Genomic DNA, 57,671 nt, shown 5'->3' on the forward strand with positions numbered 1-57,671 from the left:
CTATGTCCGTTAACCTCAATTTTTCAGGTATTTTTGCCGAATAGCGGAACCACAGTCCGGCAGCATTCCCAAGACATGTCCATGAAAAAGAGAATATGGAAGAAAAGGCGAATGCCAAGCGAAATCTTGCCCCCTGCCTTTAAAGACTACGACAACAAATAAGCTTGGATGATTCTGGATCTGGAGTTATATGTTCCTACCCATCATGCGGCTCGTGTCATCAACGAAATGACTCCATCCCCGATAAGCAGTTGTTTGCCCGTAATACAAAGGGTGGCCACGGCATTCGTCTTCCGTGGTTTGAATGTGATGTATGCGAGGTCATGAAGGCGTTCATCCGACGAGATGTTTGAAACGATGATCGGAAAGCTCATCGCAGATCGCTAACACGATGGAGCAGAGCAGTAGCAGGCATCCGCTTCACTGCTTTCCTACGAAAGCAGCGACCACAAAAAAAGTTGGAGCGAAAACTTTACGTTTTCCCTCCAACTTCTTATTTTAGGGATAGCCCCTTACCGGCGCCGATATAGAACCGAATCTATATGTAGGCCGGCCGTATTAAGTCGATGCTTGCATTTGCGAGAAATCCTGAGGCATTTCCTCGCCAAAGAACAAATCATCCAAGGAACTGAGCGTTCCGTCTTCCTCTACCTGGTAGACAGACATCTTCTCTCCGTTTACCGTCAATTCAATAAAGCATCCCCAGCAGTAGAATTGGTGGGAACCGATCTTCCCAATATCCTTGGAGCTGCAATTTGGACATTTCATCATTCGATCACCTATCCATTGATAGAATTCATGGTCTTCTCCAGCCGTTGCTCACTGTTCGGGGGGACCATGATCGCATTTTCCCCTTTCGTTATACCTGGCATGAAGGGCAGTGTTTTGCGCCCCTCCATCAGATCGGATATGAATCCGTCACTGATTTCGATACCAGTAATTGTATTTCCCAAATTCTGTTCAAAATAAACATCCGCAACGTATCCAATCATCGTTCCGTCCTCCGTGAGAACGGGAAGGTCCTTCAATTTGCCGTTACCTGAAATGAAGGTAAGCTGTATATTCTCGGCTCCGCATTTGCGGACAGCCTGTTGATTGCGAATCATGACGGCATCCTCGCCGTAAGCGACGATATCTTCCCAGAGCACCACTTTGCTGCTTCCGGAGAACATCGCCCTGCCCTCCAGCGTAATCCCTGAGATAGTCCAATCTTCATTCAGCATTATATCGAGGACTTTTCCGACCTGCTTGCCAGCCTCTACTTCAAAGACGGCCAAGCCTATCATATCCTGGAGTCTCATATGTTGTTGAGGTCCCTCCTCGCTGGGCTAATTACAGCTTAATGTGAAAAAGCGAACACATCCTCCTTTCCTAAAATCTAAAAACAAAGCCCATTATATTTTTTTACGAAGACGGGTTAGGATGGTTCCAACTTTTTCGGCAGTGTACTCCATTTCTTCACTAGTATTACCCAAACCAAAGCTGAATCGAATCGCCGAGCGCAAAAGATTTTGCGGAAGATTCATGGCTTCGAGCACATAGGACGGCTCAAGCGATCCTGAGGTGCAGGCAGAGCCGCTGGCTACCGCTATTCCGTCCATATCGAGATTCATCAGCATCGTCTCTGTCTGCATTTCCGGAAAACTGATATTCATGATATGCGGCAGATAAAACTCCTGATTTCCGTTTACGTGAAAATGACTGGAACCGACCGTCCGCTCAAGATTGGCCAGCAATGCCGATCGCAGCTTCAAATCATGCTCGCGTCTTTCCGGCAAACCAGATACAGCGATTTCTGCGGCTTTCGCAAAGCCGACGATCCCGGCCATATTTTCCGTACCGGCCCTTCTCTTCTTCTCCTGGAGACCACCGTGCAGGATCGGCTCGATCATTCTTTGTTTGCGGATATACAGCGCTCCTACGCCTTGAGGCCCGTTAATTTTATGCGAGGAAAAGCTAATGAGGTCAACTGGGAGTTCATTGCAATGGATTGGAACAGCGCCTAAAGCCTGAACCGCATCGACATGGAACACGATGTCCCTGCCGCTGCTGCGAATCATTTCCCCGATCTCTATGATCGGCTGCAGCGTACCGACTTCATTGTTGCCATACATCACACTGACCAGAACGGTGTCGGGGCGCAGCGCCTCAGCAACCTGCTCCGCATGGACACGGCCTGTGCGGTCGACCGGAAGATACGTTACCTCGAAACCGTCTCTCTCCAGCTGCCGGCAGGAATGCAGCACAGCGTGGTGCTCGATGGCCGTCGTCACGATATGCTTGCCGCGGGATTTTTGGACTTGCATCGACCCGAATAAGGCCAGATTATCGCTTTCCGTACCTCCGGCCGTAAACACCAGTTCCTCCGGCTTGCAGCCGATGGCCGCAGCCAAGCGATCCCTAGCTCCGTTCACGATCCGCTTCGCTTCCCTTCCGAAGGAATGGACGCTCGATGCGTTCCCGAAATTCGTCTGCATAACGGAAATCATTGCCTCGGCAACCTCCGGATGGACCGGGGTCGAAGCTGCATGATCCAAATATATTTTTCTCAATTTACGATCACCTATCTTTTCTTTGCAAGGTTGTGCAAACAACCTGAATTTCATGCGTTCTATAGTATTCTTCCCCTGAAACATTCCCATCATAACGCCGCGTAAAGCAGGTGTCCAGCAAATGTGCATCTTATCTACATTTTCTCTTTAATTTCTCTTTAATTTCTGCGTTAATATTCCGATGATAAAAGTATAAAGCAAAGGAGAGTGAGAATGATGCACGAACTAAAGATGGCAGTTACACTAGAGCAGGAAGTCGTCATAATACTGGATTCGGGAGAGACGATGCGCGGCTTGCCTAAGTGGGGAGCGGACCCGAAGAAGGTGCAGCTTCGCACCGTAGAAGGCGCGTTCTGGTTTCTGCTGGAGGAAATCGTGCACGTCACTCGTATTATCCCCATCGATAAAATAGAAAAGCCTCGCCCTGCACAAACGCAAGCGAAGCGCGATCGTTCTTATTGGATAAAGTAACTGGCCGTATTCATACCATTAACAAAAGACTCCTCGGCGGGAGTCTTTTTACGTTCGTCGCTATATTTAGATGTAAAACATGTAGTTTTGCTCTGCGCCAGCCTCTTCATAATTGATCAGACTGTCTAGCGTAGTTGAGTCCAGCACCTCGGCAATGCTGTCGCGAATGCGCAGCCATAAATCCCGTTTAGCCGGATCATCCTCCTCCGTGAAGTCTACTGGGGAGATAGGGCCTTCCAATACGCGGATAATATCCCCTGCCGTAATTTCTTCAGCAGCACGGGCTAATATGTAACCCCCATATGCACCGCGCACGCTCTTCACGAGCCCGGCATTCCGCAGCGGGGCAATCAGCTGCTCCAAATAATGCTCGGACAATTGGTTTTTCTCAGCGATGCTCTTCAAGGAAGTAGGTCCTTCACCGAACTTCGCAGCGAGTTCCATCATGATCGTTAAGCCATAGCGTCCTTTCGTGGAAATCTTCAAAGAAGCCACCTCTTTCAATTTTCAAGTAATATTTATATAATTGAACTTTGATCAATAAAGATATGACAGGGGCTCACTTGTCCGTGTCCAAAGGACACACTTGGCCAATAACTCCCTATTCCTATCATTAACCTATGTTTATCGTAACACATCCCGTGTCTTTTGGAAAATAGAACAGCCTCGCTTTCGCGCAATTTGTTTACCGTGAATTAACATTCCGATCATTTCGCCCAAACAGGCTGCTTATGATAAAATATCGACAGGGAAACCGCCAAAGGAGTGATAAAGATGTCTGGATCAAACAGCGAAACAAGAATTGTCGTCGGCATGTCCGGAGGCGTCGATTCCTCGGTAACGGCGCTTTTGCTCAAGCAGCAAGGATATGATGTTATCGGCATATTCATGAAAAACTGGGATGATACCGATGAGTTCGGCCACTGTACAGCGGAGGAGGACGCCGAAGACGTACGGCGCGTCTGCGAGCAAATCGGCATCCCTTACTATACCGTCAATTTCGAGAAGGAATACTATGATAAAGTATTTGCCTATTTTCTCGAAGAATATAAGCGCGGCCGCACCCCGAATCCGGATGTATTGTGCAACCGCGAGATCAAATTCGGGGAGTTCCTGAATAAGGCCATCGATTTGGGCGCCGATTACGTAGCTACAGGACACTATGCCCGCGTAGTGAAAGACAATGACGGCGAATTTAAGTTGCTGCGCGGCGTAGACAGCAATAAGGACCAAACTTATTTCCTTAATGCGCTAAATCAGGCGCAGCTGGCCAAAGCGATGTTCCCGATCGGGCACCTGCCTAAACCGGAGGTACGCCGTATTGCCGAGGAAGCTGGGCTCTATACAGCCAAGAAAAAAGACAGCACAGGAGTCTGCTTCATCGGTGAACGCAATTTCCGCGAGTTTCTAAGCCAGTACCTGCCCGCCCAGTCCGGCGATATGGTGGATATTAGGACAGGCGAAGTCAAAGGCCGGCATGACGGCCTTATGTATTACACGCTGGGGCAGCGCCAAGGCCTTGGCATCGGAGGATCGGGCAGCGGCGAGCCTTGGTTCGTGGCCGAGAAGGACTTGAAGAACAACATCCTTTACGTCGTGCAAGGCGACAAGCATCCTAGCCTGTATTCGACCGGATTGGTCGCTTCCGGCGTAAACTGGATCGCAGGCGCGGACAAGCTGCCGGACAAGCCGTTCAAATGCATGGCCAAGTTCCGATACCGCCAGCAGGATCAAGGGGTTACCTTGATCCCAAGGGAAGACGGAACGATGTTCGTTGCCTTCGATCAGCCGCAAAAGGCGATTACCCCAGGCCAGGCGGTTGTCTTCTACAACGGCGACGAGTGCTTGGGCGGCGGCACGATCGAAGCAGCCGAAAAAATGCCCGTTTCCTAAGCTGGGAGCGTCCCTAAGCTAACTGAAGGGTGCGCACAAAGAGAAGGGGCTGTCTAATAAGTCTCCAAAATAAAAAGTTGGGCAAGAAAACGTAAGGTTTTCCGTCCAACTTTTTTTTTGCTCTGTCGCTTTATAGGATAGTAGCGAAGCGGATGCCCGCCACCTTCAGTAGATTGTGCCAAAGCCAAAGTCCCAAATTCGGTGTGAACCCAGCCCTCGCAAGAAGAACCGTGGAATGAGCGATTGCCCTCGACGTGCCCCCTTAGTTTAATGGATTTATAGTAGTTATTTTCTACGGCTAAGAAGGGAATCTAGATTTAAATGGATTTCATGTCGTTAGTGGGAGGGATGAAGGTCATCCTGGGCTGGATTCTTGATTTTTGGTGCATCAAATCCATCTAATTCCCTGAAATATTCGTTTCGAGCATAATTAAATACATGATTTCCATTTAGTCTACATCCCTGTTTAGCTTCGTGTCCGACAGTTTTTATAGAGGTGCTAAAGATGGGAGCCCCTCAGTCATCTAGGTTCACTTTTGAGACAGTCCTTCTTCCGTTTCTCTGACGGCCATTACAGATGGCGCACAAGCTCTTCCACAAATTGCTCCAACTGCTCGCGATCCAGTTCATCAAACCGGCTGGTTATCGGACTGTCGATATCCAGGACGCCAAGCAATTCGCCGTCCTTGATTAACGGTACGACAATTTCTGAACGGGAAGCGGCATCGCAGGCAATGTGGCCGGGAAACTGCTCGACATCATCCACCAGCACAGTAGTGCGCTGCGTAGCCGCTGCTCCGCATACGCCCCTGCCCAGAGGAATGCGGATGCAGGCCGGCAATCCTTGAAACGGACCCAATACGAGCTCGCCGTCTTCATATAAGTAAAAGCCAACCCAGTTGATTTGCTCCAAAAATTGATTCAGCAGCGCCGCCGCATTGGCGAGATTGGCTACCTGGTTAGGCTCTCCTTCCAGCAGCGTCCGCAGCTGCGACTTTACGACGGAATATCGTTCTTCACGAGTTCCTGCATATTTTTCGGATACGAACATGGCATTTCCACTCCTTCTGTAATCTTATCTCTGTATCGGCTCCTCTTTATGAATGGAACCAGATCAATTAACCTAAATCATGTCCGGTTATGATGATATATGCGACGAGGAAAACATTCAAGACTAAAATGATACCCGTACAAAACCAAGATAATGCCTTAACCCAGGTACCGTTGGCAAACTCCCCCATCTTCCTTTTGTCGCTCGTAAACAATACCAGTGGAATTACGGCGAAAGGCAGCTGCAGGCTAAGCACGACCTGACTCCAAATAAGGAGTTCCCCTGTTCCTTTCGATCCGGCGAGCCACGTCACGATAAAGGCCGGGACGACAGCGATCAATCGGGTAATCAACCGCCGAAGCCAAGGGGAAATCCGCAGATTCACAAACCCCTCCATCACGATCTGGCCTGTCAGCGTTCCGGTAATCGTCGAGTTCTGGCCGGAGGCCAGTAAAGCGACCGCAAACAATGTGCTGGCGATGCCTACCCCGACTGTCGGGCTCAATAACTCATAAGCTTTTTCAAGCTCAGAAACATTCATACTTGTACCGTAAAAAGCGGCTGAGCCGAGAATTAAAATGGCGGAATTGATCAAGAAGGCAATGATTAATGAAATATTCGAGTCCAATACGGAATATTTCAGCGCCTCTTTTCGTCCTTCCCTAGTCCGCTCGTATTGTCTCGTTTGCACGATGGCGGAATGCAGATATAAATTATGCGGCATTACCGTTGCACCCAAGATCCCCAGAGAGATCAGCAGCATTTCCGGATTTGTAACGATTTCCAGCTTCGGTACATAGCCGCCTAATAAGGCCGACACTTCGGGCTTCGAGACGATGACTTCAAAGACAAACACGCCGAATATCGTTACCATTAATACGATGACGATCGATTCAATAATGCGGAACCCTTTCTTCTGCAGCAGCAATAACAGCAGCACATCAAGCGTTGTAATCAAAATGCCCAGCAGTAACGGGATGCCGAAAAGCAAATTAAGCGCGATAGCAGAGCCAATTACCTCGGCCAAGTCCGTTGCCACGATCGCCAGCTCTGTGAGAATCCATAGAACGAAGGAGGTTTTCTTCCCGACCGCATCTCTTGTGGCCTGGGCTAAATCCCGTCCTGTCACAATGCCCAGTTTCGCTGACAAGGATTGCAGCAGCATGGCAATCAAATTGGAAATAAGAATGACAGAAAGCAAAGTATAGCCGAAACGCGCCCCGCCTGCAATTGAGGTCGCCCAGTTTCCTGGGTCGACATAACCTACGGCAACTAAAGACCCTGGGCCGGCAAAAGCGAGAAACTTCCTCCAGAACTTGGCGTCCTTTGGAATTTTGATCGAATTGTTAACTTCCTCCAAGCTTATATTAGAACTTTGCCGCAGCCACCCCGCAGTGTCATCGGCTTGATTAATTTGACCATTCATTTTTTCACCACTTTCTCAAAAAATGTGTATAATACCCGGGTTTTTCTTGCCCGTAGAAAACTATTTTTACCTAAGGCAAATTTTATTCCTATGGAAAAGAAAATGCAAGATTTTTTTTACGCTAAAAAACTAAAAAATCGAAGCACCAAACGGTGCTTCGACTTTGATAAAAGATTCGTACACTTCTATCGTATTGTTCCCTACTGCATATCCTTCGACTGCCGAATTTGCTGGTTATGGCGGATTTTGCTCTCATTCCCCTGCTCCGTCGCCTCGTAGAACTTCCGCTTCGCCAAATTCGGCGGCAGATAATCCTGCTTCACATAGTGCCCCGGATAATCATGCGGATATTTGTAGCCGACATGTCCCAGCTTTTCGGACCCCTTGTAATGGGTATCCCGCAAATGCAGAGGCACCTCCGCCGATCTCACATCCTCGATGGCCGTCATCGCTTTGGAGATGGCAGTGGTCACGGCATTGGATTTCGGGCTCTCTACCGCGAAGAGGATCGCCTGGGCGATGTTCAGCTTCGCCTCCGGCCAGCCGTTGTTCCGGTATGCTTCCAACGCGCTTACCGCCTGAACCATCGCCTGGGGATTAGCCAGTCCGATATCCTCGCTGCTCGCGGCGATCAGCCGCCGGATGAATGTCATGGGGTCCATCCCCAGCTTCTCCACGGCGTACAGGAACCAGAACAGCGCCGCATCGCTGGAGCCGCGAACGCTCTTGTGGAACGCCGACAGCACGTCATATTGCGTAGATTCATCCGCCTTGACCAGCGGACGCCGGATTGATTCCTCCGCCACTTCCAAATTAATATGGACGCTGCCGTCCTGCCGCGGAGGCGTCGTCATCGCCGCCAGCTCCAGCGCGTTCAGCGCCCGGCGTATATCTCCGTTCGCCATTGCCGCGATATGGAGCAGCGCTTCTTCGTCCACTTCAAGATGCATGAAGCCTAACCCTTTTTCCTTATCTGTCAAAGCCCGCTTCATCGCAATCAGCGAATGTTCCTTGGTGAGGGGCTGCAACTGAAACAGAGTGGAACGGCTCATCAAAGCCCCGTTCACATAATGGAACGGGTTCTCCGTCGTCGCCCCGATAAATGTAATCGTCCCCTTCTCAACAGCCGGAAGCAGGGCATCCTGTCGCGAGCTATTGAACCGGTGCACCTCATCCAGAAAGAGAATCGTCTTGGTTCCATAGAATGATTTATCATTATGCGCCTTCTCGATGACTTCCCGCACATCTTTGACGGAAGCATCCACGGCATTCAGCCTGACAAACTCCCCTTGCGTATGATTGGAAATAATATGGGCCAGTGTCGTCTTGCCGCAGCCGGGAGGGCCATACAGCAAAATAGAAGAGACCTGATCCGCTTCAATCGCCCTGCGCAGCAGCTTGCCCGGCCCCACGATATCTTCCTGCCCGATATATTCATCCAGCGTCGTCGGCCGCATCCGGTCGGCAAGCAGCCTGCCGGCAGGGCTCGAGCTTTGCTGGTAAGAGAACAAATCCATGGAATTCACTTCCTTATGACTCATAATGACGGCGTAAACCTAAACACCATTTTACCATATTGGGGCATAAAACATGATCCGGGTACAAAACATTTATAATCATTCTTTCGCTTTCTTCCCAAGGCGTAATATGAGTTAATATAGATGTCGGGCCGACGAATCACTGGAAAGGGGGCTGATCAATGTGATTTCAGTGAGTGAGGTGGTTTCCGCGTAAGCGGAAACCTCAAGCAAGGGGGCTGTATAGCCCCCTTATTTTCGTTGCTGTGAAAATATGTTAAGATATAGCCAGCTTATTTATTAAATGACGATAATAACTAAATCAATTTTGCGAAAGGGGGATTACGATCATGCAGACTTATTTCGTTCTTGAACTAGATCGAGCACATCGAAACAAGGAGGAACATGACCGTGAGCTACAAAAATGGGAAGGATGTGCTTCCCCCCCGATTGCTGAAGGAATTGCAGCGCCATATTCAAGGTGAGCTTCTCTATATCCCCAAACCGGAGCAAAGCCGTGCTTCCTGGGGAGAGTTAAGCGGTTCCCGCACATCGATTGCCAATCGGAATGAGGAAATATTTAGGAAACATCGTTCAGGCCTATCGGTTAGAGATTTAGCCGAGATGTATTATCTCTCAGACGAGAGTATCCGCAAAATACTGACCAAGATGCGCACCGCCCAGAAGGAAACATCACCCTCATGCTAACCACTAAATCTCCATATAATAAAATCGGGAGCTGTCCCATTAGGATTTTCTAATGAGCAGCTCCTTTGTCTATTCCCTACGAAACTAGGATTGATTAATCTCCCTTATGACATCCAATGGCACTTTTAACTTTCGCGACTCCGTCAGCAGCCCGTTCATCTCTTGCTGCACATCTGTAATCTGTGTATAGCAGTACCCCACAATATAATCCGTGTTTTTAATAGCTTGATGTATTCCTTCTAATCTTGCCACAAATGATTCTTCCGAGGATTCCTGGTGGCCGTATCCCCAACCCGCTTCACTCTTAAAAGCTATGCCACCGAATTCACTCACAATGATCGGCTGCCCGCTATAGGCGTAACCGTCTGCAAATGCGTACTTTTTATTGTTAAAGGCGATTGCGTTTCCTGTAATCTGCTCTTTATCCTTGTAACGCTGCAGGAACTCTTCCCCTGACTCTACATAATCATGGAGCGTTATTATATCCGACACCGTATGCTCCCATCCATCATTGGATATGACAAGCCGGTAAGGATCATAAGCTTTGGTGAGATGATAGATGGCCTCCGTGAAACGCTGCTGCTTCCTGTCCTTGGCAATTTGCATGATCCCCCAAGATTCATTAAATGGAACCCACACAATAATGCATGGATGATTGTAATACTGTCGCACCACTTCCATCCATTCGTTGGTAAACCTCTGAATCGCATTGTCGTTAAACTCAAACGTGGCTGCCATCTCCGACCATACGAGCAACCCCTTTACATCACACCAATACAGGAAACGGGCATCTTCTACTTTCATATGCTTTCGTACCCCGTTGTAACCCATCTCCAGAATCGCATCGATATCTTGGATGATAGCTTCCTCCGAAGGCGGAGTGAGATGACTCTCCGGCCAATAGCCTTGATCCAGAACAAGCCGCTGGTAGATCGGTTCGTTGTTAAGCAATACCTGTCCGTCTTTGGTGGAAATCTTCCGCATCCCAAAATAAGAATAGACATGGTCAATCTTCTCATCGCCACGGTACAAAATAAATTCAACATCATACAAATTCGGATTGTCCGGCGTCCAATAGCTCATCTTCCAGGGGCCATTCACTTCGTGAACCAGATCAAACTCTAGCTCAAGCCAGGCTCGATCCATCGCCAAGCCGGCCTTTTTAACCTGCTCCCCCCTTAGACTAACAATCGTCTCCAGCCAAATATCTGCGGCCGGCCAATCGCCGCTCATTTGATACTCAAATCTCACCTTACAGGCGTCGACGTCCGGGGTTATTTTCACATCTTCGATATAAGTAGCCGCCACGTATTCCAGCCATACCGATTGCCAGATTCCCGTCGTCTGCACATAGAAGCACTCGAAGCTATTTTTCTCCCAACGCTGCTTCCCTCGCGGCTGGGCAGCATCCATGCTATCTTCCACCTTGACCGTCAAGCTATTAGTTTCACCGCAAGTGATATAGGAGGTGATATCGAAAGAAAACGCGGAGTAGCCTCCTTGGTGCTGTCCAACATACTCCCCATTCACCCAAACCTTGGCGATATAATCAACGGCTTGGAAGTGCAGTATAACTTGCCTGCCCGCTTTCTCAGCTGGAATATCCAACGTCTTATGGTACCAAACGGTAGGATGATGCTCTTCTTCGCCAATCCCGCTGGCTTTCGTTTCATAAGTGAAAGGCACAACAATTTGGCGATCGCCGCCGAACTTCTTCGGCCACCCCAAGCGCTCCCCCATATTCTCATCATCGAAACCGAAGCTCCATTCTCCATTCAAATTAACCCAGTCGGTTCTTACAAATTGCGGCCTTGGATAATCCTTAATATACATATGTGTTCCCATTGTTTCTCATCTACCCCTTCACCCTATTTATGTCTCATGCTATGCCGTCTTAAGCAGCTGACTAAGGCTTTTACCCTTTAACCCCTGTCATCGATACACCCTGAACGATATGCTTTTGGAGAAAAATATAGACAATCATCGTAGGAATAGCAGCGATCGCGCTGGCTGCCATAATCGTGTTCACATGCAGCACATTATTCGAAAGGAAAGTCGGCAATCCTGTAGACAACACCATATTTTCTTCCGAATTAATCGCGATATACGGCCAGATAAAATTATTCCAGGACATTATAAAATAGAAAATACCAATTGCAATCATGGCTGAACGCGTTAGCGGCATATAGATCGACCACCATAAGCGGAAATCCCGCCCCCCGTCGATTTGTGCCGCTTCCATATAGTCCTTCGGCAGCCCATCCATAAATTGCTTAATCAAGATCAGTCCAAGCGGATTCGTAAGGCTGGGCAAAATAATGCCCCACATATTATCCAGCAAATCAATACTTAAGACTGTCTCGTATAAAGGAATCAGCATCGCTTCCGTCGGAATCAGCAGACCGGACACGCATAAGATAAATAGAAACCCTTTGGATCTAAAAGTTTTACGCGAAAAAGCAAATGCCCCTAACGAGCTGATGATTACGGTAATCATCGTAGTTACCGCTCCAATCACGAAGCTATTCCAGGTCCATCTCAAAATTTGCGATTCGGTTAATACCTTGGCATAGTTTCTAATAGTTAAGTCTGAGAAGTCCGTCCACTCCGCAATCGTAATCGCAGATACGCCTTCAGGCTTCAAGGAAACGACAAACATCCAAACTAAAGGAATCACAAATATGACTGCCAGTATGACGGTTAAACTATAAATCGCTGCTCGCGCCACCTCTATTCACTCTCCATTTACGACTCTTTTCTGTTGACAACCATGTATTGAACCGCGGCAATCAATAGCATAAAAATACAAAACAACGTAGATTGTGCGGCTGCAAGCCCGAACATATCCTTCTTGAATCCCGTGACATAGATGTAACGGATGATCGTATTCGTCGTATCCCCGGGTCCGCCATTGGTCATAATTTGAACTTGCCCGAACAGCTTCAAGCCCGCGATGACTTGAAAAAATATTTGCACCTTCATCACAGAAGATAAACCGGGAAGCGTAATAAACCGAAATTTGTGAAATGAAGACGCGCCGTCAATATCAGCGGCCTCATAGAGCTCCTGTGATATTTCCTGCAGCCCTGCCAGGAACAATACCATGACAAAGCCGACCGTCCACCACACGGTAGCAATGACAATGGACCACCATGCCGCATTAGGATTGGTAAGCCAGTGAACTGAGGATAGTCCTAGAGTCTCTAGGATTACATTCACGAGTCCATGCTTGGAATCGAACATTCTGAGCCAGATGAAGCTAATGACGGAAACGGAAAGTACATAAGGCAGGAAATAAATCGATCGGAACAACGTCTGAAACGGAATCTTGCGGTGAATTAACAGAGCCAGCAACAGACCAAGCGAAATAATGATCGGAACAACTAAAATGACAAAATACAAGCTGTTCCATAAATATTTGTAGAAATCACTGTTCGTCAATATTTTTGTATAATTATCGAAGCCCACATACTTCCCCATCCCCAGAATCGTCCAGGAATGAAGGCTAATATAAGCGCCTCTAAGCAATGGCCAAATATAAAAAACAAGAAGCGGAATTAAAAATGGGGCTAGAAATGCAATGGCTGAAAACTCATTTTTTAATTGCCTTTTCCACCCGCTTGCTGCTTGCTGAGCTTTCACGGTCATCCTCCTCCAACGCGATGCGAAACTGCGAGACCAAGACCCGCTTTCAAGGTTTAAGGAATGAAACCGCATCATTCGATACGGTTTCATCTACTCTTAATTTTGAAGAATTTCGTTAATATCCTTCTCCATGCCCTTTACCCCTTCTTCCGGCGTCATCGTTTTAAAAATAACAGCCTGAAGTACATCTTTCACCACCGTATCGATCGCATTGTACCGATCCGTCTTAGGCGCGTGTTTCACCGTCTTTTGCGAGGCGACAAACTCTTCCCGATACGGAAGGTTCATGTATTCGTCACTGGCTGTTACCGCCTTCGCTGCTGGAACATGACCCGCTTGCGCCCAAATTTTCCCGCCCTCAAGCGTGAAATACTTCATGAATTTCATTGCAGCAACCTGCTTCTCTTCCGCTACATATTCAGGAATAACCAGAGTATGGGAGGCTGCCCAATGAGTCTCGCTGCCGAAGATCGAAGGAATCGAGGTGATGCCTACATTCAGGCCTTCTTCGCCGAGATGCCAGCCTGCTTCCCATACACCGCCAAACCATGTCGCGGATTTCCCGCTATGGAATGTATCCCAAGGCGTCTTGTCATTAATATCGCTAAGACCTTGATCATAGAGATCCAAATAAAATTTCAGTACATCTATTGCTTTCTCATTGTTGATGTCGGCTTTACTCAGATCATCCGTCAAAATATTGCCGCCAGCCTGATAATATAAATTGTAGAAGGGCTCATGAAAGTATGGCGTATTCACACTAAACGGCGTTACCCCTGGAACCTTACTCTTGATCTCTGTCAAAAACTGCTTGAAGCCTTCAGGAGAAATCTCGCCAAACTTCGGCGTGTCATCATCGTTTAGCAGTCCTGCCTCTCCAAGCAAATCTTTATTGTAGTAGAACATGTGGAAATGAGTATCGATGGGAACGGCATAGGGAATTCCGTCATAGCTGACGCTTTCCACGTTGCTATCCGTAATTTCGCTGAAATCAAATCCGGCCTTCTCCGTCAGCTCATTCAGCGCGCTCAATTGACCCGCCTTGACAAAAGGAGCAAGCCGGTCAGCATGAGCCACCGCTACATCTGGACCTTTACCGGAGGCCAGTGCTGTACCGAACTTGGCATAATACTCGCCCGATTCCAGTCGCAGCGTTTTGACTTTAACTTCTTGCTGGGACCCGTTAAAACCGTCTACGATCTGATCAACAAAATCGCCTTCCCCGCCCCCAAACAAATTCCAAAACGTAATTTCGACCGGCCCGCTAGCTCCACTGCCGCCTGCGCCATTATTCGCCTCCGCCGCCTTCCCCGAGTTGGCCGGACTGTTCCCTTGGCTGGAGCAGCCTGCTGCAATCAGTATGATCGCAAGCATCATGAATAACATCGTCTTGAACCTGTTCTTTCTAGCCATGGCGTAGCCCCTTTTCTTGTATAGGTTTAGAACAGCTGTTTTTAACTTCCTTGTAATGCAAGCGCATTCATACTGTTCTTGAATTTCATATTAGAATAAAGCGGCAGTCATTCAAACGGAATAAACCACGCTATCTATCGTAAAAAATTAAGGTTTTTATTGCACGAATCTTCGGATCCGATCAATACGGTGCAAGATTTCTCTCTATCCGTGTAAAATTTACAGATACGTCGAATCGGCTTACATGGACTTAATCCCGTCCCTATATTCGCTCGGTGTTGCGCCTATCATTTTTTTAAACAGTTTAGAGAAATACTTCGAGTCGGAAATGCCGATCAGCATGCTGATCTCGCTGCTCTTAAGATCAGTATTGCGGAGCAAGGCTTTAGCACGCTCAAGACGGACTTTGGTAATATAGTCAATAACCCCTTCGCCCATTTCTCTTTTAAACAAATTAGAAAAGTAATTTTTACTAAGATGAACATGCTGGCTTAGCACTTGGAGCGACAGGTCTTGATCGTAGTTTTGCTCGATGTACTGAATGGCCTTAGCGACGATGCCTTGATCACTGGAATATTCGGCCCGCATCTTCCGAATCAATTCCTCATAGATCTGCACGAACCAAGAAGTAATCTCCTCCAGCGTTTCAAGTTGCTTAATCTGGTCAAATAATTCCTTCTTCCGTTCATACAGCCATTCATGGTCATTGGACAATTCCAAATACATATTGGTCAAATTCAGCAGCAATTCGATGGAAATTAAATGCACGCCTTCAAAGTCAAGCCTAGCCTTTGCATGATCGAACATATCAACAAGGTACTGCTGCATCGCTTCACTATCCAAGGAATATAAAAAATCATTCAACTTCTTGTTCATCATCGGAACCGGACTCGCCACAAGCTCTGTTTCGAGTTCAAATTCTTGTCCAATAACCATACCGCATCCGATAAACAACTTGAGACGATAGCGGTGCTCTGCCTGTAGATAAGCATCACGAAGCTCGAGCAAGGAATGAAACGGGCTGCTTACCCCAAGGGTAACCGACAGTCCGAATTCGTCAGAGAATCGGGATATCAGACGCTGCGCCAATTCCACTGCTGCTTCAACAGATGTGCCTTTTAACACCACATTCCATAGTCCCGTGCTTCCAGAGATGATTTCATGATCCTCCGCACCCAAGGAGCATATTTCCCTAGTCACTTCAATCCCCTTGGTATGAAACATAATCATTTCATCTTCCGAGTGATGACTTCTCAGCTTTTCCAAATCATCGATCCCGATATACAGCAAGATTCGGGGAGTCTTGCCAGGAGACAGGCCTGCTGCTTGCAGTTTCTGCTCGGTTACGTTGGCCTCCGAAATTGTTCCGTGTACCAGCCCCATTAGCAATGCTTCTTTGGTGACGCTATCCTTATTCAATTCGAAAGCTAGCCGATCCGGGGGGTGACCAGCGGCATATTGCTCCTCATCCAGAACGGTCTTCAGATTCATCATCACCTGCTCTAAATCTTTGGGCATAATATCGGACTTGATCAAATAATCTGTAATCCCAAGACGTATTGCCTTCTGAGCATATTCAAAATCGTCAAGGCAAGTCAGCAAAATCAGCTTGACCTGCCGATCCAATGCCCTGATCTGGCTGATGAACTCGATCCCATCCATCACGGGCATTTTGATATCGGTAATGACGATATCGGGCGCCAACTCTTCGAAAGCAAGCAGGCCTTCCATGCCGTTGCTTGCTTCGCCAGCTACATCGAACCCCATACTTTCCCAATCTATCATTGCTTTAATTCCATACCGGACGAAATGCTCATCGTCAACGATCAGTACCTTGTACATAGTGTCCCCCTGACTACTCTAGTATTGGCAGCGTAATGGCCACAACGGTTCCCTTTCCAGGTTTGCTGTTTATAGTAAGACCGTACTCTTGGCCGCAAATGAGTTTAATTCTTTCCTCTACATTAGAGAGACCCACCCCTAAGAAAAAAGCTCCTTTTGGCAAGTCATCCGTTATCAGGCTGCCGAAATTGACTTCATCCTCAAAACCGAGTCCATTGTCTATAATTTCAAATAACAGATGATTCCCCTCCTGCCTGCAGCGAATTGTGACCAAAGCTCCCTGCGGCTGATCCGCAAACCCATGCAGCACCGCATTTTCCACAATCGGCTGCAGAATAACTTTAGGTGTTCTGTACATCTTCACCTTGTCTTCGATTTCATAATTCACTTCGATCGGAGTAGTGGTGCGCAAGTTTTGAATTCCCATATAACATTCCACATGCTCCAGTTCCTCTTGAACAAGGACCGTATCGCTTCCTTTGCCGATACTGATATGCAGCAGGCGGGATAATAACCTTGCCATCTCCGCCGTATTATTCGCTTTCTGGAATAGCGCCGTCCACTTGATCGCGTCCAATGTATTATAGAGAAAATGCGGATTAATTTGCGCCTCCAACGCTTTTACCTCGGCTATTCTTTTATTATTCTGCTCCACATACACCGCTTCCACCAATTCTTCAATTCTCCCCACCATGTCATTAAAATGGTATTGGAGACTGCCGATTTCATCGATTCTGTCCTCGTTAATGCGAATCCGTGTCGCTAGATTGCCAAGATGAACCTGCTTCATCGCCTTCACCATCGCTTTTAAAGGTTTGGAGACAGATGATGCCATGGCATAGGCCGTAAAGATCGAGAACAATACGCATAATATCATGATCATAGCGATTACTTTTATCACTTGATTCGAATCCTTATATAAACTGGACCGTTCTATAATATGTACAACCTTCCAATCATTGCTCTTTAGCTGCAGGTAGTTCACCATAACCTCTTTCTCTTTATACTTGGCCACGAAGCTGCCTTCCTTCACCCCGTCCTGAATAGCCGCCCCCGTATCATTTTGAAAATAGTGGTTCATCGGGGTCATAAGCATAGATTTGTCCGCATGCGATAGGATGATTCCATTCTGATCGATCACGAAGCTTTCTGTATAGAGCTCACTGTCTGTATTTTTACTTAAAATATCGCTAAGCATCTCTTCCCGAATATCGAGCACAACCACCATGCCCATTTGCCGTCCATCATGAATGTTGAATACCTGCTTAGCCAGAGAGAAGACCAGCTCTTCGTGGTTGTCCGCCGTATCCGAATATTGTCCTAGCCTTGTGGGAAACCAGACATAAGAATTTCGCTCCGCCATCGTCTTGTCATAGAAATCGACCCGATGTGCTTCAAGATCCTCCCAGCGAAAAATCCCTTTAATATATTGAGCATCCGTAATAAACGAAATAGATTTAAACTCCGGAGAAACCGCCGTAAAGTAAGCCAGCTTGGTAGTCAGAGTGAGATGTTCTACTATGCTCTCATCACGCTGCTGTAGCTTATGCAGCAAAGACAAAATTTCTGTGTTCGTGATGACCTGCATCAGCATATCTTTGTATCCGGAGAAACGGATATCGATATTTTCACCTGTCTGTCTAATCAACTGCTTCGAGGAGTCCGCCACTTTCTTGTCAATTGCGTCTTTAGTAATTGAATACGAAACCAGCCCCAATATAAACAAAGGGATTAATGTAATCGTCATTAACAATAGAATCCATTTGTACTTAATGCTAGATCGCAAATGCCGCCAGCCTTTGCTTATTCTCATCGTCATCATCTCCACCTGCTTCGATACGAACAAAGAAAGACCCAGCCGCATGGCAGGATCCTTCTTCCATTATTCCAGAACTATAATTAAGGATAGACCGTGAAGTTATCAAACGATGTACTCTGATGAGCCGTTCTCAAACCCGCCTTTCCATGGGTAAATGCCGTTCCCGAGTTATCGTTATAGTCAATTTTCGGAACATTCATGTCACCCACGTACACCTTAATATTCGTTCCCTGAACGACTACCTTCATTTTATGCCATGCATTAGTGGACAGAGCCAAATTCACACCCGTTAAAGGGCTCCAGTTGTAATTTTGTTTGCCGAGATACACTCCATCCGCCTTGATGTAAGCATAGTACCCCTGTAAGAAATCGGCATTTCCTTGTCCAAGCTCCAGTCCGTTTGCCGGATTAGTTCCACGGACAATGATCCCCGAGTCTCCACTGCCCTCGTTCATGCGAATATCCGCTTCCACGGTATAGTCCGCCCAATGATCATTGCCAATCGTTGTCTTGGCAAATGTGCCGCCTGCGGAGTGATACAGTCCGTCGCTTACTGACCAGTTCCCTTCCCATTGCTTCCAGTCGCCGCTCTTGCCGCCATCAAAGTTATCGCTCAGATGAGGTACGCTTGCATGATGCTGGAATTCCATACTGGCGAAGTCGGCCTCGCCCGTCACAAATTCTACCCGCAACTCTCTTAAGCCTTGCGTGAGAGGTATGCCCTTAACCGTTGCCGAGCGCCATTCGTCCCAGCCGCCAGTATTAGGAACTTGCACAATGCCGGTTAGATCCGTCGTTCCATCCCATAGTCTGATTTGCACGCCATTCATCGTGGTCGCCATTCGAAACGTGACATCATAAGCCCCCGTAGAAGCCACATTCACCTTGTATTTTAACCACTCCTCGGACTGGTTCCAGCCTACATTATAGCCGCCCTCCGGATTGACGCGAATATCCACCGCATCATTTCTGTATTCGCCGCCCAGATTATTCGCGGTTGTATCATGATAGGCGATTCCTTCGCCGCCGCTCATATAATGAACAGCTTCCACTTTGCCTGGGATAGGCTTATATGCATCCCAAGCATTACTGCCGTTCACTTTATTACTGAATGCAACATAAGCAAAATCAGCATGCGTGTCTTCGGTTAAATAGCCAACCTGGCCGCCGCCAAGATTGGCGTTCTGCATCATTTTCAGCATATTATCCACATAGATTCGGAATTGGTTCCCTGATTTCTCAACCCGCATGCTATGCCACTTGCTATAATCAAATCCTGAAGGCAGTGAGGCATAGATCCATCCTTGAGACACGCCATCTACGACAAAGTTGACTTCCAGACGGTTGTTCAACTCGCTCAGCATCGCCACACCGTAATTATCTTCATTTGCATAAGAGAACGTAGCTCCGTAACGCGGGGAGCCGCTTGTACCACGATTCATTTGCTTCATATGGAACTCTGCCGTATAATTCGCCTCCGTCGCCGCATTCGTGATTTGTTTATACGCCGCCGTGGACCCCATGCTATCCTGCCACATTAATTCCTGGTTATAGATGCCCCAATGCCCGCCGTTTACATTGTACCAGTTGGAGCCAATAGCCGTTCTGTTAAAGCGGTCATAAAAATCCGGCATATCCGGGTCGGGCTGCGATGTTGTCGTAGGGCCCAAGACGAGCATTTTGTCCCCATTCCATACGACACGATCCATATTAATGCTTCGAATCGGCCAGCCTTCAGGCGTGTAGCCCTTCCAGTTATGGTAGAACATATAGAGCGAATCCAGATCCGGGCCGGTGACTAACCCATTATGGCCCAATCCAATCGTTGGCCCCTCGGTCGAGAGGACGACGGGATTTTGTTTGCTGGCAGGTACAAATCCCGTTAAAGGATTACTGCTCACCGCATAGTCGATCCGGTAAGCCGGACTATGAACATGGTTGCCCGTATACGTCATGTAATATTTTCCGTTCCGCTTAATAACGGTCGCCCCTTCTGTCCAGCCTCCGCTGATCGAGGCACCAGTATTCGATCCGGCTCCAAAAGTATAAGGATCACTCATAGGATGAGCGACCATCTGGCCGTGTTCAGCACGGTAGAAATACCACTGTCCATCGTCATCAATAAACACATGCCCGTCAATACTCAACCCTTTATTCGGGGTTTGAACGGTAAAGGGCCCTGTCGGGCTTTCACTGCGCAGTACGTAATGGCCGTTTCCGCCCGGAGAGGTGTACATATAGAAGTAGCCATTCCAATAAATGACCTCCGGTGCGTAAGCTCCTTTCGTAATCGGGTCTGTTGCCACAAGCCCGGCATATGTCCAATTCACTAAGTCCGGCGAACTCCAGGCTTTAATGCCTGTCTCAGAGTCCTTGGTACTGACGTACAAATAATAATCGCCTTTGAATTTCAAAATATAAGGATCACCGGAACCATAAGTTGCCCATTCATTACTGAGTGTCTGTGGATTCTGATAGGCTTGCGCCAACGAAGACGGCAAAGTCATGCATCCTACCATTAGAACAAGCAAAATCTTTAAATATCTTCTCATAGCGTCCTTCCTCCCATAGGCGAATGTAATCGCTTTCTATTTTACCGCCATCTTATCATCACCCCTTGAAATTTTTTATATCTTATAGAGTATATAATTTAAATGACTCATTTTTTAATGAAATAGAATGACAGGTATGGACACTCTTCTAGGATCATACTTCCCATGAATCTGCTCCAGCAAGAGTTCCACGGTGACTTTGCACATTTCCTCGACATTTTGCTTTATGTACTTCACTTCTGCTAGATCAGACTGGTCAAAACTAATCAGTTCCGGGCGTTGCTCTTTTGGTAAATTCATATGTTTCATGGCCCGAAGCGATATGTGGGTTAATTCTGCATTTCCAGTAAAGATAGCCGTAATTTCGGGATGATTCCTTAGAAATTCCTGAATCATGGGGCTTCCTTTCCCCGAAGCCATATCAGCTATACTCAACACGCACCATAAATTTTTGTTAATCGACAGATTTCGTTCAAGGAACGCCTTCTCAAACCCCATCGCCCGATCCGCCGTCACCGAATTGGTCACTTCCATCGTCACAAACGCAATTTGCCGATGTCCTCGGTTAATGAGGTGTTTGACCGCCTGATAGGAACCATCCACGTTATCTGCACTCACGCTATAAGTCTCGATTTCTTTCAAATAACGATCGATCAGGACGAGCGGGAACCGATTCAATGACAATCTTAAAATATCATTGTTATACATCTCCTGTTCAATCGGGAATATGATGAGCCCCTTTACCCTTAATTGGAGTAAATCCTCAATGGCCTTGCTCTCTTCCAGCGATGATTCCTGGGTAATTTTGATCAGGAGATGATAACCATTTTCTCGAACGTATTGCTCGACAGCATTGATGATCCGCTGATCTACTTTCGTTTTCATGCTGGGGAGAATTAGACCTATTAATCCCTTATGACCGCTCATAGACTGAATATCCTTGGGGATATGATTGACAAATGTCCCTTTTCCCCGGTGTCTGATCAGGACTCCTTCTTCAGCCAGACCATTCATAGCATTTTTAGTTGTAATCTTGCTTACATGATACTCCTCGGCAAGCTCTGTCTCCGATGGTACGCGATCTCCTGGCCTCAGCTGCCCGGTTCGTATAAGATACCGGATATCCTCTTGAATCAATTTGTATAGCGGTAATGACTTCATAGGTAAGTCACTCCCTCCCTGTTACATGCTGCTTTCAGCTCAATGACATATACATGATTATAACATCAGACCTATTTCTTAGTTAAAAATAGAAAAAGAGCTGCTTAAAGCAGCTCTTATTATGCTTAATCTATATTCCAATTTAATGATGTCTGTTCATGGGAGAGGACGAGCCACGTTCATGACCATCTCTGAATCCTCCGTAATCACATAATCAGGCAATTCGTCTCCATGCAGCAGCCAGAGCTCGTGCAGGGCCCTTGTACAGCCGACGTACAGCAACTTGGCATCCTCCTGTGAATAATGCTCCCTGTCAACATCCGTAACAATGACGGAGTCAAATTCAAGCCCTTTGGACAAATAAGCTGGCAGCACGGATATGCCCCCCTCATATTGATCACTGCTGCCATCGATCAAATGGGCCTCGATCCCATCCTGAACGAGCAATTCATGAAGCTCCGAGGCATCCTGCAGCGTCCTCGTAAGCAACGCTGTTGTCCGGTAGCTTCCCTTGAGCACGGCCTTCAGCACCTCTTTAATGGCGCCGCTCCGCTCCGTTCCCGCTGCGGATAACAGCCTGACCGGCTCCCCGCTCCGGAACACAGGAACGGCCAGCAGCTCCGTACCTACTCCCTTAGCCAATATTTCGTTTCCGAACGATATGATTTCCATGGTCGAGCGGTAGCTGCGAGTCAGGGCAAAATAAGCCGTTTCCTCCGAATGAAACAGCTCCTGCATTTCATGCCAATCGCGCACCCCTTTGTAATAATGGATGCCTTGCGACAAATCTCCCAGAATCGTAAAAGAGTGCCCTTTGACAAATTGGTCCAGCACCGCAACCTGGAAAGGCGAGAAATCCTGGGCTTCGTCGATAACGACATGATCGAAGGTCATTTTGCCCTCGATCTCGTGAATACGCGTGTATAAATAGAGCAGCGGCGCGAGGTCCTCCTCTTTAACGATGCCTTTCTTCAGGCTGCTGTTCGTTTCCTTCCAGATGGCCGGGGGAATATCAACGGACATGTCTGGAAGGCCCATGCTCCCCCTCTTTTTGAGTTGAAAAAGCTCCTCGTAGAGTGAAAGCGGCGTAAGCTCAGGCCACTTCTTGGCATAAGCCTTCTCACGCTGCTGCGCTTTCTTCTTCCATTCCTTGAGCTGTGCTGCGGACGGGGCTTTCTTCAGCTCCATCTCAATCCAGCGGTGAAGCCGGGCCAGCACCCGCTCTTTGCGTCTTGCCACAGGATAGTGTTTGTACTCTCCCTCAAACCAAGCCAGAATCTCCGCATAGGGAAGCTTTGTTCCCTCCCAAGGCTCGAAGTCGATCTTCGGTACGCATAAGGCCTCCATATCGTCGAGAAAAGTATCGATCACTGCTTTGAAGCGCATTGAGCCTTTGAACCGGCCCGGCAGCTCGCTTTCCGGCACAGGCTCCGTACGGACTGCATCGAACCAGCGACGGAGGTCACTCTGGCTCGTGGCCGGCGGATGCTCCAGCCCAAGTACTTCCGCTGCCCAGTCCGGGAACGTGCTCTGCTGGATATCGCCCACGCCGAGTTCCGGCAGCACTTCGGAAATATAGTCGATAAACATATGGTTCGGTGCAAAGATGATCATGCGCTCCGCCTGAATTTGCTCCTTGTACTGATACAGCAAAAAGGCCAAGCGATGCAGTGCTACCGTCGTTTTCCCGCTGCCCGCCACGCCCTGGATAATGAGCGCTGTGTTTTTTGCCGCCCGAATGATTTGGTCCTGCTCCGCCTGAATCGTCGACACGATATCGCGCAGCCGGTTATCTTTATTTTCGCCCAGCCGATAGACGAGGAATTCGTCCGACACCGCAGGACCCTCGTCCTCCCGATTGTACGTATCGACGACGCGCTCCAGAATCTGCTAGCGAATTACGATGTTTCTTTTTAAATAAACAAGTCCTTCGATGATGCCTTCGGGTGCTTCGTACGTGGCCGAGTCGCCGCCAGTGAACGAATAAAACAAACTCGCTACCGGCGCTCTCCAATCGATGACAACCGGCTGCTTGCCGGAAGGGTCGCCAACGCCGACTTTGCCAATATAAAGAGGGGCAGACTCCCGGCCCATCTCCTCAAAATCAAGCCTGCCGAAGTAGGGCTCCCGCAATGATTTCTCTAGCTGCTGGCGCTGGCCTTCCCGGCCCGCCTCCAGCACCTGCTCCGTAAAATCATGACCTGTATAAACAGGTATAGCTCGCAAAGCTGACAATTGGTGATCGATCTCTTGCAAGGTGCGACCCAGCCGCTCCTTCTCTTCTTGATAGGCACTTTGAAAATCAGTCATTTCAGTTACCTCCTAAGGTTTAGTGTTCCAATTGTCCTGGCGAGTGTATTCCCATAACCAGAAGTCAAAAGGAGTTACATTATACCACCATGAAAAACAAAAAGCGACTGCCTTCACTTCAAAAGGCAACATCGCTTTGTCGTCATTATATCTTGATTCCGTTGATTTCGAGCAGTTCCCGAACGGCTACGCTGACCATGATGAGTCCCACGACCGGTGGAACGAACGAATTACTGGCCGGAGGCTGCTTCGCCTTGCGGATTTTCGCGCCTTCCGGGGCAATTTTCTTGGTTACATCCTCGCGAGGTTTAACCGGATCCTCGGTGGAGAATACAACCTTGACTCCTTTTTTGATGCCGTCTTTGCGGAGCTTCGTGCGGATAACGCGAGCCATCGGATCAACCGATGTTTTCGATATATCCGCCACTTGAAAACGTGTAGGATCCATTTTGTTCGCCGCGCCCATACTGGACAGCATCGGAATTTTTCGCTTCAGACACTCTTTGATCAGATGGATTTTGTACATAATCGTATCCGAGGCATCCAGCACGTAATCGATATCGTATTGGAACAGTTGCTCGTAGGTTTCTTCCGTATAAAACATATTCAGCGCAATCGTCTCGCACTCTGGGTTGATGAGTTTAACCCGTTCGCACATTAAATCCGCTTTCTTCTGCCCAATCGTTGTGGTCAGGGCATGAATTTGGCGGTTGATGTTCGTAATGTCTACGACATCCTTATCAATCAGAATGATGCGTCCGACTCCCGTCCGGGCTAGCGCCTCTACGGCGATCGCGCCGACCCCGCCGATGCCGAGCACCGCTACCGTGCTGTTCTTCAAAGCTTCAAGTCCTTCTGCCCCGATCGCCAGTTCTGTCCGTGAAAACTGATGCAGCATACTTCCCACAATCCTCCTTTATGAAACAGAAACGGGCTACGGCTTCCTGTCAGGAGGCAGTACCCGTTTCTTGCTAATGATTTATTGATTTATTGTTTTTTATCTTCAGCCGGCTTCACGGCCAATTTAATATGAAGCTGCTCTAATTGCGGCGCATCCACTTCAGACGGTGCATTCATGAGCAGATCTGTCGCGCTGGCCGTCTTCGGAAACGCAATCGTCTCGCGCAGGTTGTTGCGGCCAGCAAGCAGCATGACAAGACGGTCAAAACCGAACGCTACGCCGCCATGCGGAGGAGTACCATAGTCAAAGGCATCAAGCAAGAAGCCGAATTTCTCCTGTGCTTCTTCCTGGGACAAACCGATCGCCTTGAACATTTTCTCCTGAACGTCCCGTTTATAAATCCGCATCGAGCCGCCACCAACTTCGTAACCATTCAATACGAGGTCATAAGCTTGGGCTAAAATTTTACCTGGGTCAGTATCGAACAAGGCGATATCCTCTTCGCGAGGACGCGTGAACGGATGGTGTTCAGCCACATAGCGTTTCTGATCCTCATCCCAGCCAAGCAGCGGGAAGTCCACAACCCAAGCGAATTTATACACGTTGTCGTCGATAAGGCCAAGCTCGCGTCCAATTTTGAGGCGCAGATTGCCGAGAACATCAGCTACAACCTTCTTCGTGTCGGCGGAGAAGAGCAAGAGGTCTCCTTCTTCTGCACCTGTACGCTCTTTCAGCGCTTCGATTTCTTGTTCGGTGAAAAATTTAACGATCGGCCCGCGGAACTCGCCTTCCTTCACTTGAATCCAGGCAAGGCCTTTCGCGCCGTAGCGGGCAGCGAACGGTCCTAGATCGTCAATCTCCTTGCGGCTCCATGTGCCGCACCCTTTTGCGTTAAGTACTTTAACCTCGCCGCCCTTCTCGATGACGGAGGAGAACACTTTAACGCCGCAGGTGGATACGATATCGTTCACTTCGATCAATTCCAGGCCAAAACGCAGGTCAGGCTTGTCGGAGCCGTATTTGCCCATCGCATCGGCGTAGCTCAGACGCTGGAACGGTGTAGGGATGTCGATTCCTTTTGTTTCTTTGAACAGACGTACAACGAGTTTTTCCATCATCTCGAGCAATTCATCGCGGGACAGGAAAGAGGTCTCGATGTCCACCTGGGTAAATTCCGGCTGGCGGTCGGCGCGCAGATCCTCGTCGCGGAAGCAGCGGGCGATTTGATAGTAACGCTCCACTCCGCTGACCATCAACAGCTGCTTGTACAGCTGTGGAGATTGCGGCAGGGCAAAGAATTCGCCGGCATGTACACGGCTCGGTACGAGATAGTCACGAGCGCCTTCCGGAGAGCTCTTCGTCAGGATCGGCGTTTCTACTTCAACAAAACCTTCTCCATCCAGGAAGTCGCGGAATACTTTCGCTGCTTTGGAACGAAGCAGCAATGTCTGCTGCATTTCCGGACGGCGAAGATCCAGGTAGCGGTATTTCAAGCGAATGGACTCGTCCACTTCTACACCGTCTTCAATGAAGAATGGAGGCGTCTTGGCCGCGTTCAGCACTTCGATCTCGGAAATTTGCACTTCGATTTCGCCAGTCGGCAGGTTCGGATTGACCGTTTCCGGATCCCGCTTTACTACTTTCCCTTTAACAGCAAGGACGTATTCGCTGCGTACTTTATCGGCGATTTCCAGCGCTTCGCCGGAATAGTCGGGGTTAAATACGACCTGCACGATGCCGCTGCGATCGCGAAGGTCGATGAACAGAACGCCCCCGAGGTCACGGCGGGTCTGCACCCAGCCGTTCAATGTTACAGTTTCTCCAATATGAGCGGCGCTAAGCGTTCCGCAATGATGAGTACGATTCATGGATTAATGGCTCCTTCATTAATAGTATTATCTCAACCAGGGTCTCAACCCTCCCAAACCCTCCCTTACCGTAAGGGAGGGCCCCCAAGGGCTCGCTGCCCTCGGGACTCCCGCAAACTGGAGTAACGTAGGAGGTGAAGAGGTGCTCCTGCAGTCGCTGTTCCCTTTGGGAATGCGCTGGGTTTGGTGCGTGGAACGCTTTTCCCCCTTCGGGTACGTCTTACTTTTGGCGCTCCAGAATTACCTGGCAAACACGTTGCAGAGTTCTTCTGCTTTCGGCTCACCCGGGCATGGTATGGTGCTATCAGCCGCTTGCCGCCCTGACGGGCCCGCTCTACGCCAGCACTCCTGCGTTTGGGCGATAACTGCTGCTGTGGTGCGTTTTGGCGGTACTGCGTGCTTGGTGGCGCTGTCCCCTTCGGGGATACGCTCACTGTTGTGCAGAGCAAGGGCTCATGCGGGTTGCGCTCTCTCCTGCGAAGATACGCTTGCTGCGGTGCAAAACTTATACTACTTGTAGCATGGCTTGTGATTCTTACTTCTGCTTTCTGCAAGGAGACGCTGTCCTCTTCGGGGATTCGCTCACTGTGGTGCAAGACAAGGGCTCTTGCGGGTTGCGCTCTCTCCTGCGGAGATACGCTTGCTGCGATGCAGGGCAACTGCTGCCTACTTCAGCTCGTTCGCAAGCTCAGCGATCTTGACGGTGCGCTGCTCGCCGGTTTCCATCGACTTAAGGGCGATTTCGCCGCGCTCCAGTTCGTCGTCGCCTAAAATGGCGGTGTAGCGGGCTTTCATCCGGTCGGCGGATTTCATCTGCGCCTTCATCTTACGGCCCAGGTAGTCGCGTTCGGCCGAGAAGCCGGCTTGACGCAGCTTGAAGAGCTGTGTCGAAATTTCCTTGTCGGCCGCTTCACCTAGGGACACAAGGTAGACATCGAGCGGCTTCTCTGCTGAGTAGCTGACGCCTTGCTTCTCGAGAATTAGCGCGATCCGCTCCAGACCGATCCCGAAGCCGATACCCGGCTGATCAGGACCGCCGATATCAGAGACAAGGCCGTTGTAGCGCCCTCCTCCCCCAATGGTATCTATCGCTCCGATGCCTTGGGCTTTATATTCAAACGCGGTGTGCGTGTAATAGTCCAGTCCGCGAACCAGACGGTGGTTGATCGTATACTCGATGCCCATCGCAGTCAGCAGTTCCTGCACTTTGGCGAAATGCGTCGTACATTCCTCATCCAAGCTGTCCAGAATCGAAGGGGCATCGGCAAATTTCTCTTGATCCACCTTGCAATCGAGTACGCGCATCGGGTTGCGTTCAATCCGGGATTGGCAATCCTTGCACAGATTGTCCTTCATCGGCATTAGGAAACCGAGCAGTTTGTCGCGATAGGCCGCCCGGCTTGCCGGATTGCCGACGGAGTTGAGCTCTACCTTGACCTCCTGCAGGCCAAGCTCCCGGCAGTACTGGTATCCCAGTGCCACAACCTCGGCATCAATCGCCGGATCAACGGCGCCGAACGCCTCCACTCCAAATTGGTGGAACTGCCGCTGGCGTCCCGCCTGCGGACGCTCATAACGGAACATCGGACCGAGGTAATACAGCTTCGTTACGTCCGGCTCTCCGTACAGCTTGTTCTCTACATAAGAACGAACGACTCCTGCCGTTCCTTCAGGCCGAAGCGTCATGCTGCGGTCGCCCTTATCGGTGAACGTGTACATTTCTTTCTCGACAATATCCGTCGTTTCCCCGACGCCGCGTTCAAACAATGACGTTTGTTCAAAGATCGGCGTGCGAATTTCTTTGTAATTGAAACGACGGCATAAATCTCTGGCTCTCTCTTCAATGAATTGCCATTTCTCGACAACGCCAGGCAGTATGTCCTGCGTGCCTGTCGGCTTTTGAAAAGCCATGTCCATCCCTCCATCCAACTATCGTGTTTTAGCTGTAAAAATAAAAAAACTCCCGCCCTGTTCATAAAAACAAACAGGGACGAGAGATCGTTTACCAAATCACCCGTGGTGCCACCCACATTCCGACTGCCTTGACTATAGCTGGTAACGGGACTAATCCAACCCCTTCCTTACGCCAAGTCTGTGGCAATCGCTTTACACGGTTAACGCCCGCTAACGCCGCTCGGCTACTCTGCATCATTTCGCCGCCGGTTCTCAGGGAAGTCTTTCGTTCAATCATCACCGGAATCCTTCCAGCCAGCCATGGGACGAAACACGGCTCCAAGCATCAGCTTGGAACAGCATGCGTTCCTCATGCCGGGATTCCTCTCTGTAGATGTGGGGTTGAATTACTTTCTCCCGTCATCGAATAACAGTATTAAAGAAATTGTGTATATTTTTAGATTTTAAGTAACCCTAAGCGCAAAGTCAAGCTTTAATCAAGAAAAAGACCTGCTACCAACGGGGTGCAGGTCCAAAAGTATATATTTTAAAAGGGGGTCATGCTCTTATTATAAACAGGCTTTGTTAAAGGAACATGAAAGTAATATTACAGTTATATTACATAAACGAAAGCGATTTATTCACCGCTATCATTCATCAAGCTGCGCTACAAAAGCACCCTGGGAACGCAATTTATGAACGACGTCATCGTAATCCTGATCCCGGACTTTAAGGCTCAGCACATATTGCAGGCTGTCGTAATCCTCATCGCCGAAATCGTTCAGATCTACCACAGGATTCACTTCATCCCTCTCTCTTCCCTCCATCGCTCCCTCATTATCACGGTCGCCATCAGCGATAGTGCTGTTTGGCATGACCACCGGCACAAAGCCCTGCCCGCCGGCAGCCCCGGGATAGCCTACGGCTCCGTAGGTGCCGCCTGTTGCGCTGTTATTCACCGGGACGAAAGGAACGAGGATGTTCGTGTCCCTGCCAATCGACTGATCCAGGCGTCCGACCTCGACCTGCTCCGTCTCGAACGGAAGCAAGCTCGTCCTGGCTCCTTCCGCCTGATCCTCATTTTTAAAATATGCTTGAATATGTTTAGCCATGTCGATCTCTCCTTCGTCACATTGATCGGATAACTGGCTTTCCCGCTTACTTCAGCGCCTGCAGGATTTCGCGTACAAAGGCCGGTTCATCTTTAGGCGTACGTGAAGTAATATAATTGCCGTCAACCACGACTTCCTGATCTTTAAACTCAGCTCCCGCGTTGATCATATCGTCCTTGAGCGGTGGATAGCATGTTATTGTGCGGCCCTCCAACAGATTCGCGCTAATGAGGATTTGCGGACCGTGGCATATCGCGGCGATCGGTTTGTTGGCCTCATTAGCCTCTTTTACAAATTGCAGTATCCCTTCGTTCAAGCGAAGATTTTCCGGAGACGACCCGCCAGGGATAACCACAGCGTCATAATCGGCCACTCTAACTTCAGCAATGGCTTTCTCCGCCTTATATTCGGCTTTGCCTTGCTTTCCCTTCAGCGTCTCTCCTGCTTCGAGACCGATGATGTCAGCATCATGGCCTGCCTTCTTCACTTCGTCGTATGGAACCTGCATTTCCGAATCTTCAAAGCCGTTAGCCAGCAAAAAGGCTATTTTGCTCATAGCTTTCCTCTCCTTCCAATCATTTTCTCTCTTGGGATGTTATTACCCGTAACGCGAATATTTATAACAATGCAAAAATAGAGCCGATTGGCTCTAGCTGCCTGAACGGGGTATTAACTCCCTTCCCGGTTTGAATTCCAAATGTATCCACTCGTGCTCCTCGGTTCGGGCTGCCCGGGACAGCATGGAGGCTTCTGTCCGGTCTCCCGCAGGAATCAACGGGGGCTGGCGCCACTGTACAGCTTTTAGCGACTGTCGCATGAAATAAACTCCTTTAAAAGCAGTTATGCTTAGTGCTTATTTGTTTTGTAAACAAAAAAATACGATCTCTCTTCCTTCAGATTGCCCTGAAAAGAGAAATCGTATTCTAAGCCTTCGCGCTACGGCGTTTCCGCCTTTGCCGGCTGCTGGCTTTCCAGCATTAGCGTTACAGGGCCCCAGTTCGTCAACTGAACGTCCATATCAGCTCCGAACTCCCCGGTCTCAACCTTTAGGCCTTTGTCCCGAAGCAGAGCGTTGAACCGCTCATACAGCGGCTCCGCCGTTTCCGGTCTGGCCGCGGCGATGAAGCTCGGACGCTTGCCCTTGCGGCAATCCCCGTACAGCGTAAACTGGGAGACGGACAGAATGGCTCCGCCAATGTCTGTTACGCTGCGGTTCATCTTGCCCTCATCATCTTCAAAAATCCGCAGACCGGCGATTTTGTCCGCCAGGTATGCCGCCTCCTTCTCCGTATCCTCATGCGTAATGCCGACCAGCAGCATGAGGCCTTGGCCAATCGAGCCGATTACGGTACCGTCCACCGTAACCTTCGCTTCCTTGCAACGCTGCACAACAACTCTCATCGATCCAAATCTCCTTTATTTCCGTCCCCGCTCCGAGCTTACTGCATAATGCGGTGCACGGTGTATACATCCTGAACCCGTTTAATCTTCTCCACAACAGAATGGAGATGATCCGTATTGCGAATCAGGATCGTCATATGAATTAGCGCCATCTTATTCTTGTCCGCGCGTCCGGAGACTGCGGAAATATTCGTCTTGCTCTCCGAAACCGCTTGAAGCACCTCATTCAAGAAGTTGCGGCGGTCATGTCCGGTAATTTCAATGTCAACGCTATAGTTGGCTTCCACCGCGTTTTCCCATTCCACTTCAATGACGCGAGCAGCCTCTTCCCCATCGCTCGCTGTCGGAATATTCGGACAGTCGCTGCGGTGAACAGAAACGCCCCGCCCCCGGGTAATATAGCCGATAATGTCGTCCCCCGGCACCGGGTTGCAGCATCTGGCAAAGCGCACGAGCAAATTGTCGATGCCTTTAACAACGACGCCGTTCGTTGGACGTGATCTTCGTACCTCTGGAGCCTTCACTTCCTTCACTTCGGAAGTCAGCTCGATCTGCTCCGCCTCTTCCTGCTCTTTGCGCAGCTTCTCCGTTAGCTTCGTCACGATTTGGGATGCGGTAATACCGCCAAATCCGATGGCCGACAGCATATCCTCCACATCGTTAAAAGCATACTTCTTCGCCGCTTCCAGCAGCTTATCCTCCGTCATCCACTGCGCCGGATCAAGCCCCGCACGCTTCAGCTCGCGCTCGATCGCATCGCGTCCCTTTTCCACGTTCTCTTCCCGCTTCTCTTTCTTGAACCACTGCTTGATTTTACTTCGAGCATGAGAAGACTGGGCGATTTTGAGCCAATCCCGGCTCGGCCCGTAGGAATGCTTCGAGGTCAGAATCTCGACGATATCACCGGTCTTAAGCTTATGATCGAGCGGCACGATCCGTCCGTTCACTTTCGCGCCAATCGTTCGGTTGCCCACCTCGGTGTGGATACGGTAGGCAAAATCAAGCGGCACGGAGCCCGATGGCAGCTCTATGACTTCACCCGACGGTGTAAAGACGAACACCAGGTCAGAGAAGAAGTCCATCTTCAGCGATTCGACGAACTCTGAAGCGTCTTTTGCTTCATGCTGCAACTCCAGTATCTCACGGAAGAACGTCATCTTATTCTCAGGCGTGCCCGCCTCCGTACCTTCCTTATAAGCCCAGTGAGCGGCAATCCCGAATTCTGCGGTCCGGTGCATTTCCTTGGTGCGGATTTGCACCTCCGTAGGCTCCCCGGTTGGCCCTACAACGGTCGTATGCAGGGATTGGTACATATTTGCCTTCGGCATGGCAATATAGTCCTTGAACCGCCCCGGCATCGGCTTCCAAAGGGTATGGATAATCCCGAGGGTTGCATAACAATCCTTAATGTTGCTCACGATGATTCGAATAGCAAGCAAGTCATAGATTTCATTGAACTGCTTGTTCTTCGTCGTCATCTTCTTATATACGCTGTATATATGCTTCGGCCGGCCTGATAGCTCAGCCTCAACACCCATTTCATCCAGCTTCTCCTGGATCCGGGCGATGACCTTCTTAATGAAATCCTCCCGCTCTGCCCGCTTCTTATGCATCAGATTGGCAATCCGGTAATACTGCTGCGGGTTCAAATAGCGGAGAGAGATATCCTCCATCTCCCATTTGATTGCCGAAATCCCCAGCCGGTGAGCGATGGGGCAAAAAATCTCCAGCGTCTCATAAGCAATGCGGCGCTGGCTCTCCTCGGACTGGAACTTCAAAGTCCGCATGTTGTGGAGACGATCCGCGAGCTTAATAACGATGACCCGGATATCCTGGGCCATGGCGATAAACATTTTTCGATAATTTTCGTTCTGCTGTTCTTCCTTGGATTGAAATTTGATGCGCTCCAGCTTCGTTAGCCCATCTACAAGCATGGCGCAATCGCTGCCGAAGTGATCATGGATTTCCTTCAAGGAAACGGTCGTATCTTCAACGACATCATGAAGCAGGGCCGCAATAATAGAAAGAGCATCCATTTGCATGCCCACGACAATTTCTGCAACCGCCAGCGGATGCAGAATATAAGGTTCACCGGATTTCCTCAGCTGTCCATGATGGGCTTGTTCCGCGAAGTCGTATGCTTCCCGAATGCGCTTGAGATCCGGTTCTTTAATGTAGATAGACGCCTTTTCGAGTAATCGCTCTATGCCCATTGAATCCGATTCGTTTCCTTTCTATATAAAATAAGGCTGCATTTCCAACGTATAAAAGGGCACTTTTCGCCCGATTTTGATTTCCTATATTATGACTCCTGCGTCCACTTACGTCAACCATTAGCCTCGATGAACATGCATAAACAACTTTATTTAAACTACTTTAAATTAAAAAAAATGTAGATTAAACAGGAATTAGTTTCCGTTGCATCGAATATCTTACTTTTAGTTGCATACATATTGATATTTTTAAGGAGGTTTTCTGCTTATGAACGAGCCCCATATCGATGCTTCATCCACTAATCTCGATCCGAAGGTCGCCGGATTGCTATGCTATGCGCTGGCATTCGTTACGGGTATTATCTTTCTCATCGTGGAGAAGAAGAGCAGCTTCGTCAAGTTTCATGCCATGCAATCGGTCCTCGTATTCGGCATACTGACCGTTGCCAACATCCTTTTTTCCTGGATCCCGTTTATCGGCTGGATCGGCTCCCTCATCGTCGGCGTGCTTTATTTTGTGCTGTGGATCGTGCTGATGCTAATGGCACTGCAGGGAAGATGGTTCAAGCTGCCTTTTATCGGCGACTTCGCGGAGCAGCAGGCGAGCAATTTCAAATAGGATTACCGATTAAGCCGACACGGCCAATAATCGACAACATCCGCGGATATTCTTAGTCTTTGGCAAGACCCGATGCTCGCTATGCAGCGAGCATCGGGTCTTTTTTTAAAATAATTTAGCAATGTATAATATTTTCTGTTGAAAATTGCGGACAGAGTCATTATCCTAGTAAGGATAACTAAATATGAACGTTTAGAGGAGTGACCCTGTTTGCAACGTGAAATTCAAGTTAATGAGAAAGTTCCCTTCGGGCCTGGTGTTCTGCTGAGTATGCAACACCTTTTTGCCATGTTCGGCAGCACGGTGCTTGTACCGAATATTTTCGGTGTAGACCCGGCGATGATCCTGCTCATGAACGGGATCGGTACGCTGCTGTACATCTTGATTTGTAAAGCGAAAATACCAGCTTATCTCGGATCAAGCTTTGCCTTTATCTCCCCGGTACTCGTAGTTCTGGCTGCTCATCCGGGTACAGGCTATTCTTACGCCCTTGGCGCTTTTATCGTGACAGGCTTAATTTTCATCGCGGTCTCGCTGCTCATTCGACTAGTTGGTACCGGCTGGATCGATATTGTATTCCCTCCGGCTGCCATGGGGGCGATCGTCGCGCTAATCGGGCTTGAACTGATCCCGGTTGCCGCCGGAATGGCTGGTCTGATCAATTCAGACCCGACCAAGGCCTGGGCGCCGAATCCGACAGAAATTATGCTGTCGCTCGTTACACTCGGGGTCACCATGCTGGGAGCCGTCCTGTTCCGCGGATTCCCTAAAATCATTCACATCCTCATCGGTATCGTCGTCGGATACGGTCTCGCTTATTTCTTGGGCCAAGTCGACAAAGCGGCCATCGCGGCTGCACCATGGTTCTCCATGCCAACCCTAACGACGCCAAAATGGAGTGCGTCCGCCATCATTACGATCATTCCGGTAGCGCTGGTCGTTATCGTCGAGCATATCGGACACTTGCTGGTAACAAGCAACATCGTGGGCAAAGACTTGTCCAAGGATCCGGGCCTGCACCGCTCCCTGCTCGGTAACGGTATCTCTACCGTATTGTCCGGATTCGTAGGTTCAACACCGAATACAACCTATGGAGAAAATATCGGCGTCATGGCGCTGACGAGAGTCTACTCGATCTTCGTGATCGGCGGTGCGGCCATCTTCGCGATCCTGCTTTCGTTCTCCGGTAAATTTTCGGCCATCATCGCGTTTATTCCAACACCCGTTATGGGCGGAATATCGCTTCTGCTGTTCGGCGTTATCGCCGCTTCCGGGCTGCGCATTTTCGTAGAGCAGAAGGTCGATTTCTCCCGGCCGACGAACATGCTGCTTGCTACCATTGTCTTCGTCATCGGTCTAAGCGGAGCAACGCTGAAAATGGGCGATGTCGAGCTGAAAGGGATGGCCCTGGCTACCATCGTAGGCATTGCGCTGAGCCTGTTCTTCAAGCTTATTGAAGTGCTCGGCCTTTCGAATGATAAGGAAGAAGCGCATTAATTCAAGAACAAGCCTATATCGGGCCCTAAGAAAGGCCGAGCAGGGAAGCACTCCCTGGCTCGGCCTTTTTTCCATAGACACGCATTTCGTAGCGTCCTCTTTATAAATCCTTAGTTGGTAAACGTGTAATGCGGCGAATCATATTGCGGTCCCGATTTTTCATAAGTAAACCAGTAATCGATTACGTTTCCGCCCTGCAGCCCTGCGATGACCTGCTCCCAGTTCCCGTTGTTATTCGTCATCCGGTAGTTTAGCTGCTGTCCGCCGGACACCGTGTAATGAATGTCCACGTAGAGCGCAGGCGTCTTTGGAGTAAAGGCAATCTTCACTTCCGACCCCGAGATGCGGTTTACTTTAACCGTGTAATCGTCCGTAACGACGTCTCCGCCGCCATCTCCGTTGCCTCCTCCGTTTTCGCCTCCATTGTTACCTCCGCTGTTGCCACCACCATTACCGACATTAAAGCTGTTCGGCTGCACTGTCACCTGATGGCCGTCAGAGAACTGAACGGTCTTCGCGCTACTCGTCATATTATAGACGACATACGTCTTGACTCCATTTTTATTGAATACAGCATAAAGCGGATAGTTCGCGGTTACCGACGGTTCTGCATGCCCTAATGCGTCTAAATTATGAATCCAATGATACGCATTCGCTTTGGAATTACCCGCCTCCGGAATCAACTGCGATACGCGGGCGTTAAATTTGGCTTTGGCATCCGCAGGATCGGAAATCGCTCGGTACATGTATACGAGATCTTCCCATGGGCTGAAATTGCCGCCGCTCTCCGTTAACAGTGCATTGTAATTTCTCGCCGTATATTGCGGATATTGTGTCAGATAGAGCGATGCGGATGTGATCGGAAGCCAGTTGATGCCGTGAACTTCAGCCGGATTACCCGTCCACCATGTGGCGTCGCCCACCGTCTTGCCTCCCCATATCATACTTGCCGTCTCTTTCGTAAAACCGGCTGGGAAGTTCGTGTCATGCACATCAAACCAGTATTCGTTAATCGCATTCATTTCCGTCACGTATTGATAAATTCCTGCGTCGCGGATCGTCTTGTTCCCAGTAGCCTCGCCCCACAGAATGAGCCCTGCCCAGGCATTCATCGCCTCTGACGATGACTCGTTGTTGTTGCCGTCTCCGAAATTGGCATGTCCGGAAGCCCAAGAATGCCCGGCATAAGGATCGAAGTTTCGCAAGTACGGGAACATGGAATCCGAACGGTCAACATTCGCAATGTCGCGAATAAGGAGCTTGATCATTCCGCCCCAGTTGGCGTCGCTGGCCCAATTCTTGTCCGTTCTGGCAATCTCGGCTGCCGCCTTGATGAAATATCCGTAGTGGAAATGATGGTCATTCAGCTCGTTAGCCGTCCCGTAGCTGTCAGGATAACCAATGACGGTTCCCCAGTTATTGTTGTAGTAAAATACATTGGAGGCTTTCAAGTTGCCGGATGCATTGCTCGCTTTGAGCCAGTCCTCCAAGCGGCTCTTGATTTCCGAGCGGAACTGGCTTGCGGCAGCCGTGTTGCCGACCTGATCGGCGATCGGCGCGAGTACGGCCAGCTTCCCTAGACGTTTGCCTGTCCAGTACGTATCCGCGGCGCCGGCAAACTGCTCAGCAGCAGCCTCGTTTATATATTGGTTCAGAACGTTTTTGTCATAAGACCCGAGATCCGGGAGCGATGGCAGAACGCCGTTAAACTTCATCTTCGTCTGAAAACTCCCGCCTTCAACCGTCTTCATTTGGCCGCGGACGGAAGGATACGTATAGGCCAGTGTAGCCGTGGACGAATTTTTCCATTGATGCGGATACAGCGCGAATATAGTTCCCGATTGATTGCCTTCTTTAGCCGTCGTGCTTGCCGTGAAGGTCGTCGTTACTTCGCTGGTCGCTTCATTATAGGTATAATTCACTTTGGTATCGGTAATATGGGAATAGGCATATTGCTTGAATTTATTCAAGGTTTGCACGGAATTATCCGGAAGCACTGCGACCGAGAAATAGTTTTTGCCGTTCAAATTGTTCGTCAGCGTATTGGTGCCGATTCCGCTCCAAGTACTGCCCGACGCTCCGTATAAGCCGTAATGCGCGCCTTCGATCGTAATCCCGAGGACAGAGCTGCTATTGTCTCCCGACCATACCGTTGGCGGTGTGTAAAATTTAAGCTTCGGATCTCCTCCTGCAAAGGTGAAATACACGTAAGGAGAGCCGTGTCCGTAAGACACACTCATCGAATTGTTCCCTTGCTGGTACAGCGCCTTCACGAACCAATCGCTGAAGCCGTCTACTTTAGCATCCGGAAAGGCTCCGACCGCAGAATGGCCGACCGTGAAATCATGGATATCATTCATCCAGCCCGCGACGAATCCTGGCAAAGCGTGTACTCTTGTTCCCGGATAATAAATGCGGATGCCATCCCCCTGGTGCTTCATCGCCAAAGGATGCGGATACTGGGCCTCGGAATGAGTACTCCAAGCTAGGCTGCTCCACCAATCATTCGTAGGCATTTTTCCCGCCACGCCCGAAGTTTTGTATATGCTGGACGGTGCGTCCGTCGCTCCTGGGGGCAGTACGGTCGAATAAGAGCCTTTGCCTATAGGTACCTCCCCTGAAAACGCATTCAAATTTGTCGCCCACATCGACATGCCGACAGCCAATACTAGTACATACGAAAGTAGCTTCTTCAATGATATCCTCCTCGGTTAAAATAATAGTCTATCGTCTGTATGCATGACTTAATCAATACACCCCTATTGTTAATCCCTGGCAACATCCAGGTCAAGAAAATAATGTTATTTTTTAACTAAATAAGTCGAAACTACTAAATTACAATCCAAAATATGGTACTAAACGTCCGCAATTATTTTCGTAAATCCTCCTTTATTTTCCATTTGGTAAATAATCAATACAAAAAAAGACATCCTGTCAAAAGGATGCCTTTCTGATTTGTTTATGCTCGCCGATCCTAATATTTCAACAGCGAGAACACATCGATGCCCGGCAATTTCTCCCGGCCGTTCAGCTCGCTAAGCTCGATCAAGAACGCTGTACCCGCCACGTTGCCCCCAAGCTCGCGCACGAGCTTGACTGAAGTGGAGATCGTCCCCCCCGTAGCTAGCAAATCATCGGCGATCAACACGTTCTGCCCCGGCTTGATCGCATCGCTATGCATGGCCAAGCGGTCCGAGCCGTATTCCAGGTCATAGCCGACTTCGATCGTCTTATACGGCAGCTTTCCACTCTTACGGATCGGAACGAACCCTACGCCAAGCGCATAAGCCAAAGGAGCGCCCACTACGAAGCCGCGGGCTTCCGGCCCGGCGATCAGGTCGATCTTCAGATCCGACACCATCTTCTTAAGTTCATTAATCGCTTCGCGGTACTTCTCTCCGTTGTTCAACAAGGTCGTGATATCCTTGAAGCTAATTCCCGGCTGGGGAAAGTCGGGTATGACGCGAATGTACTCTTTCAAATCCAATGTAATCTCCTCCTAGTAGTTAGCGCATAACAACAGCATATCTATGAATTAAAAAAGGAAATGCTAAGATACGTTTTGCTGATTTGTCATTAGCCACTGCGTAATTTGCGGTATTCCGGCATGATGGAGGATCTGCTCCATTTCAGCCAGCTCTCCAAGTTCCAGGTACCGGCGCGATGAGTCCAGCGCCCTCTTGGCGGGAGCCTGGTTCATCGTTAATGTGCCCAGATGGCGATGGATAAAGCCAAGTTCCTCGAAAACCTCCAGCGTCATCACGAGCATTCGCCGCGATAAGCGGGTGCGCTGCATTAAGCTGGAAATCAGTTCCTCCTGTTGCACCGCAGCCGTAACCTGCTGTTTGAGCAGAGCATAAATCTGTTTGAATTGCTCCCGGGACGGCGGAAGAATCGCCTCCTGCCGCTCCATTGCCTGGTGGAAAAGGTACACCCTTTCGAGCGAGGAGAACGCCCCCATCATCTTATGCCATATGTCGAATGACTCGGGCAGTTCAAGAACAAACAATATTTTTATATCAGTCCTATTTTGTCCGTCCAACTGAGCAGCCGTATTGCCTGGAATTACGCCAACCTCCTTATCATATATCCAACAAGGGGTATCATTCAATTCATAATTTTTCGTCAATTCGGAATCTTTCATCGTGACGACAGCAATCATTCGCTGCTCTAGCGATTGCTGCTCGATCAACCGGCCGCGGATTTCATTCATCTTCACCACAGGATGCCTTGTTCCCCTGTAATCGAACACCTGGATATGCGGCACGGCGAGATCCTGAATCATTAACTGCGGCTTGCGTGAGCCGTTCCATTCATTGATGCTCGCTTCAGCTACGACATCTACCCGGGCCTCTTCGGTCAGTTGGGAAAGGAGCTCACCCTTTCCGAAAGCCACCGCTTCCATCGTTATTCCATCTTGGCTGAGGACAAGTTTCATATGCTTGCCTTCCTTGCCTAATGGCCGACTTTCCAATAGCTTGGCGCCGCGAATGAGCAGCTTAGGGCAAGCATTCCCCATGCCAAACGGGGCAAGATCCTCCAGTTGCTCAATGACAGGCAGGGAAATATCCGCTAAGCTGCACTCCAAATCCGTCTGCATAACCGGGATGAAATGCTCTTCGCTAAGCACGCCTGCAGCGAACTCGTTCAACTGCTCTTCCAGCTTCGAAAGCTGGCTGCGATGCAAGGTCATTCCAGCGGCCGATGGATGCCCGCCATAGTGCTCCAGTAGGCTTTTGCAGTGTGTCAGAGCCTCATAGATGTCCAGCCCGGGAATAGAACGAGCGGAGCCCTTGCAAGTCCCCGTCTCCGGATCTATGCCGAGAACGATGGTCGGGCGATAATAGCGATCCAGTATTTTGGAAGCTACAATCCCGATGACCCCCGGGTTCCAGCCCTCTCCGGCCAGCACGATAACGCCGGGCAATTCTCCTTCAACCTCTTTGCCGGCCAGCTGGGCCATCGCCTCCTGAACGATGCTGTCCACCAGCAACTGGCGTTCTTTATTCAGGATATCCAAATCCTCGGCAATCTTCTCAGCCTCTTCTATATTTTGCGTCGTTAACAGGGCAACAGCTTGCTTCGCATGGCTCATCCGGCCGCTTGCATTGATACGGGGCGCAAGCCCGAATGCAACGTTCGTCGAGGACACCATTTCCTTCGCTTCCCCTTTTGCAAAACCCGCCGCCCCTATCAGGGCCGTGATCCCCGGAAAACTAGAATAAGCCATCGCCTTCAATCCGTTTGTTACTAATATGCGGTTCTCATCTGTAAGCGGCATCAAATCCGCTATCGTTCCTAGCGTAACCAGTTCCGTCCAGGCGGCAGGCGTATCCTCGCCAAGCAAGGCTGTAGCCAGCTTATACGCTACCCCGACACCGGCGAGGCCTTTAAACGGATAAGTGCAATATGGCAATTTCGGATTGACGAGCGCATAAGCCTCAGGAAGGACCTCCGGCGGCTCATGGTGATCGGTAACGATGACATCCATCCCTGCGGTATTAGCATACGCGATTTGTTCAACCGCACTGATTCCCGTGTCGACGGTAACGACAAGCGTGAATCCGCGCTCCACGAATGGCTCCAAAGCTGAAATATGAAGCCCGTAGCCCTCTTTGGAGCGGTGAGGAATGTAATACTCATATCTGGCATTCAAATGGCGCATCAAGCAAACCATAAGGGCCGTGGAAGATACGCCGTCCGCATCATAGTCACCATAAATCAAAATTTGCTCGTCCTGCTCTACGGCCCGCCTGATTCGTGCGACAGCCTCTTGCATGCCGCTCAGCAAATAAGGATCGTGAAGCTCCTCCATCGTCCCCTGCAGGAAATGCCGTGCCTCCTGAGCGTTTTTAATTCCACGGCTTACCAGCAAGGAAGCCACGATTTTCGGTATGCCCGCCTGTTCAGCGAGCAGCGAAGCGGTATCCGCGTCGCTATGTAGACCAACCCAACGGTACTTCGGATGAAGCAACCTGACAGCACCTTCTTTCTTCCTCTCCTACCTCCGTGCATTTACTTTATTGCAGCAGCGTAGGCAGATCATTATTCGATCCTTCATAATTGCTCTTGTAAGGATAGCCCGGATCATAAGGCATGACTTGTATGCTTACGTCGCTCACCTGAGAGAAGCGATTCATAAGCAGTATTTTGGCGCGATTCGCAATATGATTCGCTTCCAATACGGAAATTCGTGGATTCACACTGATAATGACAGCGACGGATATATAATGGCCATTGCCATGCAGCTTCAGCTCGTCTACGGAGATGACCCCATGAACCCTTTGAACGGTTTCAATGAATGCAGACTTGTCCTCCACCTTCGCCTTCGTCTCCTCTTTGCCATATACAGCTCCTACGATCAGCTGATATCCTTTCCATAGGACAAGGCAAGCAGCGACTATAGCGGCTGCCGGGTCGGCATACAGCAGCAGCGGCATATTCCATGCTTCTCCGGTCATCGCGCCAAAGATCCCGAGAAGAACAACCATCGAAGTATAAAGGGAATGCCTATGCATTTCGATATAGTATTTCGAAGCAGTTCCCGATTTTTTAATATTTTGGCGATACTGGAGCTGGAATACGATCTCCCTTAAGGCAATCGAGACGACGATCGCTACCCCGGCCATGAACCCCGGCGCAACAACATTCCCAGTAACGATTGTGGATATCGACGCTCCCCCCATTTGCAAAGCGCCCATGAACAGGAATACAGCAAAAAAAATCGCTACCAGCGGTTCTGCCTTAGTGCGGCTGCTTGACCCATATCCAGATCTCAACCGCTGTCTGACGCTTGGCGGAAGCTGAACCTTCTCCGCGATGCCCGCTACCGCATCCGCTGCGGTATATAACGCATCCGCAAGTAAAGCTCGACTGTCAAAGAGCAAACCTACCACCCCTTTGAACACAGCCAGGATGACGTTGTTTGCAGTGCCAAGCCAGGCGGCAGAATCAGATGGTACAGCTTGTTCGCGAATCATAATAACCCTCCTGAAACACGTTATTCCCAAGAAGACGGCGAAGCCGCGTCCATATCGAGACGCGGCTTCGCTCCTGCCAAGCAAATGGCAAACCGTCGTTTAGGACGCTTTGGCCGGTTTGTTTTTTTGCTTGCTCTTAAGCACAAACCACAGCGGACTGGCGATAAAGATCGAGGAATACGCCCCGAACAGCAGCCCGATAACCATGGCCAGCGAGAACATCCTGATCGACGCTCCTCCCAGCAAGAGCAGGAATAAAGCGGCAATAAATACGGTTAAAGCGGTATACAATGACCGCATGATCGTTTGGGATACGCTCTTGTTTACGAGATCGATCAAATCTTGACGTGTCTTCAGTTTGGCAAAACGCAGGTTTTCCCGAATCCGGTCAAAAATGACGATCGTGTCATTAATCGAATAACCAATGATGGTAAGCACCGCAATGATAAAGGTCAAATCTACCTCTAAGCGGAAGATGGAGAAAATCGACACTACCATAAAGGCATCATGCAGCAGGGCAATAATGGCAGCGATCGCAAAGCGCCATTCGAACCTGATACCGACATAGACGATAATCCCCAGGCTCGAGAGCAGTACGGCCCACATCGCGTTTGCCGCCAGCTCTTTCGCCATTTCCGGATCGACAGTATTGATTTCCATGGATGCATCGCTGTCGAGCTTCAGAATCTCGCTCTTCAATTGATGATCCTGATCCTCATTCAGTACCTCGTCGAAGCGGATCGACATCCGATCTACGCCTGGAGTGATTTTCGATCCTTCCAGGACCCCAATATTCTCCAGAATCGGCTCGACTTGTTCCGAAGTCACGTTCTTCGTGAATGAAATATCAACATTGGAACCGGCTTTGAAATCGACACTATAATTGAGGCCGAATACAGCCAATGAAATAACGCCAATAATCGTTAGTATGATGGAAAATGTGTAGCAGCGCTTGCTGATGTGCACAAAATCCAAATGCTGCAGTTTATTTTTAAAGCTCACCAATTTCACTCTCCTTTACACCGAAATATTTCGGCTTCCGCAGCTTGCCCGCTTTAAGCAGCAGGTTCAGCAGGAAACGGATGAAATAAATATTGGTGGCAATGCTGAGCACGATCTCAACGATCAGGACAAGGGCGAAACCTCTGACCGCTCCGGTACCGAAAATATACATCACGATCGCTACTATGATCGTAGTGATGTTCGAGTCCATAATCGTCCGGAACGAGTGCTTGCCCCCCGCCTTGACGGCGGACAGGATACTCTTGCCGTGGCGCATCTCCTCCCTGATCCGCTCATTGGTAATAATGTTGGCATCGACCGCCATGCCGACCCCAAGAACGATAGCCGCAATCCCCGGAAGGGTGAGCGTAAATTCAGCAAAATTAAAGACCACGATAAGCAGCCAGGTGTGCAGGATCAAACCGAAACTGGCCAGCAGACCCGGAACGCGGTACATCCAAATCATGAAGATCAGTATGAACAAGGAGGCAACCAAGCCCGCCTGAATCGTCTGGTAGAGAGATTGCTTCCCTAGCGTCGCGCCGACGCTCTGCGAGTATTTCTCCGTTAATTTGAGCGGCAGGGCGCCGCGGTTAATCTCATCCTTTAAATCATTCGCTTCTTCACGTGTGTAGTTTCCACTGATCGAAGCCGTTCCGTCTCTTAATACGGCCCGAACTACAGGGGCTGACAGTAAATCATCATCGAGGAAAATAGCCAGTTCCTTACCCAGCAGCCGCTCGGTAATTTTGGCGAAATTGTCCTTATCCTTCAGTTTGATCGCAATTTCCGGCTGATTCAGCTGATTGAACTGTACTGATGCCCCGCCTTCAACAAAGTCGGTACCGACCAATTCGATTTTGTTAAATTGTTCGGGACTCGTCTCTGTTCCATCCTTGCTTCGGAACGTCAAAGTCGATGGCTTCTTCATCAGCTTCCGGACTTCATTCTCGTCGGTAACGCCAGCCAGCTTCAACCGGATCCGGTTCGTTCCTTCCGTTGTGACCTCCGGCTCGCTTGTACCAAGCTGATTAGCGCGCTTCTCTAAGCTTTGGGCCGTTTTGAGCAGTGACTCCTTCGTAACTTTAGCTCCGGCTTCAAAAGGCTCGGCTTCATACAAAATCTCGAATCCGCCCTTCAAATCCAGGCCAAGATGTACATCTCGAAGCAGACCAGGGCTTGTCCAAGCCATGATTGCCGTTGAGACGACCACGACGGTTATGAATGCGATGAGTCTTTTCATCCCGTACCTCGTTCCCCTTTCAAATTCTCAATATTCCTATTATAGCGATGCAGGAAAAGAGCGTCAATTTATCAAATATTGTCGGTTTCTCTAACGCCTCCCTGCAGAACAAAAAAAAAAATCCCGATTTCTCAGAAGCGGGACCCACGAAATGCGGATAACGTCATATAGTTCATGAACTGAGTAGATTTCAACGATAGGATATCGTTGACTAATTGATGAAGCTCGGGATAACCTTCTTTCTCATATTTATGACTGACACAGTCCCAAATATCCGATACGGTTACATGCTCATAACCGATAAGCCGGAATTCTTCCACTTTACTGCGGCATAAAGTTTCGATCGTTTCGTTCAACTGCTTCTCGGCGAATTCCTGTTGATCCATTCCATGATGCCCCTTTCTTGCGAGGTGAGCTGTCATTATAGTAATTCTATCCGAATCTTGTGATTCCTGCTTCCTTGTTCCGGATGATAGCTAATTCCCAAACCTCTTTGTGAAAAATGAGCTGTCATGAATCCGGACAGGTTCTGCATATTCATAAATATATCAGACAAGTCGTCATAGTAAAATGCTCATTCCGGGAAAGAGGGAATCATTTTGAATAAACAGACTTTTATCCAAGGGACCATGATCCTGCTTGTGGCGGGCGTCGTCAATCGCATTCTCGGCTTCATTCCCCGCATTCTTCTCCCCCGAATCATCGGTGCCGAAGGCGTGGGTCTCTATCAGCTGGGGTATCCGTTCTTCCTTGTACTGGTCACCGTCATTACCGGGGGTATCCCTCTAGCCGTCGCTAAACTGATCGCGGAAGCAGAGTCTTCCGGCCATCCTGGCCGATCAGCGGCGATACTGCGGACGAGCCTGATCTTTACGACAGGGGCAGGGTTCATCTTCACGATTGCCAGCCTGCTGGGCGCACCCTGGATCAGTCGCTATGTCCTGCCGGATTCCCGAGTATACCATACCTTTCTCGCCATGAGCCCGATGATCGTGATCGTAGCCGTATCCTCCGTATTTCGCGGATATTTCCAAGGCAAGCAGAATATGATTCCTTCCGCAAGCTCATCGATTCTGGAAACCATCGGGCGAATCATCTGCGTGCTCTGGTTCTCTTATTTGATGCTGCCCATGGGCGTTGCATACGGGGCTGCTGGGGCCATGCTCGGCGTAGCCGCCGGCGAAGTGGTCGGCATGGCGGTCATTCTATGGCATTATTGGCGCTCCCGCCGCAAAGAGACGAAGGCGCCGCCTGTGGAGGCGCTCGCTGCCCCGGATACGAACCCGGGCTTGGAATCCAGCTCGAACCCGGCATCAAGAAAATGGTTTGGCTCTACCTTGAAGCGCATTCTTCGGATAGCGATACCAGTTACGGGAGGTCGTCTCGTCGGCTCGCTGTCTTATTTGCTGGAGTCGATCACCACCGCTCAAAGCCTGGCCATAGCCGGCATTACTACAGCCATTGCAACGGCCCAATATGGAGCGTTGCAAGGAATGGTGATCCCTTTGCTGCTCCTTCCCGGAGCGCTCACGTCATCGCTCGCCGTCTCTCTCGTTCCTTCGCTGGCAGAGGCTCAGGCACGCGGGGATATGCGCACGATCCATTTGCGGCTCCATCAGTCTATAAGGCTGGCCCTCGTTACAGGCGGCCCCTTCGCGGCGTTAATGTATGTCCTGGCCGAGCCTTTATGCCTGCTCATTTATAACAACGCAGAAATTGCTGGGATGCTCAAGATCATGGCCCCGTTCGCTTTGCTCCTTTATGCCCAATCGCCTCTCCAGGCTGCCCTTCAAGCGCTCGACAAGCCGGGGCGCGCCCTGCTTAACACCTTGATCGGGGCAATTATCAAAATATCACTCATCCTCTATCTGGCTTCCAATCCAAGCTTGGGCATTTACGGAGCAATCATCGCTATCATCGCCAATTTTGCCGTCGTAACGCTGCTGCATGGCTACAGCGTAGCGCGGGAGCTGCGCTACCGCATTCCTTATCTCGATGTTCTCAAAGTCATTTGCGGAATGATCATCATGGCCGCCGCTGCTGCTTATATTTATCATGATCTGCCGGTCAGCCCGCTACCGGAAGTTCAGCTCATCTTCGCCATGTCCATTTCCGGGCTGCTGTATATCGCCTTGTCGGGAGCCATGGGACTGATTGATTTTCATGATCTCCGCCGGCTGCCGCTGCTGCGCAGATGGTTCCGCTAACTATTGGTCCTGCATCAAATTGATGTACAGCTTCCCCTGATGATCGATGGAACAAAAAAAGATTTCCTTAAATTCCTTGACCCCCCTGGCTTGAATTTGATTTTTAAGCCAAAATCGTGTTTTGCCGATCTGCTCCAAATTGCGGTCCTGAACCTTGCCGTCCATGATGAGGGACAAAGGAATTTCCTCGTATCTTATTCTAGGGACAACCGGCTTGCTTGCCTGCTTCGCAGCAGCGCTATCCTGTTCGCTGTGTCTGCTTTGGGCGTTCCGTTTTTTTGGCATGACGCTCAATTGCCCACTTGTCTCGAGCACGGCGAATTCGACATCCGCCACATTGTCTATATTGCTGGCCCGCAGCTGCATTAGCAGGTCATCAAGATTATAACGCTGCCTTCTCATTTCCTTCCGGTCGATCCGGCCGTTCTGTATAATTACGCTAGGCTTGCCGTCAAACAGGGATCTTACTCCCCTGCTGCGCAAAGACAACTTGGCAATGGCAATTTGTATCAGCAATAAAATAAGCATGGGAACAATGCCTTCATACAGGGGACGTTTCATATCCTCGATTGCGAATACCGCGATTTCGGCAATCATCACCGATATGACCAAATCGAAGATGGACAGTTCGCCGATCTCTCTTTTTCCCATAATGCGCATGACAACAAACGCGGTAACATACATGAGCACAGTCCGAAATATAAGCGAAGCAATATGACCGGTCATAAGGTTCCCTCCATCACATTTTAGTCCGGTACGGGCAGAACGATTAGTACGAATATTGTGACCTTCTTCCCGCTGACCCATGCGAATCTCAAATCGCTTATTTTGCGGCGAGACTTGCATTTTTTGCTATATCTGGCACGTAACCACAGACTCAAATCTGTACTAAACCTACAGGCTTGACCATACAATGGTGGTAATACATGAATAGGAGGAACGAGTCATGGATTTCTTCCGACGTTTGGGATCAATTCGGCTTTCTCATCCCACCTTATCCGGCATATGGTACGCCTTCCTGTGGATGATGATCGGAGCGCTGATTCTATCCCTGCTGCTGCAGTCCGGTTCGCTGGAGGAACACAATCTTAACTGGCCGATTTACATCGTACATACCGCCGCTCTGCTATTCGGGGGACTCACCTCAGGGAAGCGGGCCGGTCAGAAGGGCTGGTATCAAGGGGCTCTTACCGGGATCTTGTACGGTCTTCTGATTTTGTGCATCAGCTTTCTGGCCATGGACAACTCGCTGGGGTTAAATGATTTCACTTTATTGCTTCCTGCCCTATTAATCGGGGCTCTGGGGGGAATGTTCGGAGTTAATTTGCACAAGAAAAGGTGAGCCGCTGGTTGCGGAACAAAAAAAGAGCCTATTTCAGGCTCTTTTTTGTCATTCAGATACGGCCCCGTCCCGTTATTTCGATTCGGAAACCTTCTCTGTATTTACGCTATGGCTGATCGCGTTGCGCTCAAACGTCAACTTTGTCGCATCATTCACAAGAAGTACGACGCTATCGTCCGTCAATGTTACGATCGTACCATGCAGACCGCCAATCGTGACGATCTTGTCCCCTTTCTTGAGCGCTCTCAGCATTTCGTTGCGAGATTGCTGCTTCTTCTTCTGAGGACGAATCAACAGAAAATAGAACACGACAAACATGATCGCGAACGGAACAACCAAGGAAATAATTGGGTTCGCCGCACCTGTACCTGCTGCTGCTGCATACTGGAACATCGAAATCCCCCTTTCGACGAATATTTACTCTTCTTAAAATCCCTTATCATTGCCAAACAGACCATACCGCTCGAAGAACTCATCCCGGAAATCGAGCAGCCTGTCTTCCATAATCGCCTGACGAACTTGGCGCATCAGGTTAATTAGGAAATACAGGTTATGATATGTAGTCAGCCGAAGACCGAATGTCTCATCACTTTTGATCAAATGACGCAAGTAAGCCCGGGAGTAATTACGGCAAGTGTAGCAATCGCACTCCGGATCGAGCGGCCCGAAATCTCTTGCATATTGAGCGTTGCGAACCACTAGCCTGCCCTGACTCGTCATCGTTGTGCCATTGCGGGCAATCCTGGTTGGCAGCACGCAATCGAACATATCGATTCCCCGGATGGAGCCTTCAATCAATGCATCGGGCGAACCTACCCCCATCAAATAACGGGGCTTGTCCGCCGGGAGTAATGGCACCGTATAATCGAGCACCTCATACATCAAATGTTTAGGCTCACCAACACTCAGTCCACCAATAGCATAACCCGGAAAATCCAGGGAAGTCAAATCCTTCGCGCTCTGTTTGCGCAAGTCTTCGAACATGCCGCCCTGAACGATCCCGAACAAGCCTTGGTCATGCGGGCGGGCATGGCTCTTCAGACAGCGCTCAGCCCAGCGGGTCGTGCGTTCGAGCGACTTTTTCACGTAATCATGCTCAGCCGGGTAAGGCGCGCATTCGTCAAAGGCCATCATAATATCCGAGCCCAACGCGTTTTGGATTTCCATCGCGACCTCCGGAGACAGGAACATCTTATCGCCGTTCAGATGAGAGCGGAAATGCACGCCCTCCTCCGTAATCTTTCGCATTTCGCTTAGCGAGAATACTTGAAATCCACCGCTGTCCGTCAAGATCGGGCGATCCCAGTTCATGAATTTATGCAACCCGCCCGCTTCACGAACGATGTCATGCCCGGGTCTCAGAAACAAATGATACGTATTGCTCAAAATAATTTGTGCATTCATTTCCTTGAGCTCTTCCGGGCTCATCGTCTTGACCGTGGCTTGCGTTCCGACCGGCATAAAAATCGGCGTCTCGATCACGCCGTGCGGGGTATGCACCCGTCCGAGCCTTGCGCCAGACTGCTTGCACGTCTTAATGTGTTCGTACGTTATTGCTGCTGCCAATATCATCAACCATCCTCTTTAACCTTAATAAATAAACATGGCATCCCCAAAGCTGAAGAAGCGGTATTTATGTTCAACGGCTTCACGGTATGCGTTCAAAAGGCGCTCTCGTCCGGCCAGAGCGCTGACCAGCATGACCAACGTGGACTTGGGCAAGTGGAAATTGGTAAGCAGCGCATCCACCAGCTTAAATTCATAGCCCGGATAAATGAAAATACCTGTCCAGCCGCTCATCGCGGTAACCGGACCCTCCTTGCACTTACCTGCCACGGTCTCCAGCGTACGGGCGGAAGTCGTGCCCACGGCAATGATTCGGCCGCCGCGCTGTTTCGTTGCGTTCAGCAGCTCTGCCGTCTCTTCGGATAGAATGTAATATTCCTCATGCATCACATGATCCTCTACCCGCTCGACCGACATTGGCCGAAAGGTTCCAAGCCCAACATGCAGCGTTATAAAAGCGATGTCCACGCCTTTAGACCGCACCTGTTCCAGCAGCTCATTCGTGAAATGCAGGCCTGCAGTCGGTGCGGCTGCGGAACCTTCATGCTTCGAATATACGGTCTGGTAACGCTCGCGGTCATCCAGCTTCTCCTTGATGTACGGAGGAAGCGGCATCTGTCCGAGCCGGTCCAGGATTTCATTGAATATTCCCTCGTAGGAAAAGGAAAGCACACGCTCCCCCATGTCCCCTTCGCTCTCGATTGTAGCCTTGAGCTCATCTCCGAATGTAATTACGGCCCCGGTCTTCAGCTTTTTGCCCGGCTTGACCAGCGCTTCCCACCGGTCGCCCCCTAAATTCTTAAGCAGAAGCACCTCGGCCTTGGCGCCTGTGTCCTGCTTAACACCAAAGAGCCTGGCCGGGATTACCCGCGTATCATTCAATACCAGCGTATCTCCAGCCTGCAAGTAGTCCAATATCGCCGGAAACATATGGTGCCGAACCTCTCCGGTAGCCTTGTTCAAAGAAAGCAGCCGGGATGCGGTACGATCGGCAAGCGGTGTCTGGGCGATCAATTGTTCCGGCAGTTCAAAATCATATAAGTCAACATTCATAGGAGGTAATCATTCCTTAACGATAGTCACGTTCTGATAATAGTGTTGCAAAATGGATATATAATCATACCCTGCATCGGCCATTCCCTTGGCTCCCCATTGGGATAAGCCCAGTCCATGCCCATTGCCTCGTCCCACGAAGAGAAAACGGTTTGTCTGATCAACAGTACGAGCCGTCCCGTCCGCTCCCATGACGACCATGCTGCTACCGCTCCAGTTATTAACGCCCGATGAAGACAGCACGGGTGTGCCGGAGGCCGCCGTCCCGGTGGACTTTGCTCCACCTGCGCTCAGTACAGTATACCTACCGGTAGCCGCAATATCAAACAGCGTGCTCGGCAGCCCGCCAAAAGCAGAGCGGAATAAATCCGGATATCGCACATCAAGAATCTGCCCGTTGGCTTTGATCTGCGTTGCCCGCCCGGACGGTCCGCGCTGCGTGATCTCCAAATTGAGGATCGGGGAAGGGGCTTCGGTTGCCGTTTTGCCCTTCAAGGACTTCAACAGTTCATCCGAGCTATAAGGGCCGCGTATCCATGCGTATGAGCTGGATTCCTCAACGAGGCCAAGGACAACCGCCTGATCGCCAGGATTCATTTGCCCCACCGGGCTGACATCCCCTTGGATCAGCGGAATCGGACGGACATTCGTTGCGTTTGCCGTTACCGTCATTTGGGCTAGGCCCGCTGCTGTCTTTCCTCCCGTAAGCTTTACGTTGTCTTCCCTTACGTACCCCGTTTTACCTGAAGGCAGCAGCACATGATACCATGATTTCAACCCTGTTTGCGCCGCCTTGTCCCCATCGCTCGGCATGCTGCCGAACGTAGCGTTCGGGTTGCTCCATACTTCGGTCGAATCGGCCGTCATCCCCCCGCTATTGGAGGAGAAGATCGCTTCCACAATTCGCCCGTTCGATTTTATAACCTCGCCGGCCGTGCTGTCCACGGCTTGTTTGATGCTGTCTACTTCCTTATCTACCCCGTCATATACCTGGCTTAAGGTTGTATCCACCAATCCAGCGACATTAAACTTATTGCCGGCTGCATGGTAAAGTGCATAGCTCCGGGCTGCAACCGCCTGCGCCTTTAACGACTCCTGCGGCCAGGAGCTAGGTACTTCGGCAGCGACGACCGAATACAAATATTGCTCCAGCGGAACGTCGTTTACGAGGGCGAGCTGGCCATTTACGCTGCTAATTTCGAAATCCCCGCGATATTTGCGGGCCGATCTCTCTGCCACCTGTATAACGGAATCCTCGCTATCCCGTACGACCAGCTTCGTATTTGCGCCGCTGACTGCATAATGATCAATCGCCCTTGGGGAATTCGCATCCCCGGTAACATCGCGATATGCGATAAATGCAGGAGCCTGAGCATCCACCGGCGTCAAATTCAATTGCGGCTGCAGTTGGAGTATCTGCGCCTTCAGAGCAGCCAATGCCGAATCGTTAATGGCTCCGCCTACCCATACGGCATATTGGTTCGCTCCCACAACAGCAAGCTTGACCTCTATCCCTGGCAGGTTTAGCGCCTGGCGGTAAGCATCAGCTTCCGCTTTGCTTCCAAATACGCCTGCGGAATAATAGTACCCTCCATGGATCGTCGGCTGCTCTCCTCCCAGCTGCCCGGCAAGCGCCTGAGTGACGCGTGTTACCGCCCCAGAAGCCTGTTCTGCGCTGGCATAAGGCCCAGTATAAACTTGATATACCGTTCCGCCCGCTTGCTCGGAGACAACCGCCACCGGCTTGTCCGTTCCGCCCTGGAGCTTCTTGACAGCAGCCGAGACCGTTTGCCAGTCAGCGCTTTCCAGCGCTTTGACTTTGATTCCGTCCACGCTGAAGCGGATCGTCTGGCCCGGCGTGAAGTCCAGCCAGCTCTCCAAGCCGCCGTCCCTTTGCGGCCCTGCCTGCCACGCCGATTCCGCCGTCAGGCTCACCGCCGGCACCGTTGAATTATAAGTGCTTCCTAAGTCCAGGAACATGGCGACGCGAACGCGCGCGTCCGGCATCGCATCCGCGCCGACTGGAATGTGGAATAGGCCGCCTAGCATTGCTGCGCTTAATAGAGCCGCAGCCCATTTTGGGCCCCTGCTTTTTTGTCCTCGTCTCTGTCTAGGTATAATCACGCTCTGTAATCCTCCTCATCAACGTGTAATGCCGTCATTCGTCTTTCCCTTAAGAATCCCCAGGCATTGGCAGCCCCAGATGCTGATAAGCGGCCGGGGTTGCGACTCTGCCGCGCGGCGTGCGCTGCAAGTAACCGATTTGGAGCAAATATGGCTCATATACGTCCTCGATCGTCTGGCTTTCTTCCCCAATCGTCGCCGCGATCGTATCGAGCCCGACAGGACCGCCCCGAAAATTTGTAATCATCGCCCGAAGCATCTTATGGTCAATTAAATCAAGACCCATAGGATCCACCTGCAGCCTTAGCAAAGCTTCCTTGGCAATGTCTGTAGTAATGTGGCCGTCTCCGCGCACTTGGGCAAAATCCCGCACCCGCTTGAGAAGCCGGTTGGCAATCCGCGGTGTTCCCCGCGATCGAAGCGCGATTTCGTCGGCTGCATCCCCGATAATATCGATGCCGAAAATATCGGCGCCGCGGCTTACGATATAGCTGAGCTCCTCCACCGTATAGAACTCCAGGCGGTTCACCACCCCAAAGCGGTCGCGCAGCGGCGCTGACAGCAGCCCCGCTCTCGTCGTGGCACCGATCAGCGTAAACGGCGGCAAATCGAGCCGCACAGACCTTGCGCTCGGCCCCTTGCCGATCATAATATCCAGGGCGAAATCCTCCATGGCCGGATACAGCACCTCTTCTACCGTCCGATGCAGCCGATGGATTTCATCAATGAAGAGAACGTCCCCTTCCTGCAAATTCGTCAACAGCGCGGCCAAATCTCCTGGCCGCTCGATCGCCGGCCCTGATGTCGTCCGCAAATTGACGCCAAGCTCGTTGGCGATAATATTGGCCAGCGTCGTTTTTCCAAGCCCCGGCGGTCCGTACAACAGAACATGATCCAGCGCTTCGTTGCGCATTTTTGCGGCTTCGATATATATTTTCAAATTGTCCTTAATTTGGCTTTGTCCGATATATTCCGCTAAATACCGGGGACGAAGACTAAGCTCCACCGCCTGCTCTTCCATCATCAAATTCGCGGATATGATCCGGTCTTCCATCGCTAACTCGCTCCTTCCCCTCTAGCCCAAGATCAACCTGCATACAGCAGCTTGAGCGCCTTTTTCATGACCGAATCCACCTCTTCGGCAGGCTTGACCGAATCCTTCAGCTGCTGCCACACCCGGTCGAGCTCGGCGTCGGTATAACCAAGCGCCTTCAGTCCTTCCCTGGCCTCCGGCCAGCCCGGGTTCAACCCCTCCAGCCCGTCCAGATCGGCCGGCACCTCGTCGAACAGCGAAGGCCCACCGAGGCCGTCCAGCTTGTCCTTCAGATCGAGGATCATCCGCTGCGCCGTCTTCTTGCCGATTCCCGGCAGCTTGGTCAGATACGTGATATTCTCCTGCTGGATCGCAGCTACCACATGATCCGGCTGCCCCCCGCTTAAAATGCCAAGCGCCACCCGCGGCCCGATCCCTGATACTTCAATCAGCTTGCGGAACAGCCTTTGCTCCTCTCGCGTCGGGAAGCCGTATAGCAGTATAGCGTCCTCTCGCACGTGATGATGGGTGTACACCGTTATCGTCTGCTCGTTTTTGGCGGCAAACACATATGGGTTCGGGCTATAAATGCGATAGCCTATTCCCTGAACGTCCAACACGACATAATCGTTTTCCAAATGAGCCACCTGGCCCCTAATAAAATCAATCATGGCCTCAATACCTCGTTCAATTTCGAATTTAATGTATAAGAATGGGCATGACAAATCGCCACGGCCAGCGCATCCGCCACGTCGTCCGGCTTCGGGATCGCCTGCAGCTTCAGGAACATTCTCGTCATTTCCTGCACCTGCCGCTTCTCCGCCTTGCCGTACCCTACCATCGCTTGCTTGATTTGCATCGGTGTATACTCCGCAATCGGCAAATTGCGCTGTGCCGCTGCCAGGACAAGAACCCCCCGTGCCTGGCTGACTGACATCGCGGTAGTTACGTTCCGGTTGAAGAACAGCTTCTCTAATGCTACTGCGTCGGGCTTGTATTTATCGATAAGCTGAACTATGCCTTCATAGACATGAAGCAGCCTTTCTTCTTCCGGCGTATGCGCCTCCGTCTGAATGCAACCATATTGTACGGGTACACATTTGCTTCCTTGTTTATCAATAAAGCCGAAACCGACGATGGCGATGCCCGGGTCAATCCCTAATATTCGCAACCTCTATCTCTCCCCATGTTTGTTTGCGGCTTCCATTATTCCTAAAGGAGCTCCCCTGCGGAAGCGAAGCCTATGTCCGGATAACCGAACATATGTATTCACTTATTATATCAAAAGAATGAGACCTGTTGAGGAAAATCTTTGTAGAACTTTGTCTGCGGCAACAAAAAAAGAGACGTTTGGACAACGCCTCTTGGCATGAAAGTATATACGCTTCATTCATCTTTTTGTTGCATGACCTTCCTGGCCGGCATGGCTGCAAATTCACTGAATGTCGAAAGCACGCTGTTATATTCGTCTAAATCCTGTATGCGGATGCCCTGATGCAAGTGCAATAGAACGTCCGGGGGCAGTGAGCTTTCCATTGTCTCCACATCCAATTGAAAAAAGGTTTTAAGCACTTTCTCTTTGTCTGGAGGTCCCTCGAACAAACTGAGGTTCCCCTGCTGGTCGATTCCGAAATATCCGTTGCTTCTGCACGTCTCCGACAGCTCATTGATATGCTGCTCGAACCACACGTCTCCTTGGGCATCAATGCTTCCCAACCAGCCTGGATTAGCGCGATATACCCCAATGACTTCATCAGGACTTAAGGTTCCGAGAATGGAGCCTTCTTCCCCGCAAGCATATATTTTGTTTAAATGAACGGTCCGCCGCCCGCTGCTTTGGTTCAATTGTTCAATCCAGGCTGGTTCCAATTCGGCCTCCTTGCCTGCTCCTATGGCCGCTTCCCTGATCATGCCCAGCGTTTCCAGGGCAATCGGCTCCTTGGCCATCAATTGCTCCATTTGGTTGGACAGCATCAGTCCGAGCCACGCCATTAAGGTGACCAGCCCACAGCCGCCAATCGTCCAAATGGCGCGTCTCCATCTTCTCCATCGGCGCCTGAACTGCTTTTTGATACGGAAGATATTCACTGGTATCCCCTTCTATCGGTCGATATTTACTGTTATTGTGACCGTAGGGAGATTGAAATATACAGAATAAAAGAAGCAGCCATTCTAGAGAATGGCTGCTTCTTTGTCTTATCGGGACGACACGATTTGAACATGCGACCCCCTGGTCCCAAACCAGGTGCTCTACCAAGCTGAGCTACGTCCCGATACAAAGCAAGTAATGAATGATTTCTTGCGACTCCTTTTTGGGTCACTTCTAAGATAATATCACTTGGTACTAAATGTGTCAACACTTTGTTTATTGCTGTGAATCAAAACAAGGAAGCTGCTGCTAAATGCAGACAGCGTCCTTGTTTTTTACTGTTTACACTTGTTCTCATTATCCTTGTAAAACGAAGGTTTCCTTGTATTGATCCAGGTCGATTACCTTATTAATAAATTCATTTGGTTCGGCTTGATGCGAAATCATGATTAGAACATTACATAGCTGCTCGGCATTTAAGATGCCTGTGATCTGGTCTCTCGTATCTATGTCCAAATTTGATGTCGCTTCGTCTAAAATAATAATATCCCTGTTTGCCAAAACCGCTCTTAAAAACGCGATTACCTGCGTTTGTCCCCCTGATACGCCAAAGCCATTCTGTGAGATTTCCGTATTCAATCCTTTTTGAAACTTTTCTAGATGACCCATGAGGTTGTATTTTTGAGCTGTGGCTATGATATCTTCAATTGTTTTATGCTTTTGTCCAAAAAGAATGTTATCCGCTACCGTTCCTTTGAACAAAAAAATACTTTGGGATACGATGCCTATCCGATTTCTTATCGAGTTGATATCCATCAGCGATTGATCTTGTCCGTTTATTAATATTTGCCCATAAAGAGGTTTGTACAAGCCGGTAATTAGCTTGATTAGAGTAGTTTTTCCTGAACCGTTTAGGCCGCGAAGGAGCACTCGGTCTCCCGCTTCCAGCTCAAAATTCATATTTTGGATAACCCATTCATCGCCGGTCTCATATTTAAAGCTTACTTCTTTAAAACGAATAGTGCTGATGCTTTCATCAAGCTTCCGGGCACCGGCAATATTTTCGCTTTCCGTTTCCAGTATGCTCTTAATTCTGCTTATGCTTACACACACCGGCTTTAATGTAACTTCTATGCTGCCAAAAGCTTGGGTCGTCGAGAGAAGTTTC

The 57,671-nt window shown here is 49.8% G+C and carries 48 protein-coding genes, 1 tRNA gene and 1 pseudogene (1 of these 50 running past the window's edge); 8 read left to right on the plus strand and 42 right to left on the minus strand.

The window, feature by feature from the left end:
• Positions 1 to 558: 558 nt before the first annotated feature.
• From ACYUJT_RS24540 to ACYUJT_RS24550, 3 genes are all read right to left on the minus strand, one after another.
• On the minus strand, positions 559 to 768 hold the full coding sequence (locus tag ACYUJT_RS24540; protein ID WP_460327380.1) for a hypothetical protein: 210 nt from the start codon (positions 766 to 768) through the stop codon (positions 559 to 561).
• An 11-nt stretch (positions 769 to 779) separates the two neighbouring features.
• Entirely contained in the window at positions 780 to 1,301 is a 522-nt protein-coding gene (locus tag ACYUJT_RS24545) for a PRC-barrel domain-containing protein (protein WP_460327382.1), read from the minus strand.
• Between the two features lie 93 nt (positions 1,302 to 1,394).
• Positions 1,395 to 2,552 (minus strand): cysteine desulfurase family protein, encoded by a 1,158-nt coding sequence (locus ACYUJT_RS24550; protein WP_460327384.1) that lies wholly within the window; start codon positions 2,550 to 2,552, stop codon positions 1,395 to 1,397.
• Positions 2,553 to 2,768: 216 nt separating this feature from the next.
• Here ACYUJT_RS24550 and ACYUJT_RS24555 point away from each other — a divergent pair, with 216 nt between their 5' ends.
• Positions 2,769 to 3,023 (plus strand): hypothetical protein, encoded by a 255-nt coding sequence (locus tag ACYUJT_RS24555; protein WP_155610750.1) that lies wholly within the window; start codon positions 2,769 to 2,771, stop codon positions 3,021 to 3,023.
• A gap of 66 nt (positions 3,024 to 3,089) precedes the next feature.
• On the opposite strand, the gene cymR is transcribed toward ACYUJT_RS24555, so the two are convergent.
• Positions 3,090 to 3,509, minus strand: a complete 420-nt coding sequence (gene cymR, locus ACYUJT_RS24560) for a cysteine metabolism transcriptional regulator CymR (RefSeq protein ID WP_460327387.1) — start codon at positions 3,507 to 3,509, stop codon at positions 3,090 to 3,092.
• A gap of 288 nt (positions 3,510 to 3,797) precedes the next feature.
• On the opposite strand from cymR, the gene mnmA reads away from it, so the two are divergent.
• Complete coding sequence (gene mnmA, locus ACYUJT_RS24565) at positions 3,798 to 4,916, plus strand: tRNA 2-thiouridine(34) synthase MnmA (protein ID WP_460327389.1); 1,119 nt, start codon at positions 3,798 to 3,800, stop codon at positions 4,914 to 4,916.
• A 571-nt stretch (positions 4,917 to 5,487) separates the two neighbouring features.
• On the opposite strand, the gene ACYUJT_RS24570 is transcribed toward mnmA, so the two are convergent.
• From ACYUJT_RS24570 to ACYUJT_RS24580, 3 genes are all read right to left on the minus strand, one after another.
• Complete coding sequence (locus ACYUJT_RS24570; RefSeq protein WP_460327391.1) at positions 5,488 to 5,967, minus strand: GAF domain-containing protein; 480 nt, start codon at positions 5,965 to 5,967, stop codon at positions 5,488 to 5,490.
• A gap of 67 nt (positions 5,968 to 6,034) precedes the next feature.
• Positions 6,035 to 7,393 carry an Nramp family divalent metal transporter gene (locus tag ACYUJT_RS24575; RefSeq protein WP_460327393.1) on the minus strand — a complete coding sequence of 453 codons (1,359 nt, stop codon included), beginning with the start codon at positions 7,391 to 7,393 and terminating at the stop codon, positions 6,035 to 6,037.
• A 200-nt stretch (positions 7,394 to 7,593) separates the two neighbouring features.
• The gene (locus ACYUJT_RS24580; RefSeq protein WP_460327490.1) at positions 7,594 to 8,910 is read right to left on the minus strand and encodes a replication-associated recombination protein A; all 1,317 of its coding nucleotides are present in this window, start codon (positions 8,908 to 8,910) and stop codon (positions 7,594 to 7,596) included.
• A 411-nt stretch (positions 8,911 to 9,321) separates the two neighbouring features.
• Between ACYUJT_RS24580 and ACYUJT_RS24585 the strand changes: the two genes are divergently transcribed.
• Positions 9,322 to 9,618 (plus strand): CD3324 family protein, encoded by a 297-nt coding sequence (locus ACYUJT_RS24585; protein ID WP_460327395.1) that lies wholly within the window; start codon positions 9,322 to 9,324, stop codon positions 9,616 to 9,618.
• 84 nt (positions 9,619 to 9,702) lie between these two features.
• Here the strand turns inward: ACYUJT_RS24585 and ACYUJT_RS24590 are convergent, their stop codons facing one another.
• From ACYUJT_RS24590 to ACYUJT_RS24600, 3 genes are all read right to left on the minus strand, one after another.
• Positions 9,703 to 11,463, minus strand: coding sequence for a glycoside hydrolase family 2 protein (locus tag ACYUJT_RS24590; protein ID WP_460327397.1), 1,761 nt, complete (start codon positions 11,461 to 11,463; stop codon positions 9,703 to 9,705).
• Positions 11,464 to 11,533: 70 nt separating this feature from the next.
• A complete protein-coding gene (locus ACYUJT_RS24595; protein ID WP_460327399.1) occupies positions 11,534 to 12,346 on the minus strand; it encodes a carbohydrate ABC transporter permease in 813 nt (270 codons plus the stop codon).
• Between the two features lie 17 nt (positions 12,347 to 12,363).
• A complete protein-coding gene (locus ACYUJT_RS24600) occupies positions 12,364 to 13,098 on the minus strand; it encodes a carbohydrate ABC transporter permease (RefSeq protein WP_460327401.1) in 735 nt (244 codons plus the stop codon).
• 47 nt (positions 13,099 to 13,145) lie between these two features.
• On the opposite strand from ACYUJT_RS24600, the gene ACYUJT_RS24605 reads away from it, so the two are divergent.
• Positions 13,146 to 13,382 (plus strand): hypothetical protein, encoded by a 237-nt coding sequence (locus ACYUJT_RS24605; protein ID WP_460327403.1) that lies wholly within the window; start codon positions 13,146 to 13,148, stop codon positions 13,380 to 13,382.
• Here the strand turns inward: ACYUJT_RS24605 and ACYUJT_RS24610 are convergent.
• From ACYUJT_RS24610 to ACYUJT_RS24675, 14 genes and pseudogenes are all read right to left on the minus strand, one after another.
• On the minus strand, positions 13,360 to 14,676 hold the full coding sequence (locus tag ACYUJT_RS24610; protein WP_460327405.1) for an ABC transporter substrate-binding protein: 1,317 nt from the start codon (positions 14,674 to 14,676) through the stop codon (positions 13,360 to 13,362). The genes ACYUJT_RS24605 and ACYUJT_RS24610 overlap by 23 nt on opposite strands.
• A gap of 240 nt (positions 14,677 to 14,916) precedes the next feature.
• Positions 14,917 to 16,518, minus strand: coding sequence for a response regulator (locus tag ACYUJT_RS24615; RefSeq protein ID WP_460327407.1), 1,602 nt, complete (start codon positions 16,516 to 16,518; stop codon positions 14,917 to 14,919).
• Between the two features lie 13 nt (positions 16,519 to 16,531).
• Positions 16,532 to 18,382, minus strand: a complete 1,851-nt coding sequence (locus ACYUJT_RS24620) for a cache domain-containing sensor histidine kinase (protein ID WP_460327409.1) — start codon at positions 18,380 to 18,382, stop codon at positions 16,532 to 16,534.
• 35 nt (positions 18,383 to 18,417) lie between these two features.
• On the minus strand, positions 18,418 to 20,889 hold the full coding sequence (locus ACYUJT_RS24625) for a family 43 glycosylhydrolase (protein WP_460327411.1): 2,472 nt from the start codon (positions 20,887 to 20,889) through the stop codon (positions 18,418 to 18,420).
• 114 nt (positions 20,890 to 21,003) lie between these two features.
• Entirely contained in the window at positions 21,004 to 22,050 is a 1,047-nt protein-coding gene (locus tag ACYUJT_RS24630; RefSeq protein ID WP_460327413.1) for a GntR family transcriptional regulator, read from the minus strand.
• Between the two features lie 156 nt (positions 22,051 to 22,206).
• A pseudogene (locus tag ACYUJT_RS24635) lies at positions 22,207 to 24,360 on the minus strand (HelD family protein).
• 145 nt (positions 24,361 to 24,505) lie between these two features.
• On the minus strand, positions 24,506 to 25,258 hold the full coding sequence (locus ACYUJT_RS24640; RefSeq protein WP_460327415.1) for a tRNA threonylcarbamoyladenosine dehydratase: 753 nt from the start codon (positions 25,256 to 25,258) through the stop codon (positions 24,506 to 24,508).
• 89 nt (positions 25,259 to 25,347) lie between these two features.
• Positions 25,348 to 27,129 (minus strand): aspartate--tRNA ligase, encoded by a 1,782-nt coding sequence (gene aspS / locus ACYUJT_RS24645; protein WP_460327417.1) that lies wholly within the window; start codon positions 27,127 to 27,129, stop codon positions 25,348 to 25,350.
• A gap of 666 nt (positions 27,130 to 27,795) precedes the next feature.
• Entirely contained in the window at positions 27,796 to 29,040 is a 1,245-nt protein-coding gene (hisS, locus tag ACYUJT_RS24650; RefSeq protein ID WP_460327419.1) for a histidine--tRNA ligase, read from the minus strand.
• A gap of 632 nt (positions 29,041 to 29,672) precedes the next feature.
• Entirely contained in the window at positions 29,673 to 30,134 is a 462-nt protein-coding gene (locus ACYUJT_RS24655; RefSeq protein ID WP_460327421.1) for a hypothetical protein, read from the minus strand.
• Between the two features lie 46 nt (positions 30,135 to 30,180).
• Complete coding sequence (locus ACYUJT_RS24660) at positions 30,181 to 30,690, minus strand: type 1 glutamine amidotransferase domain-containing protein (RefSeq protein ID WP_460327423.1); 510 nt, start codon at positions 30,688 to 30,690, stop codon at positions 30,181 to 30,183.
• A 93-nt stretch (positions 30,691 to 30,783) separates the two neighbouring features.
• Positions 30,784 to 30,951 carry a hypothetical protein gene (locus ACYUJT_RS24665; protein WP_460327425.1) on the minus strand — a complete coding sequence of 56 codons (168 nt, stop codon included), beginning with the start codon at positions 30,949 to 30,951 and terminating at the stop codon, positions 30,784 to 30,786.
• A 119-nt stretch (positions 30,952 to 31,070) separates the two neighbouring features.
• Complete coding sequence (gene dtd / locus ACYUJT_RS24670) at positions 31,071 to 31,535, minus strand: D-aminoacyl-tRNA deacylase (protein ID WP_460327427.1); 465 nt, start codon at positions 31,533 to 31,535, stop codon at positions 31,071 to 31,073.
• Positions 31,536 to 31,573: 38 nt separating this feature from the next.
• Positions 31,574 to 33,748, minus strand: a complete 2,175-nt coding sequence (locus ACYUJT_RS24675) for a RelA/SpoT family protein (protein ID WP_460327430.1) — start codon at positions 33,746 to 33,748, stop codon at positions 31,574 to 31,576.
• Positions 33,749 to 34,016: 268 nt separating this feature from the next.
• On the opposite strand from ACYUJT_RS24675, the gene ACYUJT_RS24680 reads away from it, so the two are divergent.
• Positions 34,017 to 34,367, plus strand: a complete 351-nt coding sequence (locus tag ACYUJT_RS24680) for a DUF4870 domain-containing protein (RefSeq protein WP_460327432.1) — start codon at positions 34,017 to 34,019, stop codon at positions 34,365 to 34,367.
• A 210-nt stretch (positions 34,368 to 34,577) separates the two neighbouring features.
• Positions 34,578 to 35,864, plus strand: a complete 1,287-nt coding sequence (gene uraA / locus ACYUJT_RS24685) for a uracil permease (protein WP_460327434.1) — start codon at positions 34,578 to 34,580, stop codon at positions 35,862 to 35,864.
• A 110-nt stretch (positions 35,865 to 35,974) separates the two neighbouring features.
• On the opposite strand, the gene ACYUJT_RS24690 is transcribed toward uraA, so the two are convergent.
• The 7 genes from ACYUJT_RS24690 to ACYUJT_RS24720 all read right to left on the minus strand — a co-directional run bounded on the left by ACYUJT_RS24690 (position 35,975) and on the right by ACYUJT_RS24720 (position 45,475).
• Positions 35,975 to 38,560, minus strand: a complete 2,586-nt coding sequence (locus ACYUJT_RS24690) for a glycosyl hydrolase (protein WP_460327436.1) — start codon at positions 38,558 to 38,560, stop codon at positions 35,975 to 35,977.
• Positions 38,561 to 38,838: 278 nt separating this feature from the next.
• On the minus strand, positions 38,839 to 39,351 hold the full coding sequence (locus ACYUJT_RS24695; RefSeq protein WP_460327438.1) for an adenine phosphoribosyltransferase: 513 nt from the start codon (positions 39,349 to 39,351) through the stop codon (positions 38,839 to 38,841).
• A 63-nt stretch (positions 39,352 to 39,414) separates the two neighbouring features.
• Positions 39,415 to 41,838 (minus strand): single-stranded-DNA-specific exonuclease RecJ, encoded by a 2,424-nt coding sequence (recJ, locus tag ACYUJT_RS24700; protein ID WP_460327440.1) that lies wholly within the window; start codon positions 41,836 to 41,838, stop codon positions 39,415 to 39,417.
• A gap of 46 nt (positions 41,839 to 41,884) precedes the next feature.
• Positions 41,885 to 42,844: a cation diffusion facilitator family transporter gene (locus ACYUJT_RS24705; protein ID WP_460327442.1), complete on the minus strand. Its 960-nt coding sequence runs from the start codon at positions 42,842 to 42,844 to the stop codon at positions 41,885 to 41,887.
• Positions 42,845 to 42,943: 99 nt separating this feature from the next.
• Positions 42,944 to 43,846 (minus strand): protein translocase subunit SecF, encoded by a 903-nt coding sequence (gene secF, locus ACYUJT_RS24710; RefSeq protein ID WP_460327444.1) that lies wholly within the window; start codon positions 43,844 to 43,846, stop codon positions 42,944 to 42,946.
• On the minus strand, positions 43,836 to 45,089 hold the full coding sequence (gene secD, locus ACYUJT_RS24715; protein ID WP_460327446.1) for a protein translocase subunit SecD: 1,254 nt from the start codon (positions 45,087 to 45,089) through the stop codon (positions 43,836 to 43,838). Before secD ends, secF begins: the two co-directional genes overlap by 11 nt.
• A gap of 131 nt (positions 45,090 to 45,220) precedes the next feature.
• Positions 45,221 to 45,475, minus strand: coding sequence for a post-transcriptional regulator (locus ACYUJT_RS24720; protein WP_460327448.1), 255 nt, complete (start codon positions 45,473 to 45,475; stop codon positions 45,221 to 45,223).
• Positions 45,476 to 45,688: 213 nt separating this feature from the next.
• On the opposite strand from ACYUJT_RS24720, the gene spoVB reads away from it, so the two are divergent.
• Positions 45,689 to 47,296, plus strand: a complete 1,608-nt coding sequence (spoVB, locus tag ACYUJT_RS24725; protein ID WP_460327450.1) for a stage V sporulation protein B — start codon at positions 45,689 to 45,691, stop codon at positions 47,294 to 47,296.
• Here spoVB and ACYUJT_RS24730 read toward each other — a convergent pair whose 3' ends face one another.
• A complete protein-coding gene (locus ACYUJT_RS24730) occupies positions 47,297 to 48,022 on the minus strand; it encodes a YetF domain-containing protein (protein WP_460327452.1) in 726 nt (241 codons plus the stop codon). It abuts the gene before it with no gap.
• A 220-nt stretch (positions 48,023 to 48,242) separates the two neighbouring features.
• Here ACYUJT_RS24730 and ACYUJT_RS24735 point away from each other — a divergent pair, with 220 nt between their 5' ends.
• Positions 48,243 to 48,638, plus strand: coding sequence for a TIGR04086 family membrane protein (locus ACYUJT_RS24735; RefSeq protein WP_460327454.1), 396 nt, complete (start codon positions 48,243 to 48,245; stop codon positions 48,636 to 48,638).
• A gap of 72 nt (positions 48,639 to 48,710) precedes the next feature.
• On the opposite strand, the gene yajC is transcribed toward ACYUJT_RS24735, so the two are convergent.
• The 10 genes from yajC to ACYUJT_RS24785 all read right to left on the minus strand — a co-directional run.
• Positions 48,711 to 49,031: a preprotein translocase subunit YajC gene (gene yajC, locus ACYUJT_RS24740; RefSeq protein ID WP_460327456.1), complete on the minus strand. Its 321-nt coding sequence runs from the start codon at positions 49,029 to 49,031 to the stop codon at positions 48,711 to 48,713.
• A 33-nt stretch (positions 49,032 to 49,064) separates the two neighbouring features.
• On the minus strand, positions 49,065 to 50,204 hold the full coding sequence (gene tgt / locus ACYUJT_RS24745; RefSeq protein WP_460327458.1) for a tRNA guanosine(34) transglycosylase Tgt: 1,140 nt from the start codon (positions 50,202 to 50,204) through the stop codon (positions 49,065 to 49,067).
• A gap of 24 nt (positions 50,205 to 50,228) precedes the next feature.
• Positions 50,229 to 51,257, minus strand: a complete 1,029-nt coding sequence (gene queA, locus ACYUJT_RS24750) for a tRNA preQ1(34) S-adenosylmethionine ribosyltransferase-isomerase QueA (protein ID WP_460327461.1) — start codon at positions 51,255 to 51,257, stop codon at positions 50,229 to 50,231.
• 9 nt (positions 51,258 to 51,266) lie between these two features.
• Entirely contained in the window at positions 51,267 to 53,381 is a 2,115-nt protein-coding gene (locus ACYUJT_RS24755) for a SpoIID/LytB domain-containing protein (RefSeq protein WP_460327463.1), read from the minus strand.
• A gap of 49 nt (positions 53,382 to 53,430) precedes the next feature.
• On the minus strand, positions 53,431 to 54,435 hold the full coding sequence (gene ruvB, locus ACYUJT_RS24760) for a Holliday junction branch migration DNA helicase RuvB (RefSeq protein ID WP_460327465.1): 1,005 nt from the start codon (positions 54,433 to 54,435) through the stop codon (positions 53,431 to 53,433).
• Positions 54,436 to 54,467: 32 nt separating this feature from the next.
• A complete protein-coding gene (ruvA, locus tag ACYUJT_RS24765; protein ID WP_460327467.1) occupies positions 54,468 to 55,085 on the minus strand; it encodes a Holliday junction branch migration protein RuvA in 618 nt (205 codons plus the stop codon).
• Entirely contained in the window at positions 55,082 to 55,585 is a 504-nt protein-coding gene (ruvC, locus tag ACYUJT_RS24770) for a crossover junction endodeoxyribonuclease RuvC (RefSeq protein WP_460327469.1), read from the minus strand. The genes ruvA and ruvC overlap by 4 nt, the downstream gene beginning before the upstream one ends.
• A 215-nt stretch (positions 55,586 to 55,800) precedes the next feature.
• On the minus strand, positions 55,801 to 56,502 hold the full coding sequence (locus ACYUJT_RS24775; RefSeq protein ID WP_460327471.1) for a BofC C-terminal domain-containing protein: 702 nt from the start codon (positions 56,500 to 56,502) through the stop codon (positions 55,801 to 55,803).
• A gap of 111 nt (positions 56,503 to 56,613) precedes the next feature.
• Positions 56,614 to 56,687, minus strand: a tRNA-Pro gene (locus tag ACYUJT_RS24780).
• A gap of 173 nt (positions 56,688 to 56,860) precedes the next feature.
• A protein-coding gene (locus ACYUJT_RS24785) for an ABC transporter ATP-binding protein (RefSeq protein WP_460327473.1) crosses the window boundary here: on the minus strand, positions 56,861 to 57,671 show its 3' portion. 776 nt of this gene lie beyond the right edge of the window; only the last 811 of its 1,587 coding nucleotides appear in the window; the start codon falls outside the window, past its right edge; the stop codon is at positions 56,861 to 56,863.

The organism is Paenibacillus sp. YSY-4.3 (assembly GCF_054767475.1).

Excerpts from the sequence above, each read along its gene's own strand:
- ACYUJT_RS24540 (WP_460327380.1), bottom strand. The coding sequence starts at position 768 with ATGAAATGTCCAAATTGCAGCTCCAAGGATATTGGGAAGATCGGTTCC.
- ACYUJT_RS24545 (WP_460327382.1), bottom strand. The coding sequence starts at position 1,301 with ATGAGACTCCAGGATATGATAGGCTTGGCCGTCTTTGAAGTAGAGGCT.
- ACYUJT_RS24555 (WP_155610750.1), top strand. The coding sequence starts at position 2,769 with ATGCACGAACTAAAGATGGCAGTTACACTAGAGCAGGAAGTCGTCATA.
- mnmA (WP_460327389.1), top strand. The coding sequence starts at position 3,798 with ATGTCTGGATCAAACAGCGAAACAAGAATTGTCGTCGGCATGTCCGGA.
- ACYUJT_RS24570 (WP_460327391.1), bottom strand. The coding sequence starts at position 5,967 with ATGTTCGTATCCGAAAAATATGCAGGAACTCGTGAAGAACGATATTCC.
- ACYUJT_RS24575 (WP_460327393.1), bottom strand. The coding sequence starts at position 7,393 with ATGAATGGTCAAATTAATCAAGCCGATGACACTGCGGGGTGGCTGCGG.
- ACYUJT_RS24580 (WP_460327490.1), bottom strand. The coding sequence starts at position 8,910 with ATGGATTTGTTCTCTTACCAGCAAAGCTCGAGCCCTGCCGGCAGGCTG.
- ACYUJT_RS24590 (WP_460327397.1), bottom strand. The coding sequence starts at position 11,463 with ATGGGAACACATATGTATATTAAGGATTATCCAAGGCCGCAATTTGTA.
- ACYUJT_RS24600 (WP_460327401.1), bottom strand. The coding sequence starts at position 13,098 with ATGGGGAAGTATGTGGGCTTCGATAATTATACAAAAATATTGACGAAC.
- ACYUJT_RS24605 (WP_460327403.1), top strand. The coding sequence starts at position 13,146 with ATGGCCAAATATAAAAAACAAGAAGCGGAATTAAAAATGGGGCTAGAA.
- ACYUJT_RS24610 (WP_460327405.1), bottom strand. The coding sequence starts at position 14,676 with ATGGCTAGAAAGAACAGGTTCAAGACGATGTTATTCATGATGCTTGCG.
- ACYUJT_RS24615 (WP_460327407.1), bottom strand. The coding sequence starts at position 16,518 with ATGTACAAGGTACTGATCGTTGACGATGAGCATTTCGTCCGGTATGGA.
- ACYUJT_RS24620 (WP_460327409.1), bottom strand. The coding sequence starts at position 18,382 with ATGCGGCTGGGTCTTTCTTTGTTCGTATCGAAGCAGGTGGAGATGATG.
- ACYUJT_RS24625 (WP_460327411.1), bottom strand. The coding sequence starts at position 20,889 with ATGAGAAGATATTTAAAGATTTTGCTTGTTCTAATGGTAGGATGCATG.
- ACYUJT_RS24630 (WP_460327413.1), bottom strand. The coding sequence starts at position 22,050 with ATGAAGTCATTACCGCTATACAAATTGATTCAAGAGGATATCCGGTAT.
- ACYUJT_RS24640 (WP_460327415.1), bottom strand. The coding sequence starts at position 25,258 with ATGCTGCATCAGTTTTCACGGACAGAACTGGCGATCGGGGCAGAAGGA.
- aspS (WP_460327417.1), bottom strand. The coding sequence starts at position 27,129 with ATGAATCGTACTCATCATTGCGGAACGCTTAGCGCCGCTCATATTGGA.
- hisS (WP_460327419.1), bottom strand. The coding sequence starts at position 29,040 with ATGGCTTTTCAAAAGCCGACAGGCACGCAGGACATACTGCCTGGCGTT.
- ACYUJT_RS24655 (WP_460327421.1), bottom strand. The coding sequence starts at position 30,134 with ATGGCTAAACATATTCAAGCATATTTTAAAAATGAGGATCAGGCGGAA.
- ACYUJT_RS24660 (WP_460327423.1), bottom strand. The coding sequence starts at position 30,690 with ATGAGCAAAATAGCCTTTTTGCTGGCTAACGGCTTTGAAGATTCGGAA.
- ACYUJT_RS24665 (WP_460327425.1), bottom strand. The coding sequence starts at position 30,951 with ATGCGACAGTCGCTAAAAGCTGTACAGTGGCGCCAGCCCCCGTTGATT.
- dtd (WP_460327427.1), bottom strand. The coding sequence starts at position 31,535 with ATGAGAGTTGTTGTGCAGCGTTGCAAGGAAGCGAAGGTTACGGTGGAC.
- ACYUJT_RS24675 (WP_460327430.1), bottom strand. The coding sequence starts at position 33,748 with ATGGGCATAGAGCGATTACTCGAAAAGGCGTCTATCTACATTAAAGAA.
- ACYUJT_RS24680 (WP_460327432.1), top strand. The coding sequence starts at position 34,017 with ATGAACGAGCCCCATATCGATGCTTCATCCACTAATCTCGATCCGAAG.
- ACYUJT_RS24705 (WP_460327442.1), bottom strand. The coding sequence starts at position 42,844 with ATGATTCGCGAACAAGCTGTACCATCTGATTCTGCCGCCTGGCTTGGC.
- secD (WP_460327446.1), bottom strand. The coding sequence starts at position 45,089 with ATGAAAAGACTCATCGCATTCATAACCGTCGTGGTCGTCTCAACGGCA.
- ACYUJT_RS24720 (WP_460327448.1), bottom strand. The coding sequence starts at position 45,475 with ATGGATCAACAGGAATTCGCCGAGAAGCAGTTGAACGAAACGATCGAA.
- ACYUJT_RS24730 (WP_460327452.1), bottom strand. The coding sequence starts at position 48,022 with ATGACCGGTCATATTGCTTCGCTTATATTTCGGACTGTGCTCATGTAT.
- ACYUJT_RS24735 (WP_460327454.1), top strand. The coding sequence starts at position 48,243 with ATGGATTTCTTCCGACGTTTGGGATCAATTCGGCTTTCTCATCCCACC.
- yajC (WP_460327456.1), bottom strand. The coding sequence starts at position 49,031 with ATGTTCCAGTATGCAGCAGCAGCAGGTACAGGTGCGGCGAACCCAATT.
- queA (WP_460327461.1), bottom strand. The coding sequence starts at position 51,257 with ATGAATGTTGACTTATATGATTTTGAACTGCCGGAACAATTGATCGCC.
- ruvB (WP_460327465.1), bottom strand. The coding sequence starts at position 54,435 with ATGGAAGACCGGATCATATCCGCGAATTTGATGATGGAAGAGCAGGCG.
- ruvA (WP_460327467.1), bottom strand. The coding sequence starts at position 55,085 with ATGATTGATTTTATTAGGGGCCAGGTGGCTCATTTGGAAAACGATTAT.